Origin of the sequence: Aestuariibaculum sp. M13, from assembly GCF_024723255.1 — a bacterium.
Taxonomy (GTDB): domain Bacteria; phylum Bacteroidota; class Bacteroidia; order Flavobacteriales; family Flavobacteriaceae; genus Aestuariibaculum; species Aestuariibaculum lutulentum.
In genome coordinates this window covers 1,350,644-1,408,314 of the sequence record NZ_JANIAC010000001.1, presented here as the reverse complement: position 1 = coordinate 1,408,314, position 57,671 = coordinate 1,350,644, and the positions used below count along the sequence as shown (strand labels likewise).

Sequence of the window (57,671 nt, the reverse complement as noted above, 5' to 3'; positions counted from 1 at the left end):
ATGTTGAATCTAAACCTTACCTATTGAAGCTTATTGAGGTGCCTTCCTTATTAGATTTTCAGATGGTTTTAGATTATCCGGTGTATACTAATAAAGAGGATGAAATTTTAAGAAGTACAGGAAATGCCGTTGTGCCTGAAGGGACCAAAGTAAGCTGGAAATTGAAAGCGAAATCAACCTCACAGGTTCATTTGTATTCTAAAGATACCATTTTGTTTTCCGAAAATGCTGATGGTGAATTTGAAACTTCTAAGCAGGTTTTTAATGATTTTGGTTATAGTTTAAGTACTAGTAATACTCATTTATCAAACTATGAAAATTTAGGTTTTAATATTGATGTTATCAAGGATGCCTATCCTGAGTTGAATGTGAAAATGCAAACAGATAGTTTGGATTTACAAACCTTATATTTTTATGGTCAGGTTAGCGATGATTACGGATTTAGCAAATTGCAAATGGTTTATTATCCGGCTGATGATGCTTCAAATTTGAAAACTTTAGAAATGAATGTTTCTAATTCAAATTATGATGAATTTATTACATCGTTTCCGTATAATGTTGATATTCAGGATGGTGTAGCTTATGAGTTGTTTTTTCAAGTGTTTGATAATGATGTAGTTAACCATTATAAAGCTGTTAAATCCAATACGTTTAGTTATAGAAAGCGTACTGTTGAGGAGGAAAAACAAAAAAATCTTCAGGAACAGAAGGAAACCATTAAAGATTTAAATAAATCTTTAAAGAATTTTGATGAACAGGAAAAGCAACTGGAGCAATTATCGAATACTCAAAAAGAAAAGGAGACTTTAAATTTTAATGATAAAAAGAAATTGGAGTCTTTTCTGGAACGTCAAAAACAACAGGATGAATTGATGAAAAATTTCAATAAAAAATTGAAAGATAATATTGAAAATTTTCCTCAGGATAAAAAGGATGACCCGTTTAAAGAAGATTTAAAAAAACGTCTTGATGAAAATGAAGAGAAGTTAAAACAGGATGAAGAATTGCTTGAAGAATTAGAGAAATTTAAAGACAAAATTACCAAAGAGCAATTGGCAAATCGTCTTGAAGATTTAGCGAAACAAAACAAAAATAAGAAACGAAGTTTAGAGCAGTTGCTTGAATTGACTAAACGTTTTTATGTGCAACAAAAGCTTGATAAGTTGAAAGATGATTTAATGCAAATGGCCATTAAGCAAGATGATCTTTCTAAACAAGAACGTGAAGAAAATACAAAGGAAAATCAGGATGCTCTTAATAAGGAATTTCAAAAATTCACGGAAGAATTAGAAAATTTACAAAAGGAAAGTAAAGGTTTAAAAAAGCCTATTGATGTGCCGCAGGATAAACTTGAGGAAAATGAAATTAAGAAGGAACAGCAAAATGCTTCCAAGTCTTTAGATCAAAATCAGGATCAGCAAAATTCTGATCAGCAGTCGAACGATTCAGAACAAAATGAAAACATTCAGAACGCTCAAAAGAGTCAAAAAAAGGCTGCTGAGAAAATGAAAAAAATGAGTGAGCAAATGCAGTCTTCAATGCAAGCCGGTGGGGGTGAACAAATGCAGGAAGACGTTGATATGTTACGTCAGATTTTGGATAATTTGGTGTTGTTTTCATTTGATGAAGAAGCGTTAATGAATCAGTTCAAAGGTATAGAGGAAGGACATAGTAAGTATGCTGGGTATTTAAAGAATCAAAACAATTTAAGAGAGCATTTTGAGCATATCGATGATAGCTTATTCGCTTTGTCGTTACGTCAACCTAAGTTATCTGAGCAGGTAAATAAGGAGATTACGGAAGTATATTATAACGTTGATAAAGCTCTAGATTATTTTGCTGAGGGGCAGGTTTATCAGGGTATTTCTAATCAGCAGTTCACAGTTACCGCCGCGAATAATTTAGCCAATTTTTTAAGTTCTGTTCTTGACAATATGGAAGAGCAGTTGAATATGTCGCAAAGTTCAAGTGGTCAAGGAGATATGCAGTTGCCTAATATTATTATGAGTCAGGAGCAGTTAAATGAAATGATGCAAGAGGGGATGAAACAAAGTGAAGAAGGTCAACCAAAAGATCAAGAAGGACAAGGAGAGGAGAAGAAAAGTCAAGGAGACAATGAAGGTCAGGAAGGTAAAGAAGGTAAGTCAGGTGAAGAAGGGGAAATGAATGAAAATGGAGAGGGGAATTCTGAGGAGCTTAACGGATTATTGTATGAAATTTATCAGCGCCAACAAGAGCTTAGAAATGCGCTTGAGGAGCGTATAGCCAAAGAGGGGAGCAATACCAATTCTGATCGTTTGATACGTTCTATGGAGCAAATAGAAATGGATTTATTAAACAAGGGATTCACAAATCAAACGCTTCAAAAGATGATGAATTTGAAACATCAATTATTAAAGTTGGAGAATGCTACCTTTCAGCAAGGAGAGGATAACAAGCGTGAATCTGTAACAAATAATAACACATTTAAAAATACCTCTAACAATCAATTACCAAATGCAAAGCAATATTTTAATACTACTGAAATATTGAATAAACAAACACTACCTTTGCAGCCGGATTATAAAAAGAAAGTTCAAGTTTATTTTAAGCAAAGCAATGATTAATTTCAATTACGAAACCGATTTCAATTTAGATAATGAAGAAGAATTAGCTACCTGGATTACTGGTGTTATTTCAAGTGAAGGCTATAAGCTGGAAGAAATTAATTATGTCTTTTGTGATGATGACTATCTTCATAAATTGAATGTTGAATTTCTTAATCATGATACGTTAACTGATATCATTAGTTTTGATTATACTGTTGGTAAGTTGATACAGGGAGATATTTTTATTTCTGTGGAGCGCGTAGCAGATAATGCTAAGGATTTTAATGTTGAATTTAATAAGGAATTACAACGGGTAATTGTCCATGGCGTATTGCATTATTGTGGGTATAAAGATAAGTCTGAAACAGAAGAGGTTCTAATGAGGGAGAAGGAAGATTTCTATATTAATCAACTTGATTAATATTCACGAAATCAACGTATATTTGCAAACTCAAAATTAAAAATTGTCTAGTGTTCCACGTGGAACAGTCTTAAAAAGTAAAGTTATGTTTAGTGATGTATATGATGTTATAGTTGTTGGTGCTGGTCATGCTGGTAGCGAAGCTGCGGCGGCGGCGGCCAACATGGGAAGTAAAACATTACTTGTTACAATGAACCTGCAAAACATCGCACAGATGTCTTGTAATCCTGCAATGGGAGGTATTGCTAAGGGGCAAATTGTACGTGAGATTGATGCACTTGGTGGGTATAGTGGAATTGTTTCTGACACCTCTGCTATTCAATTTAAAATGCTTAATAAATCTAAAGGGCCTGCTATGTGGAGTCCGAGGGTGCAGAGTGATCGTATGCGTTTCGCTGAAGACTGGCGCATGCTTTTAGAAGGGACTCCTAATTTAGATTTTTATCAGGAAATGGTTTCCGGTTTATTGATAGATGGTGATCAGGTTGTTGGTATTAAAACCTCACTTGGTGTTGAGATAAAAGGTAAGTCGGTTGTTTTAACTAACGGAACGTTCTTGAATGGTTTAATTCATATTGGTGATAAAAATTTTGGTGGAGGTAGAGCAGGTGAAAAGGCTGCGACCGGAATTACAGAACAGTTAGTTGCTTTAGGTTTTGAGTCTGGAAGGATGAAAACAGGAACACCACCTCGTGTAGATGGTCGTTCTTTAGATTATTCTAAAATGACTGAGCAACCAGGAGATGAGAACCCCGAGAAGTTTTCTTATTTAGACGTCACAAAACCGTTAAAAAAACAGCGTTCTTGTCATATGACTTACACCAGTGAGTTGGTTCATGATTTACTTCGAGAAGGCTTTGATAGATCGCCAATGTTTAATGGTAGAATCAAAAGTTTAGGCCCGCGTTATTGTCCTTCTATTGAAGATAAAATTAATCGTTTTGCTGATAAAGATCGTCATCAATTATTCATCGAACCGGAAGGATGGAATACATGTGAGGTGTATGTAAATGGATTTTCAACTTCGCTTCCAGAAGATGTTCAATTTAAAGCATTGCGTTCGGTTGCTGGTTTTGAAAATGTAAAATTCTTTAGACCTGGTTATGCTATCGAATACGATTATTTTCCGCCAACACAGTTAAAACATACTTTAGAAACCAAACTAATTAATGGACTTTATTTTGCAGGTCAGATTAATGGAACAACTGGTTATGAAGAAGCTGCTTCCCAAGGTTTGATGGCTGGTATAAATGCGAGCTTGAAAGTTCAGGAGCGCGACCCGTTTATGTTGAATAGAGACGAAGCGTATATTGGCGTTTTAATTGATGATTTAATTACAAAAGGAACCGAAGAGCCATATCGTATGTTTACATCGCGTGCAGAGTATCGTACGTTGCTTAGACAGGATAATGCTGATTTAAGATTAACACCTAAAGGATTTGAGTTAGGTTTGGCTTCTGAAAAACGTTTAAAACGTATGGAAGAAAAGCATGAGGCGGCTGAAAAATTTGTTTCTTTTTTTGAGGAAACCAGTGTGAAACCTGAAGTAATAAATCCTATTCTTGAAAGTAAAGATTCAGCACCGGTAAACCAGTCTGGAAAGATTTTTAAAATATTCGCTAGACCAAATGTGGAGATGAGTGATATGCGAAAAATTGATAGTGTTGAAAATTATATTCAGGAAAATAATTTAGATGCTGAAATTATTGAGCAGGCCGAAATTCAGGTTAAATATTCAGGATATATAGCTAAGGAAAAAAATAATGCTGATAAATTAAGTCGATTAGAATATGTAAAGATTCCAGAGAATTTTGATTACTCACAAATTAAATCGATGAGTTTTGAAGCTCGTGAAAAATTGAAAAAGATTCAACCAAGAACGGTGTCGCAGGCATCACGAATTAGTGGTGTTTCTCCAAACGATATTTCCGTTTTATTGGTTTATATGGGAAGATAATTGTTAAACGTTCCACGTGGAACGTTTATTTTTTATTAAAATATGAATCAATTTTAAATTAATTCAAGAACAAAATTCAGTTTAATTTCTAAAAGTAGTTGTGCATTCGTGGTAAAAGAAAACGAAACAAAAGTGTATTTAAATGTAAAAGATCATTCCGTTTCAGGAGAAGAATTTCGATTAATTAAAAATTCAGATTTTGGATTTTTAGAAACCACACCACAACCCAGTTTAGAAAAATTACCCGACTATTATAAAAGCGAAGATTACATTTCGCATACCGATGCGAAGCGAAATACTTTTGAAAAAGTATATCATATTGTTCGGTCGTATGCTTTAAATAAAAAACTGCAATTAATAAATTCCTTTTCATCGGAATCTAAAACCATTTTAGATATTGGATGCGGAACCGGAGATTTTTTGCAAACCGCACAAAAAAATGGTTGGACCGTTTTTGGTATTGAACCAAATAAAGAGGCTAGGGGAGTAGCAAATCAAAAAACGCATGATTCGGTTTTTGATGTCGATCAACTTTCAAAATTTGAAAATTATAGTTTTGATGTTATTACGCTTTGGCATGTTCTTGAACATTTATCAGATTTAGAAGATCAGATATCTAATTTTAAAAAACTTTTAAAACCAAACGGCACTTTGGTAATTGCGGTTCCAAATTTTAAAAGTTACGATGCCAAATATTATAAATCGTTTTGGGCTGCTTTCGATGTGCCGAGACACTTATGGCATTTTGATGCTGATTCTATTTCAAAATTATTTGCATCAGTGGTTATGGAGGTCGTAAAAATAAAACCGATGCTCTTTGATGCGTTTTATGTAAGTCTGCTTTCTGAAAAGTACAAAACCGGAAAGATGAATTTTCTAAACGGATTTTTGGTGGGTTTACGATCAAATGTAAAAGCGATGTTTTCAAAAGAGGCTTCTTCCTTAATTTATGTTCTCAGAAACGTTAAAAATGAGATTTAAGCCTGTATTTGCTTTTTAGTCTTGTTTGAATGATGAAATACCAGTCTGATTTTTAAAAGTGTCTTAAATCGCTTTAAAATGACTGGTTTTTAATAAGAGTTTCTTATTGATGAATATTTTTTAGATAAAAATTATTTATCATTTAAATAAAACTTAATTTATATCGAATTATACTTTACTTTACTACATTTGGCTTTATTAAATTAACGAACAAAACATGAAGAAAATATTTTATCTTGCAGCAATAGCTGTGGCTTTAACATCTTGCCAGAAACAGGCAAAAATTGGATTTGTAGATAATGGAGTGGTGATTAATGATTACCAGGAGAAAAAAGATGTTGAAACAAAATATGAAGAGAAAGAAGCCGCTTTTAGAAAAAAAGCAGATAGCATAGGTCAGGCGTTTCAAATGGAAGTTCAGTCAAAGCAGGCTGAAGCCCAAAAATCTTCACAGGCAAAGGCACAAGAATTAATGGCTGGTTTACAACAAAAGCAACAACAGTTACAGCAACAAATGCAAATGGAACAGCAAATGATGCAACAAGCATTTCAAGCCGATATCGATTCTGTTATAAACCATGTTAAAGCTTTTGTGAAAGATTATGGAAAAGATAATGGTTATACATATATTTTAGGAACTAGTGAAGCTGCTGCTACTGTAATGTATGGAGTTGAAGAAGACGATTTAACAAAAACAATTACCGATGCTTTAAACGAAGCATATAAAAAGTAAAACAAGTTTCAGTTTTTTATAATTTTAGGCTCAGATTTTTAATTTCTGAGCTTTTTTTATGAGTTTTATTTTAATTATAAGAAATTTCTTATATAATTTATAAAAACAATTTGAAGACTTGTTCGTTGTCTTAATAGACTATTTTACCCAAATTGATTTTGAATTTATTTTCAAAATCGAATATTATAAAAAGTTTAACCTTAAAGTAAATTAATTTTGATGAAACACGTTGTGTTTAGCTTATGTATGTTATTTAGCTGTGTTATTCTAGCACAGGATAAATATACCATTCGGGGAGTTTTAAAAGATAAAGCCAATGGGGAAACCATTATTGGGGCAACAGTCTTTTTGCAAGGCACATCGAACGGTGCCATTACCAATGAATATGGTTTTTATTCGTTAACAGTTCCTAAAGGGGATTATACAATTTTAGTTTCCTATTTGGGATATAATACCATTACAAAATCTATTAGTTTATCAGGTGATATAACCTTGGATTTTGAACTTGAAGAATCGGCGACCTCATTAAATGAAGTCGTTATTGTAGCCGAAGAATCCGAGCAGATTGCTATTAAAAAACCTCAAATGAGTGTTTCTAAATTAAATGCCGGTACTATTAAACAGATTCCTGTAGTTATGGGTGAGGTCGATGTTTTGAAATCTATTCAAACTCTTCCTGGAGTTACCAATAATGGAGAAGGTTCTTCCGGTTTTAATGTGCGTGGAGGTGCAGCCGATCAGAATTTGGTGCTACTTGATGAAGCTATTATTTATAACACATCTCACTTTTTTGGTTTCTTTTCGGTGTTTAATGCCGATGCTATTAAAGATATAAAGCTTTATAAAGGTGATATCCCGGCTAATTTTGGAGGACGTGTGTCATCTGTATTAGATGTGCGTCAAAAGGATGGAAACAGCAAGAATTTCAGTTTAAATGGAGGTGTTGGGCTTATATCAAGTAGGTTGGCTGCAGAAGGTCCTGTATTTGGTGATAAAGGATCGTTTTTAATCGCCGGAAGAACATCGTATGCGCATTTATTAATGAAAGCTATAGAGGATTTAAAAGATGATAAAATTTCGTTTTACGATTTAAACTTAAAAACCAATTATCAGATAAACGATAATAACCGAATTTATCTATCCGGATATTTTGGTCGTGATGTGTTTAATCTATCTACGGTTATTGAAAATAACTATGGGAATGCGACAGGAAACCTTAGATGGAATCATATTTTTAATGATAAATTGTTTTCTAATTTATCATTTATTTATAGCAAGTACGATTATCAAATTATCCTTGATTTTATTGAGTTAGATTGGATTGCCGACATTAAAAATTACAACCTTAAATACGATTTAAAGTACTATTTAAATGATAAAATAAATCTGGATTTCGGAGTTAGCGGTATATCGTATAATTTAAATCCGGGAGAGGTGATGCCAAGCTCAGAAAATTCTTCAATTAACTATTTAAAGTTAGATGATAAAAGGGCTTTTGAAGGCGGCTTGTATGTTAGTGCTGAGCATGAAATAACTAAAAACCTGTCAGCACAGTACGGATTACGTTTCAGTACGTTTTCCAGATTAGGAGGTCAGAGTATGACCAATTATGTTAACGACCAACCCGTTGTTTATAATCCGGAATTGGATATTTACGAGCGTGGTGAAGCATCCGGAGAAACCTATTATAAAAAAGGTGAAAGTATTAAAGATTTCAGCAATTTTGAGCCGCGTTTAGGCTTATCTTATCAGTTGAATAATAATACAGCTTTAAAAGCGAGTTATACCAAATCAACGCAGTATTTACATTTATTGTCTAATACATCTTCTGTTACGCCTTTAGATGTATGGACACCTAGTGGGCAGTATATAAAACCTCAAATTTCGAATCAGTATGCGATGGGGTATTTCAGAAAGTTTAAAAACAATACTTACGCTCTAGAATTAGAAACCTATTACAAGACAATTGACAACCGAATTGATTATATAGATGGGTCTGATTTAATTGGAAATAATAATATAGAAACCGAAATTTTAAATGGTGAAGCACGTGCTTATGGTTTAGAGTTACTGTTGAGAAAGAATAAGGGAAATTTCACAGGTTGGTTTGCTTATACCTTATCGAAATCTGAACAACGAACTTTAGGTGGAAAGGCCGGAGGTCCGGGAATAAACAATGGCGACTGGTATAATACGCCTTACGATAGGACCCATGATATTTCGGTAACAGGAAGTTATAAGTTAAATAACAAATGGAGTTTTAGTTCGAATTTAATTTTTCAAACTGGAAGACCGGTAACCTATCCAAATGGTCAATACAACTACGAAGGGCTCTCGGTAGCGACCTATGCTAATAGAAATGAAGATCGTTTACCAAGCTACCACAGGTTAGATTTATCGGCAACTTATAAGCCTAATAGAAAGCCAGAGAACCGTTGGAAAGGCGAGTGGGTATTTGGTATTTATAATGTTTATAACAGAAAGAATGCAGCTTCTATTTCGTTTAATCAAAATGATCAAACTGGGTTAAATGAAGCTTCACGAATTTCAATTTTCGGAATGATTCCTTCAGTAGCTTACAATTTTAAATTTTAAACAGAATGAAACGATATATAAAAAACATAGCCGCATTAATCATTGCAAGTTTAGGGTTATTTGCTTGTGAAGATGTGATTGATGTTGAATTACAAACAGGACAAATCCGTTTGGTTATAGAAGCATCTTTAGATTGGGAAAAAGGGACTTTAGGGAATAATCAAACTATTAAATTAAGCACTTCAACCCCATATTTTGAAACTGCCAATAATACAGCGGTAACTAACGCTACCGTAATGGTAACAAATTTAGACACGAACGAGGTTTTTAATTTTGTAAATCAAAACGATGGAATATATACAACAGATGTTTTTGTTCCTATTGAAAATAACCAGTATCAGCTGGAAGTGGTTTATAATAATGAAACATATATTGCCACAGAAACCTTAATACCTGTGCCAGATATTAATGATGTAAATCAATCGGTTGATGGCGGTATAGATCCAGATTTATTAGAGGTGAATATCTATTTTGATGATCCTGCCGATGAAGATAATTTCTACTTAATACGTTACTACGAAGAAGGCGATTTATTCCCGTATTTCGAAGATTATTCAGATGAGTTTTCAAACGGAAATGAGGTTCATGATTTCTTTGAAAAGCAAGAAGATGAAGATAACGATCAGGCTGAATTTCAACCAGGGGATTCTGTCGATATAAGTTTGTATGGTATTTCAGAACGTTATTATAATTATATGCGTATTTTAATAGAACAGTACTATTCCGGAGGAAATCCGTTTTCTTCAAATGGTGTTCAGTTAAAAGGAAACTGTGTTAATGCAACCAATCAAGCCAATTATCCTTACGGTTATTTTAGAGCAACGCAAGTGGTGAAAACCAGTTATACATTTCAGTAAAAAGAATAGAAATAAAAAGTGAAAAGTTGGCGAATTTGAAACAAGGTCTAATAGCAGAAAACGTTGTGACAAATTCGCTTTTTACTCTTCTTCACTTAAAATACTCCCAGCATAAGTTTTAGCTATTAAACCAGTCTTGGAGGTTAAGATTTTGGGAACAAAAAAAGGATCAACTCACTAGATTGTTCTAGATCATTTAAAATCTCTCGTTTATATTAAAACAGCTGAAAATAGATTTACCCTACTTTTTATTTTAATTTTTTTAAATTTGATTGTCAGGCCCTAAGCATTTTAGCAAGTTATGGACAATGAAAACCAATCTGTTTGTGAACAGAAAACCTACGAATTTCTCTTTAATATGCATTCGGAGACGTTGTATAGCTTTATTTATTATAAATGTGGCGATCAGCAACAAGCCGAAGATATTGTCCAGGAAGCTTATATAAAACTTTGGAATAATTGTTCTAAAGTTCTTTTTACAAAAGCAAAATCTTATCTCTATACAGTTGCCAGAAATTTATTTTTAAATGAAGTTGCACACCAGAAAATTGTTTTAGAACATCAATCGAATCAGATAAAACAAAACAATTTAGAAACTCCTGAATTTTTATTGGAGGAACAGCAATTCATGGAAAAATTGAAACGGGCTATAGCTAATTTACCTGAAAAGCAACGCGAAGTTTTTTTGTTAAGCAGAATAGATAAGAAAAAATATACTGAGATCTCAGAGATTGTTGGCATCTCTGTTAAGGCTGTAGAAAAACGTATGAGTCAAGCCTTAGAATTGTTGCGAAAGCAAATAGTTGAAATTTAAAGTAGGGTAAAACCGTAATTAACTGTTTTAGAAGTATAATAACGTATGTTATATGGAGCCATTTAAACAAGATGAATCATTTTTAGCACGCTGGATTGCTGGTGAATTAACTGGTGAAGAGCTTGAAAACTTCAGAAAATCTGAAGATTATGCGCTTTATAACAAAATTAATGAAGCATCGCAAAGTTTACGTGTTCCAGAGTTTAACAAAGCACAGGTTTTTGATAAAATACAAGAGAACACCTTAAAAGTGAATCATAAACCTAAAGTAAAACGATTAGTACCTGCCTGGGTTTATGCAGCTGCAGCCATATTAGTCTTAGCGTTTGGTGTGTTTTATTTTACATTGAGAGAATCTCAATATACTACAGGTTACTCAGAGCAGTTGGCAGTGGTTCTTCCTGATGCGTCAAAAGTTCAGTTAAATGCCAATTCAGAATTACATTTTAAATCTTTTAATTGGGAAAATAACAGAGTTTTAGAGTTATCTGGCGAAGCGTTTTTTGATGTTGAAAAAGGCGAGAAGTTTAAGGTAGAGACTGCTTTAGGCTTTGTTGAAGTTTTAGGTACAGAATTCAATGTGGTTGCTCGGGATGGTTATTTTGAAGTACAATGTAGAGAGGGTAAAGTGCAGGTTACCACTATGTCTGATAAAGAAAAAACTATACTTCTTCCTGGTAAAGCGGTTAGAATTGTAAATAATAAGTTGGAAACATGGACTTTTAAAACCAGTGAGCCAAGTTGGATTACAGGAGAAAGTAGCTTTTACGATACTCCTATGAAACAGGTAATATTAGCTTTAGAAAATCAATATCAGATAACAGTTGATGTCTCACATGTTGATACAAATAAACGTTATACGGGTGGATTTACACATAAGGATATAAATCTGGCTTTAAGAACTGTTTTGATTCCTATGGATTTTACCTATACTTTTAATGCCGATAAACGCGTTATAGTTCTGAAATCAAGTAACTAAGAATTAGATTAATAAAAATTATTTTAAATTTAAGGTGTTATTTGAATGAACTTAACCGAATAAATGAAATATAAATTAACAATAGCCTTCCTGTTAGTTTCATTTACTATGCTTTCTCAGGAAAAAGCATCGGTTAACTATTTAAACACTCCAGTAGTTCAAGTGCTTTTGGATTTTGAATCTAAATTCAATGTTAAGTTCTCGTATAATGCAAAATTAATAGGCGAGCAATTAATCTCTTTAGAAGCGAAACAAGCTACATTAGATGAACTTTTATTTGATATTGAAGCGTTGATTGATATTAAATTTACAAAAGAGACAGAGCGTTATTATACCATTCAAAAAATTAAAAACCGAAGTATAACAGATACTCAGCATTTAGAAAAAGTTGTAGTAAAGGAATACATTACTTCTGGAATTAGTGAAAATAACGATGATACTTCAATTATTCTATCTCCTGAAAAATTAGGGATCTTACCAGGCTTAACCGAGCCAGATGTACTGCAAAGTATTCAGTTACTACCAGGAGTTCAAAGTCCGACAGAAACCGCTTCTGGATTATTCATTCGAGGAGGAACACCAGATCAGAATCTGGTGCTTTGGGATGGTATTAAAATGTATAATTCCGGGCATTTTTTTGGTACTATTTCAGCCTTGAATCCATACATCACTCAGGATATAAAACTTTATAAAAACGGAACCAAAGCGCGTTACGGCAATCGAATTTCCGGAGTTATTGATATCACATCTGATGAAGATATCCCGGATAAATTAACCGGAAGTACCGGATTTAATATGACGCATACCGATGGCAATCTGAAAGTGCCCTTGAGTAATAAGGCTGCTATAATGATTTCAGGAAGGCGTTCAATTGCGGATATTGTAGATACCGAGACGTTTAGGAATTTATCAAAAAGAGTGTTTCAGGAAACAAAAATATCAGAAGGCAATAAGGTGTTTGAAGATGATGAAGTTACCACAACTAAAGACTTATTCTTTTTTAATGATTTTACTGTAAAAGCCATTGTAAAACCTAATGAGAACAATACTTTTTTAGTGAGTAATTTATTCACGAAGAATAAACTGGATTATGGGTTTTTAATAGAAGATTACGATGAAGCTTCTCAGGATAAATTAGATATTAAAAATCAAGGGTCAAGTATAAAATGGAACCATGCCTATGGTGATGATTTTAATCATGAATTTAGTGCCTATTATTCAAACTACGATTTTAATTACACGGGTACAAATTCAATAACGAATGAGTTTAACGACCGGCTTAACAAACAAAATCGAGTAGAGGATTTAGGTTTTGCCTTCGATACAAATTACAACTTAGATGAGGCGTCAACCTTAGGTTTTGGGTATCAGTTTTCATCGAATAAAGTAAAGTATTTATTGAATTTTGAAGATAGTGAAAGTCCGGAAGATAACTATAATGAATCAAATGTAAATACTAATAATAATCATGGAATATATGGTGATTATAAGTATTATGTTTTAGATAAATGGTTGCTCAATTTTGGAGTTAGAGCTAATTATTTTTCAGTAGTCGATAAACTCTTTTTTGAGCCAAGATTTCAGTTAGAAACAAAGCTTTTTTCGAATTTAAAATTTAAAAGCTCTATGGAAAATTTACATCAATCGGTTAGTGAGGTTATTGAATTTAATACGCAGGATTTTGGTTTGGAAAATCAAATTTGGGTATTGTCCGATGGCGATGAGATTCCTGTTTTAAGGAGTTTTCAAGTCACATCTGGTTTTGTTTTCGATAAAGCGGGATGGCATTTGGATTTTGAAGGATACTATAAAGATATTGATGGTTTAACTTCGTTTACGTTAGGGTTTGATAATATTGACGATTTCTTTTCTAAAGGAAAAAGTAAGGTTTTCGGACTTGATGTTTTAATTAAAAAGAAAATACAAAATTATCGAACCTGGTTAAGTTATTCTGTAATGGATAACGATTTTACATTCAATACCATCAATAATGGGGAAGCGTTTCCGGGTAATTCTGATATCACTCATCACCTAACATGGTCTCATACCTACGAATGGAAACATTTCGATGTGTCTTTGGGTTGGACTATGAGAACCGGTATTCCGTATACTAAAGCAAATGGTTTAATTGAAACTTCAGGAGATCCTGTAATAGATTTTGAAGCAACCAATGCAGCCAGGCTACCAAACTATCATAAATTGGATATATCTGCGACTTATGCCTTTAATTTTTATAGAAGTGAGCGATGGAAAGGAAAATTGGGTGTGTCCTTTTTAAATGTTTACAATCAAAAAAATGTGTTGAGTCGTAAATATGAAATAGCACAAAGTACAGAAGATGATGGTTTTGTTCTACGTGAAATCAATAAGAATTCGTTAGGGTTTACGCCAAATTTAGTGTTTAGAATTGACTTCTAAATAACTACTCTTTTTTATGAAGTAAGCGGGTAAGTTTAATTGATAAATCGGTTAAAATAATTTTTGCATTCCCGTTACGTTCAATATGGTAAATAGCGTCCTGGAGTTCATCACTAATTTCCATTATGTTATTACCATGAATAAATGGCGCGAAGTTTTCCAGTTTAAACTTTTCGGTTTTCGGTTCTAGATATACTAAATCGGTAGCGCTGTAATTCATTAATAGAGCTTGTCTGAAGAAATCTATACAAAACTGAAGGAATTGCTTTTGAGTCTCTCGACCTGTTTTTGCTATATCTTCACTCCAAGATATTAAATCGTGAATAGCTGCCTTGTTGCCTTTGGCTTTAAAGGCGCTGCGTATCCAGAAAATAAACCAGGTTTCAAACTGAAGATCTTCTGAATCCTGATAAACCAAATCACAGGCTTTATTATAGTTACCGTTAGATTGATGTGCAATTTTTGTTGCAGCGGCATCGTTTAAGTCGTATTTACTTTTGAGTGATTCTATAATAACATCTTCTGCTAAAGGAGGAAAATGCAATACTTGGCAGCGCGAACGTATGGTATTGATAATTTGTTCTTCATCTTCAGCAATAAGCAAAAAAATAGTTTTGGTTGGTGGCTCTTCAATAAGTTTTAAAAGTTTATTGGCGGCTGCAATATTCATCTTTTCAGCCATCCAGATAATCATAACCTTATAACCTCCTTCGTACGATTTTAAGGAAAGTGCTTTTACAATATCCTGAGCTTCATCAACCCCAATTTGTCCTTGTTTGTTGTCGACCCCTAAAAGCTTGTACCAATCAAAAAGGTTTCCATAAGGTTGTTCTTTTAAAAGCTGGCGCCATTCTTCAAGATAATGACTCGATACTGGATGACTTTTTGCTTTTTCACTGGTTGTTACAGGAAAAGCAAAGTGTAAATCGGGATGCGAAAGGTTGTTGAATTTTAGATTACAAGATTCGTTTCCAGATGTATTTTCTCCATTGTTATTATTACAAAGAATATACTGTGCATAAGCAATGGCCATAGGTAAGGTGCCAGAACCCTCAGGTCCAACAAACAATTGTGCATGCGGAATTCTGCCATTATCAACACTTTGTGTTAAATGGGATTTAATGTAGTCTTGACCTAAAATTTCTGAAAATAGCATGCAACAAATATAACCGAATTCATAACAGATTTTACAGTAACTCTTGCAATAAGACTAAATAACAGGCAGATTATCGAAATTGTGATGAGGTAATGCGTATTTCTTTTAGATTTGATAAAGCCTATTAATCTATTCATTTTTAGTTGTTTAAATTTAAGAGTCATGAACAAAACTACAATCACTTTTCTTTTTTTAGTGGCCTGTTCATTTTTTCTTGGAGCTCAGGCTTTTAAGCAGGGTTTTGATGCCAGCGATAAAGACAACTGGGCATATTCAACGAATGTTCCGTTTTATTCCAAACAAAATGGAACCGATTTATGGGGAAGATTTTCACAGGCTAACGGAAGAATACCAAGAGCTTTTTCAGGAACAACGTATATAGCGGGTCGAGATTTGGATAACGATTATTCACAATCTGTTACAGGATTAGAGTCTCCTGAACATATGCTGCTATTTAATCCAGTGGAATTGAATGGTATTCCTGCCGATATTTCTTTTAGAGTACAGTATGTGAATTTAAAATCTTCCGATTATATCTATTTTGAAGTCGCTTTTGATGATGAAACCGAGTGGGCGAGATATGATTTTCATGAAGATATTTTTAAAACGGCTTTAAGTGGCAACTTTAACTCTCAGGGGTGGAGGCAGATAACTTATAATGTTCCATCCGGTTATCAATATGTTCGTATGCGCGTAGTGATTTATCAGAATGGAAATGCTTATTTGGGTTTTGATGATTTTGAATTAACTATGAAAACGTTGTCTTCAAACAATTTGAGTATTGAAGGTTTTTCATTTGGACCAAATCCAACCAAGGATTATTTGAAAATTAAAGCAAATGCAATTCTAGATCGTATCTCGCTTTACAATGTTCTTGGAAAGGAAGTATTAAACAAAACGATTAAAAATACGGAAACTAATTTAGATGTGTCAAACTTACCAAATGGCGTTTATATTGCTAAAGTGATATCGGGGAGCAATTCTCAAAGTGTCAAGATTATAAAGAAATAAGCCTAAATTCAATAATAGATTATAAATCCGGGTAGCTATTTTTAGTTATTCGGATTTTTAATTTAAGTAGGCATATCATATCTTCTATTTTTGAACTTATTTTTCTACTGAAATCTACTTTTTTAATAATTCTTAAGTAGTTACATCGTTTTCGTAAAAAAAGGCGTTTTAAACCTGTTTTTAATTAGTTACATTTGTGAATCAAATTAATTAAGAATAATAATGAAAACGCTAAACGATTTTAACTTCAAAGATAAAAAAGCACTTATCCGTGTGGATTTTAACGTGCCTTTAGATGAAAATTTTAATGTTACTGATGCAACCAGAATAGTATCTGCAAAGCCGACAATTATAAAGGTTTTAGAAGATGGCGGAAGTTGTATTTTAATGTCTCACCTAGGGCGTCCGAAAGGTGTTCAGGATGAGTTTTCATTAAATCACATTGTTGCTAAAGTTTCTGAAATTTTAGGAGTTGAAGTAAAATTCGTTTCAGAATGTGTTGGTGAAAAGGCTGAAGCCGCAGCAGCAAGTTTACAGCCAGGCGAGGTGTTATTACTTGAAAATTTACGTTTTCATAAAGAAGAGGAAGCTGGAGACAAAGCGTTTGCTGGTCAGTTAGCGAAACTTGGAGATATTTATGTAAACGATGCCTTTGGTACAGCACACAGAGCACATGCATCGACTACAATTGTTGCAGAATTCTTTCCTGATCACAAATGTTTCGGAAGCTTATTAGCTCAGGAGATTGAAAGTATAGACAAGGTGATGAAAACAGGAGAGAAGCCTGTTTTAGCAATTCTTGGAGGCGCAAAAGTATCTTCTAAAATTACTATCATCGAGAATATTTTAGATAAAGTAGACCACTTAATTATTGGTGGTGGTATGGCTTTTACATTCGTTAAAGCACAAGGTGGAAAAATAGGAAATTCTATCTGCGAAGATGATAAAATGGACTTAGCCTTAGATATCTTAAAACAAGCTAAAGAAAAGAACGTTCAGGTACATATTCCTGTTGATACTATTGCTGCCGATGCGTTTAGTAATGATGCTAATACTCAGGAAGTAGATATCGATAAAATTCCTGATGGTTGGGAAGGTGTTGATGCCGGACCAAAATCAAGAAAACAATTCCACGATGTAGTTATGCAGTGTAAAACAATCCTTTGGAATGGTCCATTAGGTGTTTTCGAAATGGAAAGTTTTGCTAATGGAACCATTGAGTTAGGGAATTCTATTGCTGAAGCAACTAAAAACGGAGCATTTTCTCTTGTTGGAGGAGGTGATTCTGTAGCGGCTGTTAAGCAATTTGGATTCGAGGATAAAGTAAGTTATGTTAGTACTGGAGGTGGTGCTATGCTTGAAAGTTTAGAAGGAGTTGTATTGCCAGGTATCGCTGCAATTCTCGATTAATTGGAATTAAGTTTTTAATTTAGACTAAAAAATACGATTTTAGCCATATTGTCGTTCAATAATGTAATGAATTGATTTTATGGCTTTTCGCATTTTTATATTTATGTTTTTTGTATCGTTTACGAGTGCTTTCTCGCAAACGAGGGGTGCTGTGGTGGAAGAAAAGGATGATGTTGTTAAAAACAATGTCCTTTTAAAGGATTCTTTAGTAGATGGAAAAAAGCCTGCTGTTACCAAAGTTTTATTTCAAAATGACTCCCTTTTAATTCAAAAGTTTGAAGATAATTTTTTAGCGGCAGGTGTCGATGAAAAATGGTTAGAAGAACTTTATAGCAACTCCCTTTACGACACGGTTTATAATTCAGTAACTGAAATAAATTTTGAGGAAGTAGAGTATCCAGGGTTACCAACCGATACCCTAAAGGCGAGATTAGCCTTGTTAAATGCTAAAACACCATTTAACGTAGAATATAATCCGAGTCTTGAGAGTGTTATTAAATCGTATTTAAAAAACCGCAGAGAATTATTACAGCGCTTAATTAATTTAAGTGCATTTTACTTTCCAATGTTCGAGCGTGAGCTTGATAATTACAATTTGCCATTAGAAATTAAATATCTGGCGGTAGTAGAGTCGGCGTTGAAACCTCGTGCAAAATCTAGAGTAGGAGCGACCGGTTTATGGCAGTTTATGTTTAGTACCGGTAAAATGTACGGATTAGATGTTAGCAGTTATGTCGATGAACGTAGCGATCCTATAAAATCTACCGAAGCGGCGGCAAAATACCTGTCTAAACTTTATGAAATTTTTGGCGATTGGGATTTGGCTTTAGCAGCTTATAATTCTGGCCCTGGTAATGTTACCAAAGCGATTAGACGATCTGGAGGTTATCAGAACTACTGGAATATCAGACATAATTTACCACGTGAAACAGCGGGATATCTACCGGCATTTTTAGCCAACATGTATATTTTTGAGTACGCTGAAGAACACGGATTTACTAAGCCAAGACCGGAAGTCGCTTATTTTGAAACCGATACCATTCGTGTAAAACAAATGATTACTTTAGATCAGGTTGCAGAGGTTACTGGTGTTGCTATTGAAGAGCTTCAGTTTTTAAACCCGTCGTACAAACTCGATATTATTCCGTTTATAAAAGACGAAAATTACACACTGCGTTTACCAAGAACTGTAATAGGTGATTTTGTGACTAACGAGGAACAAATTTATGCCTTCGCAAAAACAGAATTTGATAAACGTGAAAAACCACTTCCGCAGTTTTTTGAAGCCGACTCTAAAACGGTTTACAAAGTGCGTTCAGGCGATTTTTTAGGTAAAATTGCAAGAAAATATGGGGTTCGTGTTAGTCAAATTAAGCAATGGAATGGTTTACGAAGTAACGATTTAAAAATAGGACAGCGTTTAACTATATACCCAAGAAATCCACATGTAGCGGTGGCAAACAGTGCGCCAACAAAGGCTGTTACAAGCAACGCAACAACTTATGTTGTTAAGAGCGGAGATACGCTTTGGGGTATTTCGCAAAAATTTCCTGGAGTTTCTGTTCAAAATATTAAAGATTGGAACGGTATTCGCGGTAATACTTTAAAACCGGGGATGAAACTTAAAATATCTAAGGGATAATTCCGTAAATTTATCGAACGATAAAACACCTTTTTATTAAAAATTGGATATCAATTAAAGTAAATTTGGGTGTTTGTCAGACTATTAAATCTATTAAAATTTAACAGATGAAAAATCTTTTTGTTTCAATTTTAACCTTATTACTTGTTGTGTCTTGTGGCGATAAAAAATCGTCTGAAAAGAAAATCGTTTTAGATTCATCTGGAAATATCAATAATGTTTCAGTGATTTTAGAAAACGATTTGTGGGATGGTAGTATTGGTGATGCCATTAGAAATGTTTTAGCTGCACCTCTTTATGGACTTCCTCAAGATGAGCCAACGTTTACTTTGAGTCAGATTCCACCTTCTGTATTCTCTGGTTTTGTAACTAAAAACAGGACCATTTTAAAAATTGAAATGAACAAAGAAGCGGCTGTTCAGTATTTAGATAATGTTTATGCACAGCCTCAAAAAGTTATTGTAGTTTCAGGAAAAGACAGAAGTGAGATTATTAACTTAATAAATGAAAATGGCTCTAAAATTGTTGAAACTTTTAAGGCTATGGAATTGAAAGCAAGACAGCGCCAAATGGCTAAATCGCCTCATAAATTTGATGTTATAAAACAAAAATTGGAGTTAACTCTTCAGTTTGATGCTGCATATTTTATAGCAAGAGAGGCTGATGATTTTTTCTGGATTAGAAAGGATATAACAACAGGAACAACGAATTTAATGATTTATGAATTACCATATTCAGCAATTAAAGATAACGATAGCGTTGTTAATGAGATTATTAAAATAAGGGATTCTGTTGCGAAGAAATATATTAAAGGCAGACAAGATGGAGAGTTAAAAGCTAATGGTGAAAAAATAGAGTCTTATATGACTACAGAAATGGCTTATGCGCCTTTTGTTACAGAAACAACCGTAAATGATTTAATGGCAATTGAAACCCGTGGTATTTGGGATTTAAAAAATGATTTTATGGGTGGCCCGTTTTTAAATTACGCTATAGAAGATAAAAAGAATAACAGATGGGTGGTTATTGAGGGTTTTGCCTTTGCGCCATCGGTTGAAAAACGAGATTATATGCTGGAGTTGGAATCCATTGTAAAATCGGTTAAAATTAATTAGAAATATACCATAACAAAAAAGCCAGCAAATTTTGCTGGCTTTTTTGTTTATAGATAAAAGATGATAATTATTGCTTATCTTCTTTCTTTTCGTCGTCTTTACTAGCGTCTTTAAATTCTTTAATTCCGCTTCCAAGTCCTCTCATTAATTCAGGGATTTTTTTACCTCCAAATAATAATAAAACTACTATAACTATTAGAGCTATTTGTAATGGGCCAATAGCACCTAAAAATATACTTGATGAGATCATAATTAAATATTTAGTTACGCAAAGTTAATAATTAAAGTTTAATAAAATCGTTATTAACAATAACTTTAGAATAAAGCAAAGCTATCATGCTATAATTTTAATTATTTTTGTTTTTATCATGGAAGATAAGAAGAAAAGACCGAAAAGAATAAAACGCAAATTACTTGACAAGTATCGCCTGGTAATCCTTAACGAGAACACTTTCGAGGAGCGTTTATCGCTTAAGTTAACGCGTCTAAATGTATTTGTTATAGCATCGCTATCAGCTATATTTTTAATGGTTGTAACCTGTTTAATTATAGCTTATACACCTTTAAGAGAGTATATTCCAGGGTATTCCTCTGCGGCTTTAAAAAAGAAGGCGACAGAGCTTAATTATAAGACTGATTCGTTACAACGCGTACTGGCATTAAACGATCGTTATTTCGAATCGATTAAACAGGTTTTAAAAGGCGATGTTAGTGTATCAGATGTAAATAAGGATTCTATTATTCAAGCTGTAAAATTAGAAGCCAGTCAGGTGGATTTTACGCCGAGTGCGGAAGATTCGTTATTAAGAGAACGAGTGGATAAGGAGGATAAATACAATCTTTTTGAATCGGCTACATCGGCATCCAATTTTTTATTGTTTTCTCCGGTTAACGGGACCATTAGTGAGCCTTACAACTTAAAGGAAAAGCATTATGCAGTAGATATTGTAGTAGCTAAAAATACACCAATAAAATCGGTTGCCGATGGGATTGTTATTTTTGCTGAGTGGACAGCAAGTACAGGTTATGTGGTTATTATTGAGCATAGTTATGGATTAATTTCGGTATATAAACATAATGCGGCACTTACTAAAGGTCAAGGCGATTTGGTTAAAGCGGGTGAAGTTATTGCAACTTCAGGTGATGAAGGCGAATTGTCGACGGGGCCACATTTACATTTTGAGCTTTGGAATGACGGTTATCCCGTTAATCCAACAAATTTTATAGATTTTAACTAGTATATGATTTCATTAAAATCGGCATTGGCGAAACCATTTGCCAAACGTATATATAAAAGTGTTTTAAAGTGGGCGAATAACCCTGTTGAAACACAGGAAAAGGTATTTCAGAATTTAATAGCCGATGCAGCAGGAACAGCCTTTGGCAAGGATCATGATTTTATAAGTATAAAAAATCATTCCGATTTTGTTAAGCGAGTTCCTATTCGAGATTACGAGGCTTTAAAGCCATATGTAGAGCGCGTGGTGGCAGGAGAAGAAGATGTACTTTGGAAATGGAAACCCATTTATTTTGCAAAAACATCAGGGACTACTTCTGGAGCGAAATACATTCCAATTACTAAGGAAAGTATGCCGTTTCATGTTGAAGCCGCACGTAATGCTATTTTGTTATACATCAATGAAACAGGTAACAGTAAGTTTGTTGATGGTAAAATGATTTTCCTCCAAGGGAGTCCTATTTTAAAAGAGCAAAACGGCATTCAGTTAGGAAGGCTTTCCGGAATTGTTGCACATTATGTGCCTAAATATCTTCAAAAAAACCGATTACCTTCATGGGAAACTAACTGTATTGATGATTGGGAAACCAAGGTTGATGCTATTGTTGAAGAAACCCTTCCTGAGAATATGACCGTGATTTCAGGAATTCCATCTTGGGTGCAGATGTATTTCGAGCGACTTCAGCAGAAAACCGGTAAGAAAGTCGGTGATATTTTTAAGAATTTCAATCTGTTTATTTTCGGAGGTGTCAATTATGAGCCATATCGAGCGAAATTTGAAAATCTTATAGGAAGAAAAGTCGATAGTATTGAGCTTTATCCGGCGAGTGAAGGTTTCTTTGCATATCAGGATAAACAAAATGAAAAAGGGATGCTTCTTTTACTAAATTCAGGTATTTTTTATGAGTTTATAAAAGCCGATGAATTTTTTACTGAAAACCCGAAACGAATCACGATAAAAGATGTTGAGATTGGGGTTAATTATGTGATGATTATTTCCACAAATGCCGGGCTTTGGGGGTATAATATAGGGGATACAATTCAGTTTACTTCTACGAAGCCTTATCGAGTTATTGTTTCCGGAAGAATCAAGCATTTTATCTCTGCCTTTGGAGAACATGTTATAGGAAAAGAAGTAGAGCAGGCCATGCAGGAAGCCATTTCAGAAACCAATATTAGGGTCTCGGAATTTACCGTGGCACCACAAATTAATCCTGAAGAAGGTTTGCCGTATCATGAATGGTTTGTTGAGTTTGAGAATGAACCGGATGACTTATCCGATTTGGAAAAACGTATCGATGAATCGCTTCAAAAGCAAAACATTTACTATTTCGATTTAATAGAAGGTAAAGTTTTAAGACCCCTTGTTATTCGGAAAGTAAAAAAGGACGGATTTAAAGAATATATGAAATCTATTGGTAAGTTAGGCGGACAGAATAAGTTACCAAGATTATCGAACGACAGAAGTATTGTTGAGGGTTTTCCTCATATCGATTAAATGAAATAATAGTATATTTGGCCGAATATTAGGACGTATGAGTAATAGAAAACATCACGAAAGAACACGAGCTCAAGAGAGTTCGAACGCCATTGAGCGGATGTATATTACTATGCGTCATTTGTTTAACCGTGGGTTTTATAAACCTATGGGGGTTTCTGGTGAAACGTTAAGACAAGCTTTGCTGCTTTTGCGTCCAGAGATTTACGGATCAATTGGTGATGAAAAAGCTGAGTTGGAAGGCTTACTTTATGTCATTGATCGTCTTCCAATGGGTATTGAAGAGTGTATGTTCATCAATTTAACAAGCGATGAAGGGTATTTAAATTCTCATTTTAAACCTATTATTCCTTCAAAACGTCGTCGTAATTGTTACCGCATAGATGCCGAGCAAATGAATATTGAAATTACGCGCGGCCGATCTGAGATTTACGATATCTTAACGCATTTAACGTTCTTGTTTGTTGAATCGCATAAAATAAGTAAACGTGTCGTAATTAACGAATCTGGGGCGACGACGCGCGATTGGATCAAGCTTGAAAAGGCTGTTCTTTTGAATAAAGAATTATCTCAGGAAGAGCGTGAAGTAGCCATAACACATACTGCAAATATTTTAGGAAGAACGTTTAATGAGTTGATGACGGTTTACAATCAGTTTGCTGTTGAAAATCAACCGGAGCGATTTTTACATATTATTTATTGGCTGGGTAAATTAGCCATTGAGGAGCAAACAACAAATAATAAACGTACAGTTACGTTCAGCCCAATGCTTAGAGAACGTATAGGGCACCATATTCACGGTGAAATCTGGTCAGATAATATCAAGGACATTCTTTTTAAGGAAGGACTTTTAGAGCGTCCAATTCATATTATTAGCGCTAATATGCATAGTGTAATGAATACTTTATTTGCTCCCAATGCGTTGAAATCATTAGTAGCTAAAGAAGATATTTTTAGGGTTTACGAAGCCATTAGTAAAAAAGAAAATGAACAGCTTCGAAGTAAAGTGAATAAAGAAGCGTTACAACGAGGTATGATTTATGTTAAAGATACTTCAGGAACAAATATAGATGTTCAAATTTTTGATACCAGCAAAATAGATGTTTCCAAAATTGATATTCCGGTAACATCAAGCTATATTGTGGAAAATAAGCCTGTAATTTTGGTAATGGATTATGCCTTTGGGGAACAAGCCTATGAAACCATAGATGAGCTTTTAAAACCGTTCAAAGTGAAAGGGAAGAACGTCCACTTAAATGTGGAATCGATTTCTATTATGGGTAAAGCAGGTATTTTACAAGGAGGTAAAGGCGACATTATGATTCCGTCTGCCCATATATTTGAAGGTACCGCCGATAATTATCCATTTGAAAATGAGCTTAAAAAAGAAGATTTAGAAAATCAAGGGGTCAATGTTTATGATGGAGCGATGATTACCGTTTTAGGGACTTCATTACAGAATAAGGATATTTTGAAATTCTTCCATAATTCTACCTGGAAAGTTATAGGTTTGGAAATGGAAGGTGCGCATTATCAAAAAGCCATTCAGGCGGCATCAAAAGTAAGAGGAAGTATTAGTAGTAATGTTAAAGTAAGATATGCGTATTATGCCAGTGATAACCCACTCGAAACGGGTGCGACCTTAGCTTCTGGAGGATTAGGAACCTCAGGTGTTAAGCCAACATATTTGATAACAAGAAAAATATTAGAACAAATTTTCAATTAATAATTTAATTTATGAGTAAAGAATTGCAAACGCCACCGCAATCATCTGAAGAAGTCGATTTAGGACAATTATTTAAGTTAATAGGTAATGCTTTCGACCGTTTTTTTAAGTTTATAGCTTCTATTTTTAAAGGTTTATTTAGTCTTGTTTTGATGTTGTTGATACATTTTTACAAACGTTTTGTGTGGTATGCTGGAGCTGTTATTTTGGGCGTTATTATTGGGTATATTTTAGATAAAAATACAGATACACTTTATGGTGCTAATATGTTTATAGAAACGAATTTCAATTCAACACGTCAGGTGTATGAAAACATAAAAGAGTTTCATCAATTAGCTCATGAAGACCATGATACTCTAGAATTAGCCAAGCGTTTAAAAATAACACCATCGGAAGCAGCTAGCCTAAAAGGGTTTTATATAGAGCCTGATATCGATGAAAATAGGCTCTCTGAAATGTACTCTGCATATTTTAATAGGTTGGACTCTGTCACTCAGATAGAAATGAATTATGATAAGTTTAAAAGCTCGATGAATGCATACAATTTTAAAATACATAAAATTGGCGTAGCTTCAGCTGATAAAGCTCTTTACAAAAAGATTGAAAAAGCTCTTGTTAAAGAGATTTCGTATAACGATTATTTACTGGAATTATTAAAGGTGAGTAATGATAACCTAAAAAAGAAAGATGAAATCTTAATAGATCAGGTTGCTAAAACAGATTCTTTATTAAAAGAATATTTAAAAATTAGAATTAATGAGTCTAAAAAAGAATCCAAATTAGGTTCTGGAACTAATCTGTACATGGGAGATGCTGAATCGACGAGCTTAATTGTGGATGAATCTAGAATTTTAGATAAACGCTTGGACCTAGAGGCAGAAAGGCGAGAAATTAATAGAGATCGAGTTGAGCAGCAAAATGTAGTTAATGTTTTAGCAGGATTTCCTGTTACGGGATATGATTACTCTACATTGACTGATAAGATGAAGTTTAAATTACCAATAGTATTATTAGGGTTAACATTAATGACATTTGTTTTATTAGGAATCTCTGAATATATAAAAGAACAAGTGAAATAAGATTTATAATGAAGGTTTTAATAACAGGTGGAGCGGGATTTATAGGATCTCATGTGGTAAAACTGTTTATTGAAAAATATCCAAATTATAAGATTTATAATTTGGACTTATTGACCTATGCAGGCAACCTGGAAAACCTTAAGGATATTGAAGATCGTTTTAATTATCAGTTTATAAAAGGAGATATTAATGATTCTGTTTTTATAAATCAGCTATTTCAAGAGTATCGTTTTGATGCGGTGATTCATTTAGCTGCCGAATCGCATGTGGATCGTTCAATTAGTGATCCTTTGACTTTTGTAAAAACAAATATTATTGGAACGGTTAATCTATTAAATGCGGCAAAAGAATTGTGGGCTAACAGTTTTGATAATAAACTGTTTTATCATGTAAGCACCGATGAAGTTTACGGAACCTTAGGAGAATCTGGGTTGTTTACCGAAACGACATCTTACAATCCCAATTCACCGTATTCAGCATCCAAAGCAGGTTCCGATCATTTTGTGAGAGCATATGGAGAAACATATGGTCTGCCATACATCATAACAAATTGTTCAAATAATTATGGGCAAAACCAGTTTCCAGAAAAGTTAATTCCATTGTTTATAAATAATATTATAAATAATAAACAGTTGCCAATTTATGGTGACGGCAATTATACTCGCGATTGGTTGTATGTTAAAGATCATGTATTAGCTATCGATTTGGTATTTCATAAAGGAAAAAATAAGGACACCTACAACATAGGAGGCTTTAATGAGTGGAAAAATATCGATTTGGTTAAGATATTATGTGCTCAAATGGATAAAAAATTGGGAAGAGTTTCTGGAACTTCAGAAAAATTAATAACCTATGTTAAAGATCGTCCTGGGCATGATTTAAGATATGCCATTGATGCATCTAAAATAAATACCGAATTAGGTTGGAAGCCTTCGGTAACTTTTGAAGAAGGTTTAGAAATAACGATAGATTGGTATTTGAATAACGTGGAATGGTTAAAAAATGTCACGACTGGCGAATACAAGAATTATTATAAAAAGCATTGTAGTTAAATGAAGGGTATCATTCTTGCAGGGGGATCAGGATCAAGATTACATCCGTTAACCTTATCGGTAAGTAAGCAGTTGATGCCTATTTACGATAAGCCTATGATATACTATCCGCTATCAACACTTATGTATGCTGGAATTCATGAAGTCTTGATTATTTCAACGCCTAAAGATTTACCATTATTTAAAGATTTATTGGGTGATGGTAAAAAGTATGGCTGTCAATTTGATTATGCTGTGCAGGAAGAACCTAACGGCTTAGCTGAAGCATTCTTAATTGGTGAAGATTTTATAGGAGATGATAAAGTAGCCTTAATTCTTGGTGATAACATCTTTTATGGAACAGGTTTAGCGAAACTATTGCAGGCGAATAATAATCCTGATGGTGGCATTATTTACGCCTATAGAGTTCATGATCCGGAACGGTATGGTGTCGTTGAGTTTGATGAGGCAGGTCAGGCGATTTCCATTGTGGAAAAACCAGAACATCCAAAATCAAACTATGCTGTTCCTGGTATTTATTTTTATGACAATTCAGTGGTTGAGATCGCTAAAAATATTAAACCTAGTCATCGAGGTGAACTTGAGATAACCGATGTCAATAAAGCCTATCTTAAACAAAAGAAGCTTCATGTGAGTATTTTAGATAGAGGGACTGCCTGGTTAGATACAGGCACGTTTCAATCGTTGATGCAGGCCTCTCAATTTGTAGAAGTCATAGAGGAACGTCAGGGTTTAAAAATTGGTGCTATTGAGGGTGCAGCCTATGAAATGGGATATATTAATGAAGAGCAGTTTAAAGCTTTAGCAGAGCCTTTATTGAAGAGTGGTTACGGAAAGAATTTATTGGGCTTATTGAATAAAAAATAATGATTGTAAAAGAAACAAAATTGAAAGGCTGTTTTGTTATTGAGCCTAAAATTTTTAATGATAGTAGAGGATATTTTTTTGAGAGTTTTAATCAAAAAACATTCAATGAACTTACAAATCAGAATGTGAATTTTGTTCAGGATAATGAGTCGTTTTCTTCCAAAGGGGTGCTTAGAGGGCTTCATTACCAAACAGGAGAGCATGCGCAGGCTAAGTTAGTGAGAGTTATTAAAGGTTGTATTTTGGATATTGCCGTTGATATAAGAACGGATTCTGAAACTTTTGGAGAATATATTGCTTTAGAATTGGCAGAGGACAGTAAAAAGCAGTTATTTATCCCTAGAGGTTTTGCGCACGGATTTGTGGTGTTAAGTGATACCGCTATTTTTTCATATAAATGCGATAATTTCTACAATGAAGAGTCCGAGGGAGGCATCATTTTTAATGATAAAGACTTAAATATTGATTGGGTGCTACCTGAAGGTGAGTTAATTATTTCAGAAAAGGACTTAGTGTTACCAAAATTAAAAGAAGCTAAGTTATGATTAATGTTTTAGTTACTGGGGGAAATGGACAGTTAACATCATGTATTAAGGATGTTGAAAAGAAATTTGATGGTTTAAATGTAATGTATACAGATTCGCAGGAATTGGATATTTGTGATTTAAACCAAGTACAATCGTTTTTTAAATCGCATGATATTGATTATTGTGTTAATTGTGCAGCCTATACGGCAGTAGATAAAGCTGAAGACGAACAAGAATTGGCGTTTAAAGTAAATGCCAAAGGAGTCAAAAATTTAGCTTTAGCTTGTAAGGAGTATCATGTTGTTTTAATTCATATCTCAACGGATTTCGTTTTTGATGGTATTAAAAGAGAACCTTATACAGAAGGGGATCAACCAAACCCTATTAGTGTTTATGGTGCTTCTAAATTACAAGGCGAAATTGAAATACAAAATATTCTGGAAAAGTATTTTATAATCAGAACCTCCTGGTTGTATTCTGAACATGGCAATAATTTTATGAAAACGATGCTATGTTTAGCCGAAACACGTGACGCAATTTCTGTAGTTGCCGATCAAATAGGTACGCCTACTTACGCTGGAGATTTAGCTAAAGTTATTTTAGATATAGTTAAAAATAAGACTAACGAATTTGGAGTCTATCACTATAGCAATGAGGGTGAAATTAGTTGGTTTGATTTTGCAAAAGAGATATTTAAAATTGCCAATTTAAATATAGAGCTAATTCCAATAGATAGTAGTAAATATATTACTAAAGCAAAAAGACCAACATATAGCGTTTTAAGTAAAGAAAAAATAAAGAATAAATTAGGAGTAGAGGTTCCACATTGGAGTTTTAGCCTAAAAAAAGTATTGATTAAAGAGTAGAAGCTGATTTAATATCATAATTAGATTTAATATTTTATGGGTTAAATCTTAAAAAAAGGAGATATTCTATCTGGTTTTGTTATTTTGTTCAACATTTGTTAATACTACTTGTTTATTGATATAAAGAATATGAATAATCTTGCAAAAATAACTTAATGTCCTATTTTTGTTGAGAAACTTTGGATGTAAAATTAATGATAAATGAAAAAAAAAGTTGCTTTAATTACGGGGGTAACAGGTCAAGATGGGGCCTATTTAAGTGAGTTCTTATTAAAAAAAGGTTATGAGGTTCATGGTGTTAAAAGAAGATCTTCTTTATTCAATACAGATAGAATAGATCATTTATATCAAGATCCTCATGTTGAAAATCGTAACTTTTTTCTTCATTACGGAGATTTAACCGATAGTACAAATTTAACTCGATTAATTCAGGAGGTACAGCCAGATGAAATTTATAATTTGGCTGCAATGAGCCATGTACATGTATCTTTTGAAATGCCTGAATATACAGGAAATGCAGATGGTTTAGGTACATTACGATTGTTAGAGGCTATTAGGTTATTAGGGATGGAGAATAAGACCAGAATTTATCAAGCGTCTACTTCAGAATTATACGGAAAGGTACAGGAAGTTCCCCAAACTGAGAAAACACCATTTTATCCAAGAAGTCCTTATGCTGTGGCGAAAATGTATGCCTATTGGATTACTGTAAATTATAGAGAAGCCTATGGTATATATGCGTGTAATGGTATTCTGTTTAATCATGAATCTCCAATTAGAGGGGAAACGTTTGTAACTCGTAAAATAACCAGAGCAACGTCGAGAATAGCGTTAGGATTACAAGATAAATTTTACTTAGGAAATTTAGATGCCCAACGCGATTGGGGGCACGCTAAAGATTACGTTCGTATGATGTGGATGATTCTTCAGGCCGAAGAAGCTGAAGATTGGGTAATTGCAACTAATAAAACCACTACTGTTCGAGATTTTGTAAAAATGAGTTTTGTAGAAGTAGGTATAGAATTAGAATTTAAAGGAGAAGGTGTTGATGAAAAAGCATTTGTAAAGGCTTGTAATAATCCAGAATATCAATTACCAATAGGAAAAGAAGTATTAGCTGTAGATCCTAAATATTTTAGACCAACAGAGGTTGATTTGTTAATTGGAGATGCTACAAAGGCCAAAGAAAAGCTTGGTTGGGTGCCAGAATACGATTTGCCGGCTTTAGTAAAAGATATGATGCAAAGTGACGTTAAGCTTATGAAAAAAGAGCAATATCTAAAAGATGGCGGGTATCAAATTATGAACTATTTTGAATAAATCTAATGGACAAACAAGCTAAAATTTATGTGGCTGGACATCGAGGTTTAGTAGGTAGTGCTATTTTAAAAAATCTTCAAGATAAAGGCTATAATAATATTATTACTCGAACGCATAAGGAACTTGATTTAACCAATCAGGTTGATGTGGCTTCTTTTTTTAAAGAAGAAGAGCCTGAGTATGTGTTTTTAGCAGCAGCCAAAGTAGGAGGTATCGTAGCAAATAATGTTTATAGAGCCGACTTTATTTATGAAAACATGATGATTCAGAATAATGTAATTCATCAAAGTTATGTTCATAATGTAAAGAAATTGTTGTTTTTAGGAAGTACTTGTATTTACCCTAAAAATGCCCCTCAACCTATGAATGAGGAGTATTTGTTAACCGATACTTTAGAATATACTAACGAACCTTATGCCATAGCTAAAATAGCTGGTATTAAGATGTGTGAAAGCTATAATTTGCAGTACGGCACGAATTTTATTTCGGTAATGCCTACAAACCTGTATGGCCCGAATGATAATTTCGATTTAGAAAAATCGCACGTTTTGCCGGCTTTAATCCGTAAAATATATCTCGCTAAATTATTGTCTGAATCAAAGTTTGATGAGGTAATACAGGATTTAAATGTTTCAAATATAGAAGAAGCCAAAGCGTATTTAACAAGGTTCGGAGTTTCCAAAAATAGTGTTGAAATCTGGGGTTCAGGAAAACCAAAGCGCGAATTTTTGTGGAGTGAAGACATGGCCGATGCCTGTGTGTTTCTAATGGAAAACAGAGATTTTAATGACTGCCATTCTGAACTTGTTTCAGAATCTAAGCACCAACCAGAAATCAGAAACACGCATATCAACATAGGCACAGGAACCGACGTGTCTATAAAAGAACTCGCCGAGACGATAAAAGACATTATTGGATTTAAAGGAAATTTAGTATTTAATACTGAAAAACCTGAAGGAACTATGCGTAAATTAACCGATGTGTCTAAACTTAATGGTTTAGGGTGGAAGCATAAAATTGAATTAAGAGAAGGGATTGAAAGGATATATAATTGGTATAAAGAAAAATAAAAGAAAGAATATGAACTATAAAGAACCAAAAGTAATAGCAGAGATAGGATGTAATCACAAAGGTGATTTTGATATTGCTATAGAATTATTGAACTTAGCTAAAGAATGCGGCGCAGATGTTGCTAAATTTCAAAAAAGAAATAACAAAGAACTATTAACTGAAGAACAGTATAACGCACCACACCCTAATCCAGCAAATTCTTATGGAAATACTTATGGTGAACATAGAGAATACCTTGAGTTTTCAGTAGATCAGCACAAAAAATTAAAGGAGCATTGCGATAGCATTGGTTTAGAGTACTCGACATCAGTTTGGGATGTAACTTCAGCTGAAGAAATGATAACTTTTAATCCAGGATTGCTAAAAGTACCTTCTGCTTGTAATAATAATTTTGACATGTTAAAGGTGTTAAGAGATGATTTTGAAGGCGATGTGCACCTTTCTTTTGGGATGACAAATCAAGAAGAGGAGAAGCAAATAATTGAGTTTTTTGAAGAAACAGATCAAGCTAAAAGTAGGTTAGTTATATATTCATGTACATCTGGTTATCCAGTTCCTTTTAAAGACGTTTGTTTATTAGAAATAACCAGACTTATTGAAGAATATGGAGATAGAGTAAAACATGTTGGTTTTTCTGGACATCATTTAGGTATTGCAATAGATAATGCAGCTTTTGCATTAGGAGCTAATTGGATTGAAAGACACTTTACTAAAGACAGAACCTGGAAAGGAACCGATCATGCCGCATCATTAGAACCTGCTGGAATGAGAAAATTATGTCGTGATTTAAAAGCAACATACGATGCTTTAAGTTATAAAGATTCTGAAATTCTTGAAATAGAACAAGTTCAAAGAGAAAAATTGAAATACAGAAAATAATGAGTGTTATAGCTTTTATTCCTGCGAGAGGAGGAAGCAAATCCATACCATTAAAAAATATTAAGAACTTTTGTGGCAAGCCACTAATATACTGGTCGCTCAAGGCTGCGAACGATTCTAAAGATATTACTAAAGTAGTTGTAGCAACAGATGATGCCAAAATAGAAAAGACAGTTCTTGATTTCGGTCTTAATAAGGTTGCTGTATATAGAAGAAATGATGAGAATGCTCAAGATACTTCTTCTTCAGAAAGTGTTATGCTCGAATATATTGAAAAGGAAAAATTAAGAAATAATGATACTTTTTTATTAATTCAAGCGACATCACCTTTATTAACAGCTTTAGATTTAGATAAAGGATTAGAAAAGTTTAAGCAACACGATTCCGTTCTTTCATGTGTAAGAACAAAACGTTTTTTTTGGACGGATAAAGGAGAGCCTCTAAATTATAATTATAAAAGCAGACCAAGACGACAGGATTTTGATGGTTTATTAATGGAAAATGGTGCATTTTATATTAATTCTGTAGCAAATATTTTAGACAGTAAAAACAGATTATCTGGGGATATAGGTATCACCGAAATGCCCGAATACACAGCTGTTGAAATTGATGAAGAAGAAGATTGGATTATTGCCGAATCTTTAATGAAGCGTTTTATTTTAAAGGAAAATAAACTTTCAAATGTTGATATCAAGCTTTTTGTAACAGATGTAGATGGCGTTTTAACAGATGCCGGAATGTATTACAGCGAGTCTGGAGACGAGTTAAAGAAGTTTAATACCCATGACGGTATGGCGTTTCAATTGTTGCGTGAACGAGGTATAAAAACCGCTATTGTAACTTCAGAAAATACTAAAATAGTCGAGAATAGAGCTAAGAAACTAAAGGTTGATTATTTGTATCAAGGCAAAAAGCATGGTGGCAAATTAGAGGCAGTATTAGATATGTGTAAAAAGGAAAATATCGATATAAAACAAGTAGCCTACATAGGTGATGATATTAATTGCTTTGAACTATTATCTCATGTAGATTTAGCAGCTTGCCCCAATAATGCATTAAGTAAAATAAAAAATATACCAAACATTATACATTTACAGAAAAATGGAGGCGAAGGTGTTGTTAGAGAATTTGTGGAAATAATTTTGAGTTAAATTAAATTTTGAAATGAATAAAATAATTTTAATTGGCACAGGAAATATTGGAAAAAGACATTTACAAGCAGTTATTAATTCGAACTTAGTTTCTGAAATTTATTGTTACGATTTATATCAAGATGCTTTAAAATCTATTCCAGAATTTTGCCAATCTAATGAAATTCCGAAGGATAAAATTTTTTTAGAGGGGTCTTTTGAAGAAATTCTTAAGAAAATAGATGAGAATTCTATTGTAATTGTTGCAACCACAGCAAATGGTAGAATGGAATTACTTGTCCCTATAATTCAAAGAAAACCAAAAGCAATTGTATTAGAAAAGCCTGTTGTTCAGTATAAAGAACAATATGAAGAATTGGAAAAATTGGCAGAGCAACTTGCTGTTAATATCTATGTTAATTTTATTGCTCATGCTCAGAATTTTTACAAACGAATTTATAAGGAGTTAGAGGAAACTGAAGAGTTATCTTTTTATACTAGTATGCCGAGGTGGGGTTTGTCAACAGTGGGTATTCATCAAATTGAATTATTTTTATGGCTTTCAAAGAGTAAATCATATGAAATAGCTTATTCCAATTCAAATTTAGTTTACGAACAAAAAAGAAAAGGATTTGAAGATGTTGCAGGAACCATTTTAATAAAAAATGAAAAAGGACATATTGCATCTATAAGAAGTTTAATTTCAGATAAAAATCCATCCTCAATTCAAATCTGTTCTAATAAGAATAATTACACTATATATGAGAGCTTAAATAAATTAATTATCGCAGATAAAACAGGTGTACATATGGAGGATTTAAATGTAAAATTTGTTAGCCAATATATGAATGAAGTTGTTGACGATATATTTACAAATAAAAAGGTCTATTTACCAACAATAGCGAGTAGTCGTTTAGCACATAATGTGTTATTTGATTTTTTAAGAATACACAAATTAGAAGGATTAAATATTACTTAAAATGAAAAATATTGGATTTATAGGATGTGGAAAAATTGCCCCATTTCATGCAGAAGTTTTAATTCACCTTGGAAAAAGAATTAAAGCAGTTTCTAATCGTTCAATTTCGGAAAGAGTAAAAGAGTTTCAATTAGAATATAATGTTGAAAGCATCTATACAGATTGGAAAGAAATGATAGAAAATGAAGAGTTAGATGCTATCTGGTTAATGACAAGCTGGGATTCAATCGAAAATATTGTAATAGAGCTCATAAAGTATAAAATTCCATTATTTGTTGAAAAGCCTATTGCGTTAAGTTCAGAAGGAGTTAATAAAATAATAGAAGAGAAACAAAAGTATGGTACAAAATTGCAGATTGGACATAATAGAAGATTTTATAATTTTATCCCTAAATTAAAATCTAAATTAAAAGACTCAGATGTTCTTAGGTCTGTTCAGGTTGAAATTCCAGAAACCACTAAAAATAAAGACAAAAAAAATAAAGATTTTTTATGGGTTCATAATTCATCTCATGTAGTTGATTTGTTAACTTATTTATTGGGAGAATTAAAAGTCATAGATATTTGCAAGTCTAAATATGATGATGAAAGTTTTAATACTTTTAATGGTTTATTAAAAACCAAGGAAGAAGTTCCTGTACATTTAATTTCTAATTGGAATGCACCTGCAAATTTCGGTATTAAATTTTATACAAATAATAAAATAATAGAATTAAAGCCTATTGAATTTTATTCTATATATGAAGGGTTTGATATTCAAGAACCTACTTTAGAAACGCCCGTAAGACAATATAATCCGCGTTTAGTGCACAAGGAATATTGTAATAAAAGCGAAGATGAATTTAAACCAGGGTTTTTGGAGCAAGCAAAATATTTTTTTAAAGAAGATGCTGAAGGTTCTAATAAATTTGAGCCTACTTCTTTGGAAGAAGCACTTTGTACTTCTAAACTGATTGAAGAGATTTTGGCGTGAAAAGATATAACTATTCCTCAACAGAATTAGCCATGAACTCCCTAGGTTAAGTTTTAAAAATTTGGAAAAAAAAATTCTAATCATAGCAGATTCCTTGGCAATGCCAAGAGGAGAGGTTCCTTTTGAAATGACTTGGCCATATATGTTACAGTCAACTTATAGGAAGTACTACTTTATTGATAAAACAAGAAGGGCTTCCACTAGTGAAAGATTAGTTGAAGAAGGAGGAGGTTACAAAAATATTGAGCGTGGAGCAGATTTATTAGAGCATTATAAGCCAAATGTGGTAATAACTCAAATAGGGATAACAGATTGTTCTCCTAGATATTTGAAGAAAGCATCTGTTGTTTATAAATTAATAAATTATTCGCCTAATTTTTTATCAAATGTAGTGTATTATTTTTTGAAAAAATATGCTCGACGAAAATTAGAGTATGCAGATGTTTCATTAGATAAATTTAGGAAGAACTGGCTTAATTATATCGAAAGAGCGAAAATGTTGGAAACTAAAATCATATGTTTAGCAATTGCTCCTCCTACGAATTCTTTCATAAATAAAAGTCCTGAAATTAGCGAAGCAATTATTAAATATAATTCTTGTTTAGAGGAGTTATCATTCAAAAACAAGAATTTTAATTTTATTCAGCCATTTTCTCAGGAATTGATGGAAGAATTTGCTATTGATGAATTACATGTTGGATCCAAAGGGCATAAACATATTTACAATACATTAAAGACCTTTTTTTGAGTAAGTTAATTAAAAACACTGTTATATATTCTTTAGGAAGAATACTGCCGCAAGTAGTGGGTTTTATTTTACTTCCTATATATACTCAATATATGACTCCAAACGAATATGGAATAGCTCAATCCATGCAAATTTTAACTACTGTTTTGGCTATTCTTTTTTCTTTGGCAACTGAGCGATCTATTTTTAGATTATTTTATGATTTTCGAGACCTAGATAAAAGAAAATTGCTTATTGGTAATATTACTATTGTTGTTTCTTTTGTTTCTGTTTTTTGTTTATTTCTACTATTTCAGCTTAAAGAATATGTTAATTTTATATTTTCTACCATTCCATTTTATCCATATTATTCTTTAGCAATTTTTAATACTTTTTTTTTAGCATTTTCATTTATACCTAACAATTTATTTCAAGTTAAAGGAGAGGCGTTTAATTTTACCATAGTTTCTATGGTTGCATTTTGTCTTAATGTTTGTTTTATTTTGTTTTTTGTAGTTTTTAAAAAACAAGGTGCAGCGGGAATGCTTAAGGGACAGATGATTGCAAATGGAATAATGTTTTTACTTTATTTATATATAATATTTAAAAATTCAATCTTGACAATTAATTATGGGATTATGAAGCAAATTTTGCAATTTTCATTACCTATGATTCCAGCACTTTTTGCATCATGGTTATTAAATATGTCTAATAGAGTATTTATTGAAAAATTTTTGCCACCTCAAGATGCTTTGTTTCAAATTGGTCTATTTTCACTAGCCTTTAAAATATCAAGTGTTGGTACTATTTTATTAGGTGCAATTAATACAGCGTATAATCCTGTTTTTTATAAATTAGCATCACAGGAGGATCAGGTTAAAGGTAAAGAAACACTTAAAGATCTTAACTATATTTTTACGCTAATATCGTTGTTTCTATGTTTTTGTATAGCATGTTTATCCTCGGAGTTGGTCTCTTTTTTTGATTCTAAATACATGACTTCAAGTAAGTTTATTCCTGTTTTTGTTATTTCTATTTTTATCACCCAAATAGTAAGCCTGTTTAATTTGATGATTTATCAAAATAAAAAGACTCTGTCTATAATGTTTATAATATTTGGAAGTTCTTTAGTTACAGTTATTTTTAACATTATTTTAATTCCTGTATTTGGAAGTATTGGTGCTGCCTGGGCAACTGTTTTGGGTGTTTTTTTTAATATGGTATTAGTTATTTCTTATGCCAAGAAAAATTATTATGTGCCATTTTTATTTTATAGAATTATATCCTATGTTATTGTTTCTGTTTTGTCATTCTTTTTAATAAGTGTTATGAATATTGATAATAAAATTTTAAGTTTAGTTGTAAAGAGTATTATTTTATTGTTAATAGGGTGTTTTTTGTTTCAGATAAATAAACAAAAATTTTTAATGGTAAGAAAAGTATAATGAAGTTGATTATCAAACTAATTTTGATCCTAAGGGTCGATAAAATAAAGAATATTTTTGATCAAGTATTTTTTTTAGCCAAGCTTCATAAATATGAAAAAGATAGTAATCAAAAAATTAACTTTATAAGTCAGGGTTCTAATAGGTTGTTTTTACTAGGAGATTTAAAGAAATTTAAAATTCATCCAACCAGTCATTTAAAATCTGACACAACAATTGAATGTTCTGGCGGTGTAGAAATAGGAAAATATTTTCATACAGGTAAAGGGTTGGTTATTTTCTCAACAAATCACAACTACAATTCTAAAGTGAAAATTCCGTATGATGAGATAAGTATTAACCAAAAGGTCATAATAAAGGATTTTGTCTGGTTAGGAGCAAATGTAACCATCGTGCCAGGGGTTACTATCGGGGAAGGCGTTGTTGTTGGAGCTGGGGCTGTAGTAACTAAAGATGTTCCTGATTATGCCATTATAGGAGGAAACCCAGCCAAGATTATTAAATATAGAGATATAGATGTTTTTAATAAATTAAAACAAGAAGGAGAATTCTTTTAATGAAAAACAAGATTATTATTTTTTGTCAGGCAAGTGCAGATTTATTGTATACTTTAGATTTACTTAAAAAATATGATCAAGCAATTGTTTATGTTATTAACGTAACAAGTAATTATGATTTTTTAGTTTCTTTAAATTTAAGACATGTTGAGGTGATATACTTACCATATATTAAATTTTCTTTTTTTGATCCGTATAGTATTTTAAATGCTAGAAATCAAATAAAGCAAAAATGGGCTGATTTGTTTAAAAATTATAGTGGTGAAGAAATTATTTTTTTCTCAACTTCTTATGACTGGTTTACGGCCTCAATGGTTAGTAGATTATCAAAAAGTAATAATATAAGATATTATAATCATTATGATCATTTAACAAGTCTTCAAGGAGAAGATAGTTTCTCTTTGAAAAGAATTATTAAGCGGGAAATTTTTAAGTTTATTACAAATACTCGGTTTAAGGCTTTATCTAAAGTTAATTTTCCAAAATTTGATTATGAATTCTATAATATTAATAAGGAAGATATTGTTGTTAAGCCAGACATTCCTCAAGAATTATTGTATGGACCAAAAGAAGAAGGAAATAAAGTATTGTTTTTTATCTCGCCAGCTGAAATAGATTATTTAACAAAGGAGTCTTTTTTAGAATTGATGCAGATATTAATTAGAATAAAGGAGAAGGGATATAGATTAGTGGTAAAAGGTCATCCTAGGTTAGGTGAGCCTAAACAATTTATAGAAATGGCCGATATTATAATTCCTAAGTCTATACCAAGTGAGTTTTTAAATTATAATTGTTATGATTTTGTATTAGGTGTAACAAGCGCTGCTTTATGTTATCCGGCAGAAAAGGAATTAAACATTGTTTTTTCACTTACCGATAAGTTGGTATTTAAAGACAAAGCAAAGCAAAAGGGGTTTAAAGATTATATAAATAATTATTCTAGAAATAGAGTTTTATTCAATATGGATATGGACAAATTGTTTAAATAAAAAATAATTTAATCAATTTTGAATATTGAAAAGCTTTTAATAATCTGTGAAAATAATTGATAATATTTTTGATGTATCTCTGGTGTAATTATAGAGAAGTTAAACATGAATATACTTAAATATAAAAAAATACAACTAGAGAGCCTGTTTTCTATACCTCTATTAATATGTTTTATTATCAACCCATTGTTTGGTGTCTTATTATTTGGGATTTATATAATTGGTAGTGACAGGTCTCTTAATTTAATAGTTAAGTTAAGTCCTTATTTAATAGCTTTATTTATCGGTTGTGTTAACGCAACTAAAGTGCCAGAAAATGATTTAGTGTGGTATCTGAGTGAGTATCTGCGTGCAGGAAACATGTCTTTTTCAGAGTATATAGCCAGTTTTGGGACATTTAATAACACGGTAGGAATATTAGCTTCTGGAAAAGAAGCAGCATTCGCTGTGTTTAATTATATATCCTATCAGTTTTTTGGAGACAATACTAAACTATATGTACTTTTTTACAGCTTTGTTGCTTACAGCTTTTTGAATGTATCAATTTATAAATTTGGAAAGGCATTAAAAATTCCAAATAAATATATTATTACAAGTATATTTATAATGGCTTTTACCCCTTATATCTTTACAATGTCTGCCATATTATTGCGACAATTTTTAGCGGCTGCTATTTTAATGTATGTTTTAGTAAACAGGCTTTTGTATGAAAAAAAATCTTATGTGTTATTAATAGTTATGTTTATGGTTCATTCTTCTGCATTTCTATTTGTGCCTTTTATATTTGTACCCTTTTTTAATAAAAGTTTACTACATAAAAATACATTTCTATATTACTTAATAATTTTAATAGTTCTTTTTAATATTCAAAATATAGCTAAAGTATTGTTGCCAATATTCGAGAATATATCAACCATTAAATATATACTAACAAGGGCTAGTGAAGATACAACTTTTGATTTAGGTCAATTGTCTTTAGCAAAAAGAATTACATCTATATTAACGGCGGTTTTGCCGTTAATTTTAATTTATATATTAAAACCAAGATTAAAAAAAGAAACTGGAATTATTCATTTTTTTAATGTTCTTTTGATGTTAGTTATTTTTATATTTGCGAATTTGCATCAATCAGAATTATCAAATAGATTTAATTTCTATGTTTGGCAATTTTTCCCTTTTGTATTTCTCTTATATATTTGGTATTTTAAGCTGAATAGATTGATATTATTATTATTAATGATATTTATCGTTTTGTTTTTTATTTATTATTTAAGTGCGGGTATGTGGACCTATACAGTTGGTTTTGGTGTCTATTATTATTCTCTAATTCATTATTTTATTATATAAATGAAGATTATATCTGTATTAATTACGTCATTTAATCGTAAATCTAAAACTATTAAGTGTTTGGAAAAGCTATTTTCTCAAAACGAAGGAGATTTTAATCTTAAAGTTTTTTTAGTTGATGATGGTTCTAGTGATGGTACATCAGAGGCGATCAGAGAAAAGTATCCTCAAGTGATTATTTTACAAGGAGATGGGAATTTGTATTGGAATAGAGGTATGTATAAAGCATGGGCAGAAGCCTCTAAAGAAGGCGCTGATTGTTATTTATGGCTTAATGACGACACTTTTTTATACGAAGATGCTATCAACAACATGTTAAAAGCTTTAGATATAGTTGAAAAAGAATCTATAATTATTGGAACAACCTGTTCAATTTCTAATAAGGAATTAACAACATATGGTTGCCGTGATGATAAGAAAGTAATTCAGAATGACGGTGTCATGAGAGAATGTAAAACATTTAATGGAAACTGTGTTTTAGTGCCGAGTAGTGTGTATTCTAAATTAGGTAATTTAGATTATAAATTCAGACATTCTTTTGGAGATATTGAATATGGGATGAGAGCTGATAAATATGGAATAAAGGCCTTTAATGTTTCAAATCATATTGGTACATGTGAGTTACACGATTCTTTAAAAAGTTGTTTTTCACCAAAGGTTTCAATTAATAATAGATTTAAACATTTCTATTCACCATTAGGGATGAATCCATTTGAATTCTTTTATTTAAATAATAAATATAAAGGATTTTTTGCTGCTTTAAAAGTTTTTATAACTACACATGTAAGAGTTTTATTTCCTCATTTATGGCTATCTAATTAACTTATTATGCGAGAAACTAAATACTCTATTATTATTCCTCATAAAAATTCTTTTGAATCTTTAAAGAGACTTTTGAGTACTATACCAAAATCAGATGATTTTCAAGTTATTGTTGTGGATGATAATAGTGAACCTGATGAAAAAGACAAGCTAGTAGGGTGTAAATTCAATGGTAATGTAAACGTAATATTTAATAAAGACTCTGTAGGTGCTGGTAAAGCGAGAAATATAGCTTTAGAGACAGCTTTAGGAAAATGGATTCTTTTTGCTGATGCGGATGATTTTTTTACTTCTAATTTAGAGGTATTATTAGAAGAGTTTTATACTACAGAACAAGATATTGTCTATTTTGGAACAACTAGTATATTTAATGATACGGGGTTAGAAGGAAATAGACATCAACGATATATGGCCTTGGTTACAGATTATCTTAAAGATATAAACAATGAGGACAAACTAAGATATTATTACACCCCTCCTTGGAGTAAGATGATTAGAAGAGAAATAGTTGTCAACAATAAAATTTATTTCGAGGAGATTATAGCATCTAATGACATATTATTCTCTTTAAAATTGGCTTATTATGCTAGGTCAATTACGGCTTCAGATAACATTTTATATATTATTACTATGTCAGCAGGTAGCTTGACAAACTCTTTTAGTAAGAGACATTTTGATTCTAAGTTCAATGCTGCACTGAGAGCAAATAAGTTTCTTTGTTCGATAAAGAAAAAGAGATACCAACAATCTATATTATATTTCTTGGCTAAATCTTATAAGTTTGGTTTAAAATATATGATTTATGTGATATGTCTTTTGGTGAAGAATAGATCTAATATTTTAATAGGATTTGAAAAAATTTTTGAATACAAAAAGGTATTGAATCAAAGAGAAAACTCAAAATATTTAGTAAAAAAGGATTAGTTATTATTTTTATGAATTCAGTGGATGTGTTAAATATTAAGATTGACTCAATTAATTGTGATGATCTATTGGTTAATATGAAAGATGGAATTGTATTTACTCCAAATTTAGACCATTTAGTTAAACTTCAAAAAGATAAAGAGTTTTATGAAGCATATAAAAAAGCAGACTGGGTTTTATGTGATAGTAGAATAATCTTTTTTTATTCTAAAATTTTAGATAAAAAAATAAAGCAGACTATATCAGGATCAAGTTTCTTTCCAAAATTTTATAATTACCATAAAGACAATAAAAATATGAAAATATTTTTATTGGGTGCTGCGGAAGGAGTAGCTGAGATAGCTAAAAATAAAATTAATGACAAATTAAAAAGATCAATAATTATAGAAACATATTCTCCTCCTTATGGATTTGAAAGTGATGAGCAAGAATGTAATAAAATAATAAAAATAATTAATGCTTCAAAAGCAAATGTACTAGTAGTTGGTTTAGGAGCACCGAAACAGGAAAAGTGGATTGTAAAGTATAAAGGTAAATTGCCTGGAGTAGAGTTGTTTATGGCCTTGGGGGCAACCATTGATTTTGAAGCAGGAAATGTTAAAAGAGCTCCGGTTTTTTTTCAAACTTTTGGACTAGAGTGGCTTTATAGGTTGGTTAAAGAACCTAGAAGGTTATGGAAACGTTATTTAATAGACGATTTACCTTTTTTTTATTTGATTTTAAAACAAAAATTCGGCTTTTATAAAAACCCCTTTGAAAAGTTGTAAATGAATAGTGATTTAAATGATAAATAAAAAACACATCAATATCTTTGATAAGATTAGTAATTTTCTAATTATATCTTTTGCTTTTTTTCTACCTGTTAGCCAAAGAATATCAACAATTAATATTGTTGTATTAGTTATTATATCGTTTTTCTCTTTTAAGAAGGAAAATATTAATATTAAAATAGGATTTATTTATCCTGTGATACTTTATTTGCTTTATTGTTTATCGATTCTTTATTCAAGTGAATTGCAATGGGGAGTAATTGAACAAAAAGCATCATTATTAGCATTTCCTATAATTTTTATGCTAAATAAAAGTACCGTGCTAACTTATAGGAAGGTTCTAAAATGGTTTGTTTTGGGTTGCGTCGTTGCTCTTTGCTATTGTGAATTAACTGCCTTATTTCATTCAATTGATATAGAAAATTTTTATTTCGATTCAAGACTAAATGAAAATATTAGTTTGAGTAAATCTCTAAGTAATGATCAAAACTATTTTTTTAGCTATCCATTTTCAATAATTCACCAAACAGTTTATTTCGCCATGTATTTGTCTTTGGCGATAGTAATTTTAATTTACGAAGAAACTGTTCTTAAAAGTAAAGTAATTAGAATTTTCTGTTTTGCATTTTTATTACTCGGTATTTTTCAAACTTTAAACAAGGCTGCTATTATCGTTTTATTATCAATATTATTGGTTTATTTATTTAAAGTTATTAAAAATAGAAAGATTGCTTTACTTGGAGGGTTTTTTCTAATAGTCGGAGGAATTACTTTGTTTATAATGAACCCAAGGTTTGAGAGTTTTAGAAAATCAATTTTTGAAACCAAAGATGAGATTAAAGTTAAAGACTTCAGGCAAATAAAGAATAATGATCCTAATAGAAAGAATTTTAGAGTTATGCTATGGAGTTCAGCAATTGATTTAATTCAAAAAAATCCAATTATAGGAATTGGTGCTGGGGGATCTCATAATCGACTTTATGAAGTTTTTGCAGTAAAAAGGCAATGGTATGATAAGAAGGAGAAATATCATGCCCATAATCAATATCTTCAAATTTTACTTGATATTGGCATTTTAGGGTTTATTCCTTTTTTTTTAATTTTTAAAGAATTGGGCAATCATATAAAGAATGATAGTATTATTATTAGTTTTATTCTAATTATTGGAATTAATTTTTTATTTGAGTCCATGTTTGAAAGGTATTCAGGAATATCTTTTTTTAGTTTTTTCTATTGTCTATTTGTATCACAATCAATAAATAAAAAATATGCAAGTTAAATCAATATGCTGCATCGGAGCAGGCTACGTAGGAGGGCCAACCATGGCTGTTATTGCGCAAAAATGTCCACATATAAAAGTAACGGTTGTTGATGTTAATGCATCCAGAATAGCCGCCTGGAATGATGAAAATTTAGATAATCTACCGGTATTTGAACCAGGTTTAGATAATATTGTAGGTGAAGCTCGTGGTAGAAATTTGTTTTTCTCTACAGATGTAGATCAGGCAATCGATGAAGCCGATATGATTTTTATATCGGTTAACACGCCAACAAAAACCTACGGAAAGGGTAAAGGGATGGCGGCCGATTTAAAATATATTGAGTTATGTGCTCGTCAAATAGCTTCAGTTTCTAAAACAAATAAAATAGTTGTTGAAAAGTCGACTTTGCCAGTACGTACGGCTTCAGCAATTAAAAATATATTAGATCATACAGGTAATGGGGTGGAATTTCAAATATTATCGAATCCTGAGTTTTTAGCAGAAGGAACAGCTGTTGAAGATTTATTTGCTCCAGATCGTGTATTAATCGGAGGCGATACTTCAGATAAAGGACAGGAAGCCATTCAGGCTTTAGTTGACGTTTACGCTAACTGGGTGCCCAAAGAACGCATTTTAACTACTAATGTTTGGTCTTCTGAGTTATCTAAGCTTACTGCAAACGCCTTTTTAGCGCAACGTGTATCATCTATCAACTCATTGTCGGCACTTTGTGAAAAAACAGGAGCGGATGTTAATGAAGTAGCCAAAGCCATTGGACTGGACTCTAGGATTGGTTCTAAGTTCTTAAAATCTTCAGTTGGGTTCGGAGGGTCTTGTTTTCAAAAAGACATCTTAAATCTCGTTTATATCGCCAAAACCTATGGGTTAAATGAGGTTGCCGATTATTGGGAGCAGGTCATCATTATGAACGATTATCAAAAGAATCGTTTTTCTAATAATATTGTCAGTACCCTATATAATACGGTTTCAGGAAAGAAAATCACATTCTTAGGCTGGGCGTTCAAAAAAGACACAAACGATACTCGGGAGTCTGCAGCAATACAAGTGGCCGATAATCTATTGAATGAACAAGCGCAAATTGAAGTTTACGATCCTAAGGTTATTGAAGAGCGTATGTATGCCGATTTAGATTATTTAAATACCCGTACTGAAGACGAAAACAGAAGTTTATTGAAGGTTAAAAACGATCCGTACGAAGCTTGTAAAGATTCCCATGCTATTGCGGTCTTAACTGAGTGGGATGAGTTTAAAACTTATGACTGGCAACGTATTTACGATAATATGCTCAAACCAGCTTTCGTGTTTGACGGACGAGGTATTTTAGACACAAAAGCTTTAGAAAAGATTGGTTTTGTATGCTATTCTATTGGTAAAGGATAAATATAAGCATTCTCTTGAGGGGATCATAGGGACGTTTTTTTTAAATCTGTTTGTTATAAATTTCTAACATAAAGTTTTATGCCTAAAACCTAAAACAGGAATTTGATAAATAAAACAGTTTATTAAACATATTCTTTTAAATTTGTTAGCTGTAAAATAAGACAAAAGTAACTAACATTTGAAACGTGTATTAATAACTGGTGCTGCGGGATTTTTAGGATCACATTTATGTGATCGCTTTATTAATGAAGGTTTTTATGTTATTGGTATGGATAACTTCATTACAGGAGACAAAAAGAATCTTGAGCATTTAGAATCAGACCCTAAATTTGAATTTATAGAACACGATGTTACCGAGTTTATTAAAATTGAAGGGAATTTAGATTATATCCTTCATTTTGCATCTCCTGCGAGTCCCATAGATTATCTTAAAATTCCTATTCAAACCTTAAAGGTGGGATCCTTAGGAACTCACAATTTGTTGGGCTTAGCTAAAGCTAAAAAAGCAAGAATATTAATTGCCTCAACGTCTGAGGTCTACGGTGATCCGTTAGTGCATCCACAATCTGAGGATTATTATGGAAATGTAAATACTATAGGGCCAAGAGGTGTTTATGATGAGGCGAAACGTTTCCAAGAGTCTATAACCATGGCTTATCATCGTTTTCATGGATTAGAAACTCGCATTGTTCGGATTTTTAATACTTATGGACCAAGAATGCGACTGAATGATGGTCGCGTTATTCCTGCTTTTATGGGTCAGGCTCTGAGAGGGGAAGACTTAACGGTTTTTGGGGATGGTTCGCAAACCCGATCGTTTTGTTATGTAGACGATCAGGTTGAAGGTATTTATCGATTATTATTTAGTGACTATGCCTATCCGGTTAATATTGGAAATCCTCATGAAATTTCAATTAAAGATTTTGCTGAAGAAATCATTAAATTAACAAATACATCTCAGAAGGTTATTTATAAAGAGCTACCAATTGATGATCCATTACAACGACAACCAGATATAAGTTTAGCTAAAAAACTATTACATTGGGAGCCGAAAGTAACTCGAGAACAGGGTATGAAATGGACGTTTGATTATTTTAAAACTTTATCTGAAGAGGAGTTATTTAAAAGCGAGCACAAAGATTTTAAACAACATATAAAAAAGTAAATTGAGTACAAACCAAAAAGGACGATTTTCTAAATTTATTAATCCCATATCACGTTGTATTGATATTGGGCTTATGGTAGGAACCATTTTTTTGTTTGAAATAAACTTTAACCATGTTTATTTTTTTCTATTGTATCTGGTGCTTTTTTGGGAAGCCATCGCCTTTTATAATCATTTTTATGAGGTGCAAAGGCATACAAGACTGTTTCAAATCGTAGCGTTGTTGTTAAGACAGTTTGTGTTACTTGCTTTTGCGTTGTATGCTTATATTGGGTTTTTTAAGCAGCCTAATATTAGTCGTCTGGCTTTGGGTGAGTATTTAATTACTATTTTTCTTTTAGTGTCCTTTTTTAAGATTTTAACGTTTTTCTTACTAAACAGATATCGGGCTGTTTTAGGTGGAAATTTAAGAAATGTTATTGTTTTAGGTAATACAGAAAAGTCTAGGCAATTAATTAAAATTTTTAACACCAAACTTCATTTTGGTTATAAGTTTAAGAAACAGTTTATTGTTAAAGATGATGATTTTTCACTTAAAAAATGTTTCGATTATATTATTGAAAATGATATTAATGAGATTTACTTTTCAGTAGCAGCATTGACAAATAAACAAATCAATAAGCTAATTGATTTTGCCGATAATAATTTAAGAGAGTTAAAATTTATACCCGATAATAAGGATATTTATTCAAGAAAACTTAAATACGAATATTACGATTATATCCCGATTCTTTCCATGAGGGATATCGCTATTCAGGAGCCTGTTAATAAATTTGCAAAGCGAGCTTTCGATATTATTTTTTCGTCCTGTGTTATTGTTTTCTTATTGTCTTGGTTAACACCGATTTTAGCTATTATTATTCGTTTAGAATCTAAAGGACCAATATTCTTTAAACAATCTAGAAACGGATTTAATTACAAGGAATTTGATTGTTATAAGTTTAGGTCTATGACACCTAACGACAATGCGCATGAGCAACAAGCCACAAAAGGGGATATGAGAATAACCAAAGTGGGCGCATTTATTCGTAAAACGAGTATAGATGAATTGCCACAGTTTTTTAATGTGCTTTTCGGTGATATGTCTGTGGTTGGTCCAAGACCACATATGGTGAAGCATACCAATATGTATGCCGAGAGAATCGATAAATTTATGGTGCGCCACTTTGTGAAACCTGGTATTACGGGATTGGCTCAAACAAGTGGTTTTAGAGGAGAGATTGAAACAGATAAAGATATTGTTAACCGCGTTAAGTACGATATTTTTTATATAGAAAACTGGTCGTTGTTGCTTGATTTAAAAATTGTGATTCAGACGTTTCTAAACGCTGTTAAAGGTGAGGAAAAGGCATATTAATGGTTGGGTTGGTTTCTATAGTAACACCTTCGTATAATTCGGCAAAGTATATTACTGAAACCATTCAATCTGTTCAAAAGCAAACCTACCAAAATTGGGAATGGATGATTATTGATGACGGCTCCACCGATAACACTGTTGCTCTTGTAGAAGTATTTGCTAAAAAAGATACCAGAATAAAATTAATACCCTTAAAATTTAATGCAGGTCCTTCTAAGGCAAGGAATATTGGTATTAATAAAATTAAAGGGGAATACATGACTTTTCTGGATGCCGATGATATCTGGTTTCCAGATTTTATTGAAAACAGTATCAAGACCATTCAAAGTACTAAAATTCCGTTTGTGTTTTCATCTTATAAAAGATCAGACGAAGATTTAAACTTTATCTATTCTGATTTCATTGTTCCGCAGCGGGTCAATTATTACGATATACTTAAGTCTAATTCTATAAGTTGCTTAACAGCGTTTTTAGACATTAGTGTACTGGGGAAAAAGCAAATGCCAGAAATAAAAAAAAGGCAGGATATGGGATTGTGGCTTCAGTATTTAAAGGAGATTCCTTTTGCCTATGGAATACAGGAACCCAAGGCTATTTATAGAATTCGAAAACATTCGCTTTCCAGAAATAAAAAGAGATTAATTAAATATCAATGGCAGTTTTATAGAGATGTTGAAAATTTAAGTGTTTTAAGTTCTGTATACTACATGTTTCAGTGGATGTACAGAGGCATTTTAAAATACAAAAACTAGACAAAGGACTTAAACTGCTTCAATTTCCCGCTTTTTTCGCGATTTAATCGCTCTTTTTGTTCAAATTTAAGAACTAGTCCAGATTCTAAATATATTTCAATGGCGGCCTTAATTTTCATTTTGTCCTTTTCAGAAAGTGGCGTGTTACTAACATAACTAATTTTAAACGTATTAATCTGGGTTTGTTCAATAATGAATTCCTTTACATTTCCTGAATCTTCAATTACTGTTTTTGTGACGTAATAAAAGGTTAATCCTGCTGCTGTTTTTCCGCTTGGAAGTTTAACAAGATCATTTGTACGTCCGGTTAAGTTTTTAAGAATGGGTATTTTTAAAGTGCTTTGGTTAGATAAGGTTCCAATATCACCTAAATCGTAACGAATGAAGGGATGCGCTTTATTGTAAAGCGAGGTAATAACTACACGACCTGTTTGTCCGTAAGGGAGCACCTGATTGTTTTCATCTAAAATTTCAATAAATAGATCTTCACTATTTACTATCCATTGATTATCTAAATTTTGAAAAGCAATGACACCTAATTCGGCAGCGCCATATTCGTTGATAACAGGTATGCCAAATTGCGTTTCTAAAAGCGTTCTGTCTTCTTGAAAAAGCATTTCCGAAGTCACTATGCAAACTTTCAGGGTAGGGCAAATATCTTTTAAAAGGAGATTTTTCTTTTCAAGAAACTTAGCAAACTGAACAATTGAACTTGTGTATCCGTTGAGATATTCAAATGTTGTGGATTTAAATTTAGTGATGCACTTTTCAAATTCAGAATCACTTAAATCGAAAACTGAAAATCGATGTCTGTTTCCTAGAACATCTTTTATGCGTTCTTTGTAATAGCCTTTTTTATTTAAAGGAATACCATAAAATCGGGCTTGTTTTGATGTGTTCAGGTTGATGTCATACCAACTATAGCGGTCAAAAATTTCCGACCAGGTTAAAGCATGACAAAATTTATCTTTGACAAAAATAAAGGGATCTCCCGAAGAACCTGAGGTCTTATTTACAAACGAATTTTTTTTAGAAAATCCCTCAGAAAGCCTGTTTGATAAGGGTTGCTGTAAATCCCGTTTGGTTATCACTGGAATGCTGTTCCAATCATTCGGATTGGCATTTTTAGCAAAAGTCTTGTAAAACGGATTATGTTTTAAATGGTAGGCAATAATCGCCTGTTTCTGTTTATTTAGATAATCAGCGTATTTATCCTCACTTATGCTTTGAATCTGATGTAAAAGATGGTTAGTTTCCTGGATTGGAAAGCCTTTTAGTTTTAGTGATAGGTTAAATAAATTCAACAAGAAGCATAATTTTTGTAAAGTAAATAAAAAAAAGTCGTGAATTAGAGGCATTAATTTTATTTTTGCTGACGGAAAAAACAGTTTTAGTGCTCGGCATTAAAAAACAATAAACTGAAATCCCCAAAAAGGGAAATCTAAAAATATCTAAACAATGAATATATTAGTTCTTGGTTCAGGAGGAAGAGAACATGCTTTCGCTTGGAAAATCGCTCAAAGCCCGTTATGTGATGAATTGTATGTAGCACCTGGAAACTCAGGTACTGCAAATGTAGCGACAAATGTAAATATTGGTGTAACCGATTTTGAAGCAATTAAAGAATTAGTATTAGAGAAAGGGATAGATTTGGTTGTAGTAGGGCCGGAAGATCCTTTAGTACAAGGGGTTCACGATTTCTTTTTAAATGATGATGCTATTAAGCATGTTTCAGTTATCGGACCACAAAAAGAGGCTGCTGAATTAGAAGGTAGTAAAGAATTCGCTAAAGAATTTTTATACCGTCATAACATTCCAACAGCTGCTTACGAAAGTTTTACTGCCGAAACTGTTGAGAAAGGATATGTGTTTTTAGAAACTTTGAATGCGCCGTATGTGCTTAAAGCCGATGGTTTAGCTGCTGGAAAAGGCGTTGTTATTTTAAATGACTTAGACGAAGCTAAAGCGGAATTAAAAAGCATGTTAGTCGATGCTAAATTCGGACAGGCGAGTACTAAAGTGGTGATTGAAGAGTTTTTAGATGGGATTGAGTTGAGCTGTTTCGTGTTAACCGATGGTGAAAACTATAAAATTTTACCAACCGCTAAAGATTACAAACGTATTGGAGAAGGTGATACCGGATTAAATACGGGTGGTATGGGAGCTGTTTCTCCAGTACCTTTCGCTACAGATGAGTTTTTAAATAAAATTGAAGAGCGTATTGTTAAGCCAACTATCGAAGGGTTTAAGAAAGATAAATTACCTTATGTAGGTTTCGTATTTATCGGGTTAATTAAAGTAGGTGACGACCCTAAAGTAATAGAATATAACGTACGTATGGGAGATCCGGAAACTGAGGTGGTTTTACCAAGACTTAAAAATGACTTTGTTGAGGTTCTGCAGGCTATGGCTAACGGAACACTTAACGAAATTAACATCGAAATCGATGAGCGTGCAGCTACAACCATTATGATGGTGTCTGGAGGTTATCCTGAAGCTTACGAAAAAGGTAAAGAAATTACAGGTTTAGATGCTGTGGAAGATTCTATTCCTTTTCATGCAGGGGCACAGTTAAAAGATGGAAAAGTAGTGACCACTGGAGGACGTGTTATTGCGATTACTTCTTACGGAGAAACGTACCAGGAAGCCATAAAAAAATCTTACCAAAGTATAGATAAACTAAACTTTGATAAGATGTATTATCGTAAAGATATAGGATTCGATTTATAAAAACGAGTGCGAAGAAACAGTTTTGTCTTCTTCGTTGTTGTCGTTAAACTTTTTAAGTTGTAACATCCAGTACACGATAGCTACTAGACAGATAACAACAAAAATCCAAGAAATGGCGCTTGCTGCGAACCAGTTTTCAAGTTCTAAAGCACGTAAAGCATCTAAAGGTTTAAAAAGAACATTAACGAATAAATCCTGTATCGCATAAAAAAAGTCTTTCATGAGTGTGTTATATTAATTTTTAAAGGCTCATGTCACATTCAATATTTATAATTTCAAAAGAGAAATAAATAAATATATCAGTTTCATAGTTAGTATATTTACGTAGCAAAAATACAAAAACGGTTAATGATAGCAAGTCTTTTTAGTAAATCTAAGCCAATAAATTTCGTCGTAGTACTTTTTATTACGCTTTTGTCTTTTACAGTGGCTAGAATTCCGTTGTTTAATCAACCAATGACTGTGGCTTTAATTTTCAAGCAGTCATTGGTTTTTTTATTGTGTTGTATTACAATTTTGGTGGTGAATTTTATTATTTCAAAGAATAATTTAACCAAAAAAAACAACTACGATGTATTATTGTATAGTGTGTTTTTACTCACTTTTGTACAAACTACAGACGATGTCAATATACTGTTTGCTAATTTCTTTTTCCTATTAGGATTAAGGCGAATAATGAGCTTACGAACAGAAAAGAGCATTAAAAAGAAACTATTTGATGCTGCTTTTTGGATAGCCATTGCATCACTATTTTATTTTTGGGCAATTCTGTTTTTTGTGTTGATAATTGTGAGTTTGTTATTGTATTCCGATAACGATTTGCGTCATTGGATAATACCTTATACAGGGGTAGCTACCGTGTTTATATTATCGGTTTGCACATCCATAGTTGTTACCGGAGATTATTTCGATTTACTTCATATTAATCCACAAATAGGAGCCGATTTTACCGCATATAATTCGGTGAAATATTTAGTAGGAATTACGATGTTGTTGTCTTTTGGAATCTGGGCCTCCATGTTCTATTTGAAGAATTTAAAAAGTAAAAAGAAGTCGTTTCGCGCGTCTTTTCAAATTATAATTATAGCCTTTTTGGTAGCCGCGTTAGTGATTGCCATGGCACCAAATAAAACAGGTAGTGAATTCTTATTTGCCTTTGCGCCTTTGGCTATTATCATTACCAATTACCTGGAAACCATCGATGAAAATTGGTTTAAGGAAGTATTTTTATCTATTCTCGTGGTGGTACCCTTTATAATGTTATTGCTGTAATTTTTGTCCGAACGCTAAATCGCCCGCATCACCTAATCCGGGAACGATATAGCTATTTTCGTCGAGTTTTTCATCAATAGTAGCAATCCATAAATGGCAATTGGTATCAAAATGCGTATTCACTAAATCTACACCTTCTGGCGCGCCAATTAAACTGACTAAATGTACTTCTTTTGGTGTGCCAAAGGGCTTTAACGCTTCATAAGTAGCTATCATCGATTGGCCGGTGGCTAACATGGGGTCTGCAAGAATCAGTATTTTGTCTTTCAAGCTTGGACAGGCTAAATATTCAACAATAATTTCAAAACTTTCAGGGTTGTGTTTATGGTGACGATAGGCTGAAATAAACGCATTTTCAGCCTTGTCAAAATAATTTAATAAGCCATTATGCAAAGGCACCCCGGCGCGTAAGATGGAGCATAAAACGATGTTGTTTTTAATTAAATTCATTTTACTTATGCCTAAAGGAGTGGTAATTTCCTGAGTTGAATAGTTTAGGGTTTTACTCATTTCATATCCTAAAATTTCACCAATACGTTCAATATTTCGTCTGAAACGCATGCTGTCTTTTTGAATGTTTACATCTCGCATCTCGGCAATAAAGCTATTCAGGATAGAATTTTCAGTTGAGATATTGTGGATTTTCATGCGTTCAATTTTAGAATTCAACAATAAAGTTAATTAATTAGACTTATATTTGTGCTCCTAAATATTAATACATCATGTTTACAGATAAAGCCAATAAAATATTTCAAGAGGTTATTGCAAAATACCACGTTGTAGATTCAGTAGATCAACCATTCGAAAACGCTTATCCAGAGAGCGATTTAATCGAGCATTTATTATACAGAAAATGTTGGATTGATACCGTACAATGGCATTACGAAGATATTATTCGCGATCCGCAAATCGATCCAGTGGCAGCTTTAAAATTAAAACGTCAGATTGATGCTTCAAACCAGGACAGAACAGATATGGTGGAATACATTGATAGCTACTTTTTAGATACATATAAAGATGTTGCAGCTAAAGCTGATGCTACAATTAATACAGAAAGTCCTGCTTGGGGTGTTGATAGATTATCAATTCTAGCTTTAAAAATTTACCACATGAATGAAGAAGCAACACGTACTGATGCATCAGATGAACACAGAGCGGCATGCCAAAAGAAATTAGATGTGTTATTAGAGCAACGTGTAGATTTAAGTACAGCTATTGATACTTTGCTAAACGATATCGAAAATGGCGATAAGTACATGAAAGTGTACAAACAAATGAAAATGTACAACGACGACGAGCTTAACCCGGTTTTAAGAGGTCAGAAATAGTCATTTGTTTAAATAAATTACATGCCAAAATCACCTGAACATATTCTTGTTATTCGCCTTTCGGCAATGGGTGATGTGGCTATGACGGTGCCTGTGCTTCGGGCATTTACAAAACAATATCCTCTGGTTAAAGTCACGGTTTTAACCAGATGTTTTTTTATGCCTTTTTTTAAAGGAATTCCTAATGTTAATGTGTTTCCTGCCGATTTAAAAGGAAAACATAAAGGTGTTTTAGGCTTGCATAAATTATCTAAGGAATTAAAAGCTTTAGGTGTTACTCAGGTTGCCGATTTACACAATGTGCTTCGAACAAATATTCTAAAAATCTTCTTTTTAGGAACCAAAGTTGTTCAGATTGATAAAGGTCGAGCAGAGAAAAAAGAATTGGTTTCGGGAGACATTTTTCAGCAACTAAAAACCACGCATCAGCGTTATGCCGACGTGTTTAATGCTTTAGGTTATCCGGTAGATTTAAGTAATCCAATATTTCCAAAACCAAGTGAGTTAACTATAAATGGCTTTGAAAATAAATCTGAAACATGGATTGGCATAGCACCTTTTGCGGCGCATGAAGGAAAGATGTATCCTTTAGTGCTGATGAAGGAAGTTATTGCTGAATTATCAAATGATTATCGCATTATTTTATTTGGTGGAGGAACGGAAGAAGCACAAATTCTTGATGGTATCGCTCAAAGTTTTGATAATGTAATTAATACAGCAGGACAGTTAAAATTTGACGAAGAATTAGCTGTAATTTCTAATTTAGATGTCATGTTGGCTATGGATTCTGGTAATGCACACATGGCTGCTATGCAAGGTGTAAAAGTGATTACCATTTGGGGAGTAACGCATCCTTATGCTGGTTTTGCACCGTTTAATCAACCTGAAGATTACGCTTTGGTGGCCGATGGAAATCAATTTCCTTTAGTGCCAACTTCTATTTACGGAAATAAATATCCAGAAGGTTATGAGAAGGCTTCAGCGAGTATTTCACCTCAAAGAATTATAGAAAAAATAAAGGCTATTATCTAATCAGATAACAGCCTTTTTTATATTCAAACTTTACAATTTGTTTCTTTTAAACATCATCGTAATCTACAGTAATGGTTGCGGTAGTTGGATGTGCCTGACAAGTTAAAATTAAACCTTCAGCAACTTCCTGCTCGGTTAGAATGCTGTTTTGACGCATGGTGGCAGACCCTTCTTTTACGCGTGCCAAACAACTACTACAAATACCACCCTGACAAGAATATGGCGCATCTAAATCTTCATCGATAGCCGCTTCAAGAATGGTTTGTTTTTGAGACATTTCAATAACGGTTTCTTCATCGTCAACAATAATTGTAGCCTTGGTTATTCCGTTGGCAGTAGACGCAGCGGGAGTTACAATATCCTCAGTTTTTGCAGCTTTAAATAGTTCGTAATGAATACGGTCTGCATCAGCACCATTAGCCGTTAAAACATCTTTAACCGTGTGAATCATAGCTTCAGGTCCACATAAGTAGTACGCATCAACATCAATATGCTTGTGCTTGTTTTTCATCACGTAGTTTACCGTGCTTTTCTCGATACGACCAAAAATAGCGTTGTCTTCGTCGGACTGGCTAAATACAAACTGAATAGAGAAACGGTCTTTATATTCATGCTGAAGTTCTAAAAGTTCATTTAAGAAGATGGTGTCTTTAGTGGTTTTGTTTCCGTATACTAAAATCACATGGCTGTGTACTTCTTCTTCCAATGCACATTTAATAATACTTAAAACTGGCGTGATACCACTACCTGCTGCAAAAAGTGCTATGTTTTTAGTGATAGAATCGTTTGGTTCAAATGTAAAACGTCCTTTTGGAGGTGCAACTTCTAAAACATCACCTGCTCTTAATTCTGCATTCGCATATGCCGAAAACGTTCCGTCTTTAACTTCCTTAATAGCCACTTTTAATTCACCACTTTTTGGTGATGAACAAAGGGAGTAATCACGACGAACTTCATTTCCGTTAACGGTTGCTCTTAACGTAATGTATTGCCCGGCTTTAAATGAAAATGTATCGGTTAAAGCTTCAGGAACATCGAAAGTTATACTAATGGCTTTAGATGTCTCTCGCTCTATATTTTTAATGGTAAGATTGTGAAATGATGACATGTGTAAATTTTTGACAAAAATAGTGAACTTGACGTGGAAAAATTAAATTTGTTAGAAACAATTGGGCTAAAAAAAATATTAATTCGTAGAATTGTGTAAGAATAACCCTGAAATTAATTATCTAAAATTCAGTAAAAATGAAAAACCTTTTATTTGCTTGCTTATTTGTTGTGGGAACCGTGGGGCAGGTTTTTGCTCAAGACAATTCCGAATTTAAAAATGAAACCATCAATTTTATTAAACTTACAGGATCTACAACGGCATTCGAAACGGCTATTTCTCAAATAGGAAGTATGGTTTCTGAAGATAAAAAGGAGGTTTATATGGAAGAAGCTAAAGGGACTTTAGATGGTTTGTACGAGAAAATGGCCGGGTTGTATATGGCTGAATTTACACGTGAGGAAATTCAGGAGTTAACCGAATTTTATAAAACCGATTTGGGTAAAAAGCTTGCTAATAAACAATATGGTTTAGCTCAAAAAGCGATGATGTTTGGTCAGAGCTGGGGTATGGAAGTGCAGGCTATCGCTCAAAAATATATGTAAAATACATCTATTGGCTTTCTTAAAACGAGTTTTACAAGGCATTTCATCGCATAATCAAAAAAGATGTTTATTTTTACCTGCTTACATAATATAAGTAAGAGTTTATAGTTATTTAATTAGACTAAAAATACCAACATTGAAAGCATCATTTAAGGTTCCATCTGTCATTGCATGTTCCATTCTTTTGGTTGTAGGTTGTTCCAGAAAAAAGGACAAGTTTATCAGCCGAAATTTTCATGCTGTTACGGCAGAATTCA

52 protein-coding genes and 1 pseudogene (2 of these 53 running past the window's edge) are annotated in these 57,671 nt (G+C 32.6%); 47 read left to right on the top strand and 6 right to left on the bottom strand.

Annotated features, from left to right (window positions below):
• From NO995_RS06055 to NO995_RS06010, 10 genes are all read left to right on the top strand, one after another.
• On the top strand, nt 1–2,606 hold the 3' portion of the coding sequence (locus tag NO995_RS06055; protein ID WP_258226702.1) for a DUF4175 family protein. 793 nt of this gene lie to the left of the window's left edge; the window shows 2,606 of its 3,399 coding nt (coding positions 794–3,399); its start codon lies off the left edge, out of view; its stop codon occupies nt 2,604–2,606.
• The gene (gene ybeY / locus NO995_RS06050) at nt 2,599–3,009 is read left to right on the top strand and encodes an rRNA maturation RNase YbeY (protein ID WP_240572455.1); all 411 of its coding nucleotides are present in this window, start codon (nt 2,599–2,601) and stop codon (nt 3,007–3,009) included. Before NO995_RS06055 ends, ybeY begins: the two co-directional genes overlap by 8 nt.
• A gap of 85 nt (nt 3,010–3,094) precedes the next feature.
• Nucleotides 3,095–4,966, top strand: coding sequence for a tRNA uridine-5-carboxymethylaminomethyl(34) synthesis enzyme MnmG (gene mnmG / locus NO995_RS06045; protein ID WP_258226701.1), 1,872 nt, complete (start codon nt 3,095–3,097; stop codon nt 4,964–4,966).
• Nucleotides 4,967–5,074: 108 nt separating this feature from the next.
• The gene (locus NO995_RS06040; RefSeq protein ID WP_258226700.1) at nt 5,075–5,947 is read left to right on the top strand and encodes a class I SAM-dependent methyltransferase; all 873 of its coding nucleotides are present in this window, start codon (nt 5,075–5,077) and stop codon (nt 5,945–5,947) included.
• A 217-nt stretch (nt 5,948–6,164) separates the two neighbouring features.
• The gene (locus tag NO995_RS06035) at nt 6,165–6,680 is read left to right on the top strand and encodes an OmpH family outer membrane protein (RefSeq protein ID WP_258226699.1); all 516 of its coding nucleotides are present in this window, start codon (nt 6,165–6,167) and stop codon (nt 6,678–6,680) included.
• A 219-nt stretch (nt 6,681–6,899) separates the two neighbouring features.
• Nucleotides 6,900–9,275 (top strand): TonB-dependent receptor, encoded by a 2,376-nt coding sequence (locus NO995_RS06030; RefSeq protein WP_258226698.1) that lies wholly within the window; start codon nt 6,900–6,902, stop codon nt 9,273–9,275.
• Between the two features lie 5 nt (nt 9,276–9,280).
• Nucleotides 9,281–10,132: a DUF4249 domain-containing protein gene (locus NO995_RS06025; protein WP_258226697.1), complete on the top strand. Its 852-nt coding sequence runs from the start codon at nt 9,281–9,283 to the stop codon at nt 10,130–10,132.
• Between the two features lie 301 nt (nt 10,133–10,433).
• A complete protein-coding gene (locus NO995_RS06020) occupies nt 10,434–10,946 on the top strand; it encodes an RNA polymerase sigma factor (RefSeq protein WP_258226696.1) in 513 nt (170 codons plus the stop codon).
• 52 nt (nt 10,947–10,998) lie between these two features.
• Nucleotides 10,999–11,925 carry a FecR family protein gene (locus NO995_RS06015; RefSeq protein ID WP_258226695.1) on the top strand — a complete coding sequence of 309 codons (927 nt, stop codon included), beginning with the start codon at nt 10,999–11,001 and terminating at the stop codon, nt 11,923–11,925.
• Between the two features lie 63 nt (nt 11,926–11,988).
• Nucleotides 11,989–14,343, top strand: coding sequence for a TonB-dependent siderophore receptor (locus NO995_RS06010; protein WP_258226694.1), 2,355 nt, complete (start codon nt 11,989–11,991; stop codon nt 14,341–14,343).
• Nucleotides 14,344–14,347: 4 nt separating this feature from the next.
• Here the strand turns inward: NO995_RS06010 and NO995_RS06005 are convergent, their stop codons facing one another.
• On the bottom strand, nt 14,348–15,499 hold the full coding sequence (locus tag NO995_RS06005) for a DNA polymerase III subunit delta' (protein ID WP_258226693.1): 1,152 nt from the start codon (nt 15,497–15,499) through the stop codon (nt 14,348–14,350).
• A 162-nt stretch (nt 15,500–15,661) separates the two neighbouring features.
• Here NO995_RS06005 and NO995_RS06000 point away from each other — a divergent pair, with 162 nt between their 5' ends.
• From NO995_RS06000 to NO995_RS05985, 4 genes are all read left to right on the top strand, one after another.
• A complete protein-coding gene (locus NO995_RS06000) occupies nt 15,662–16,510 on the top strand; it encodes a T9SS type A sorting domain-containing protein (protein ID WP_258226692.1) in 849 nt (282 codons plus the stop codon).
• 222 nt (nt 16,511–16,732) lie between these two features.
• Nucleotides 16,733–17,920: a phosphoglycerate kinase gene (locus NO995_RS05995; protein WP_258226691.1), complete on the top strand. Its 1,188-nt coding sequence runs from the start codon at nt 16,733–16,735 to the stop codon at nt 17,918–17,920.
• 79 nt (nt 17,921–17,999) lie between these two features.
• Nucleotides 18,000–19,562 carry a LysM peptidoglycan-binding domain-containing protein gene (locus NO995_RS05990; protein ID WP_258226690.1) on the top strand — a complete coding sequence of 521 codons (1,563 nt, stop codon included), beginning with the start codon at nt 18,000–18,002 and terminating at the stop codon, nt 19,560–19,562.
• A gap of 107 nt (nt 19,563–19,669) precedes the next feature.
• Complete coding sequence (locus tag NO995_RS05985) at nt 19,670–20,677, top strand: DUF4837 family protein (protein ID WP_258226689.1); 1,008 nt, start codon at nt 19,670–19,672, stop codon at nt 20,675–20,677.
• Nucleotides 20,678–20,744: 67 nt separating this feature from the next.
• Here the strand turns inward: NO995_RS05985 and tatA are convergent, their stop codons facing one another.
• Entirely contained in the window at nt 20,745–20,927 is a 183-nt protein-coding gene (gene tatA / locus NO995_RS05980; protein ID WP_240572442.1) for a twin-arginine translocase TatA/TatE family subunit, read from the bottom strand.
• Nucleotides 20,928–21,045: 118 nt separating this feature from the next.
• Between tatA and NO995_RS05975 the strand changes: the two genes are divergently transcribed.
• From NO995_RS05975 to NO995_RS05845, 27 genes and pseudogenes are all read left to right on the top strand, one after another.
• Entirely contained in the window at nt 21,046–21,915 is an 870-nt protein-coding gene (locus NO995_RS05975; RefSeq protein ID WP_240572441.1) for a M23 family metallopeptidase, read from the top strand.
• Between the two features lie 3 nt (nt 21,916–21,918).
• Nucleotides 21,919–23,412 (top strand): GH3 auxin-responsive promoter family protein, encoded by a 1,494-nt coding sequence (locus NO995_RS05970; protein ID WP_258226688.1) that lies wholly within the window; start codon nt 21,919–21,921, stop codon nt 23,410–23,412.
• A 37-nt stretch (nt 23,413–23,449) separates the two neighbouring features.
• Nucleotides 23,450–25,138, top strand: coding sequence for a DUF6909 family protein (locus tag NO995_RS05965; RefSeq protein ID WP_258226687.1), 1,689 nt, complete (start codon nt 23,450–23,452; stop codon nt 25,136–25,138).
• An 11-nt stretch (nt 25,139–25,149) separates the two neighbouring features.
• On the top strand, nt 25,150–26,217 hold the full coding sequence (locus NO995_RS05960) for a hypothetical protein (RefSeq protein ID WP_258226686.1): 1,068 nt from the start codon (nt 25,150–25,152) through the stop codon (nt 26,215–26,217).
• Nucleotides 26,218–26,225: 8 nt separating this feature from the next.
• Nucleotides 26,226–27,269 carry a dTDP-glucose 4,6-dehydratase gene (rfbB, locus tag NO995_RS05955; RefSeq protein ID WP_258226685.1) on the top strand — a complete coding sequence of 348 codons (1,044 nt, stop codon included), beginning with the start codon at nt 26,226–26,228 and terminating at the stop codon, nt 27,267–27,269.
• Complete coding sequence (gene rfbA / locus NO995_RS05950; protein WP_258226684.1) at nt 27,270–28,136, top strand: glucose-1-phosphate thymidylyltransferase RfbA; 867 nt, start codon at nt 27,270–27,272, stop codon at nt 28,134–28,136.
• Nucleotides 28,136–28,681 carry a dTDP-4-dehydrorhamnose 3,5-epimerase gene (gene rfbC / locus NO995_RS05945; RefSeq protein ID WP_258226683.1) on the top strand — a complete coding sequence of 182 codons (546 nt, stop codon included), beginning with the start codon at nt 28,136–28,138 and terminating at the stop codon, nt 28,679–28,681. Before rfbA ends, rfbC begins: the two co-directional genes overlap by 1 nt.
• Complete coding sequence (rfbD, locus tag NO995_RS05940; protein WP_258226682.1) at nt 28,678–29,529, top strand: dTDP-4-dehydrorhamnose reductase; 852 nt, start codon at nt 28,678–28,680, stop codon at nt 29,527–29,529. Before rfbC ends, rfbD begins: the two co-directional genes overlap by 4 nt.
• A gap of 201 nt (nt 29,530–29,730) precedes the next feature.
• Nucleotides 29,731–30,849, top strand: a complete 1,119-nt coding sequence (gene gmd / locus NO995_RS05935) for a GDP-mannose 4,6-dehydratase (protein ID WP_258226681.1) — start codon at nt 29,731–29,733, stop codon at nt 30,847–30,849.
• Nucleotides 30,850–30,854: 5 nt separating this feature from the next.
• Nucleotides 30,855–31,919 (top strand): GDP-L-fucose synthase, encoded by a 1,065-nt coding sequence (locus NO995_RS05930; protein ID WP_258226680.1) that lies wholly within the window; start codon nt 30,855–30,857, stop codon nt 31,917–31,919.
• 10 nt (nt 31,920–31,929) lie between these two features.
• Complete coding sequence (locus tag NO995_RS05925; RefSeq protein ID WP_258226679.1) at nt 31,930–32,799, top strand: N-acetylneuraminate synthase family protein; 870 nt, start codon at nt 31,930–31,932, stop codon at nt 32,797–32,799.
• On the top strand, nt 32,799–33,950 hold the full coding sequence (locus NO995_RS05920; protein ID WP_258226678.1) for an acylneuraminate cytidylyltransferase: 1,152 nt from the start codon (nt 32,799–32,801) through the stop codon (nt 33,948–33,950). Before NO995_RS05925 ends, NO995_RS05920 begins: the two co-directional genes overlap by 1 nt.
• 13 nt (nt 33,951–33,963) lie before the next feature.
• A complete protein-coding gene (locus tag NO995_RS05915; RefSeq protein ID WP_258226677.1) occupies nt 33,964–34,908 on the top strand; it encodes a Gfo/Idh/MocA family oxidoreductase in 945 nt (314 codons plus the stop codon).
• A gap of 1 nt (nt 34,909) precedes the next feature.
• Entirely contained in the window at nt 34,910–35,881 is a 972-nt protein-coding gene (locus NO995_RS05910; RefSeq protein ID WP_258226676.1) for a Gfo/Idh/MocA family protein, read from the top strand.
• A gap of 61 nt (nt 35,882–35,942) precedes the next feature.
• The gene (locus tag NO995_RS05905) at nt 35,943–36,629 is read left to right on the top strand and encodes a hypothetical protein (RefSeq protein WP_258226675.1); all 687 of its coding nucleotides are present in this window, start codon (nt 35,943–35,945) and stop codon (nt 36,627–36,629) included.
• Nucleotides 36,626–38,053: a lipopolysaccharide biosynthesis protein gene (locus NO995_RS05900; RefSeq protein WP_258226674.1), complete on the top strand. Its 1,428-nt coding sequence runs from the start codon at nt 36,626–36,628 to the stop codon at nt 38,051–38,053. Before NO995_RS05905 ends, NO995_RS05900 begins: the two co-directional genes overlap by 4 nt.
• A gap of 359 nt (nt 38,054–38,412) precedes the next feature.
• Nucleotides 38,413–38,610, top strand: a pseudogene (locus tag NO995_RS17815) (DapH/DapD/GlmU-related protein); the annotation flags it as partial.
• Nucleotides 38,610–39,599, top strand: a complete 990-nt coding sequence (locus NO995_RS05890) for a hypothetical protein (protein ID WP_258226673.1) — start codon at nt 38,610–38,612, stop codon at nt 39,597–39,599. The pseudogene NO995_RS17815 and the gene NO995_RS05890, both read left to right, overlap by 1 nt.
• A gap of 105 nt (nt 39,600–39,704) precedes the next feature.
• Nucleotides 39,705–40,946, top strand: coding sequence for an EpsG family protein (locus NO995_RS05885; RefSeq protein WP_258226672.1), 1,242 nt, complete (start codon nt 39,705–39,707; stop codon nt 40,944–40,946).
• Nucleotides 40,947–41,768, top strand: a complete 822-nt coding sequence (locus NO995_RS05880) for a glycosyltransferase family 2 protein (protein WP_258226671.1) — start codon at nt 40,947–40,949, stop codon at nt 41,766–41,768. It begins immediately after the preceding gene.
• A gap of 6 nt (nt 41,769–41,774) precedes the next feature.
• Nucleotides 41,775–42,692, top strand: a complete 918-nt coding sequence (locus tag NO995_RS05875) for a glycosyltransferase family 2 protein (protein WP_258226670.1) — start codon at nt 41,775–41,777, stop codon at nt 42,690–42,692.
• A gap of 11 nt (nt 42,693–42,703) precedes the next feature.
• Nucleotides 42,704–43,459: a WecB/TagA/CpsF family glycosyltransferase gene (locus tag NO995_RS05870; RefSeq protein ID WP_258226669.1), complete on the top strand. Its 756-nt coding sequence runs from the start codon at nt 42,704–42,706 to the stop codon at nt 43,457–43,459.
• A gap of 16 nt (nt 43,460–43,475) precedes the next feature.
• Nucleotides 43,476–44,741: an O-antigen ligase gene (locus tag NO995_RS05865; protein ID WP_258226668.1), complete on the top strand. Its 1,266-nt coding sequence runs from the start codon at nt 43,476–43,478 to the stop codon at nt 44,739–44,741.
• Nucleotides 44,731–46,125, top strand: a complete 1,395-nt coding sequence (locus NO995_RS05860) for a UDP-glucose 6-dehydrogenase (RefSeq protein WP_258226667.1) — start codon at nt 44,731–44,733, stop codon at nt 46,123–46,125. The genes NO995_RS05865 and NO995_RS05860 overlap by 11 nt, the downstream gene beginning before the upstream one ends.
• A 178-nt stretch (nt 46,126–46,303) precedes the next feature.
• The gene (locus NO995_RS05855) at nt 46,304–47,290 is read left to right on the top strand and encodes a UDP-glucuronic acid decarboxylase family protein (protein ID WP_258226666.1); all 987 of its coding nucleotides are present in this window, start codon (nt 46,304–46,306) and stop codon (nt 47,288–47,290) included.
• Nucleotides 47,291–47,363: 73 nt separating this feature from the next.
• Nucleotides 47,364–48,647, top strand: a complete 1,284-nt coding sequence (locus NO995_RS05850) for an exopolysaccharide biosynthesis polyprenyl glycosylphosphotransferase (RefSeq protein ID WP_375141544.1) — start codon at nt 47,364–47,366, stop codon at nt 48,645–48,647.
• A complete protein-coding gene (locus NO995_RS05845) occupies nt 48,647–49,399 on the top strand; it encodes a glycosyltransferase family 2 protein (protein WP_258226664.1) in 753 nt (250 codons plus the stop codon). Before NO995_RS05850 ends, NO995_RS05845 begins: the two co-directional genes overlap by 1 nt.
• On the opposite strand, the gene NO995_RS05840 is transcribed toward NO995_RS05845, so the two are convergent.
• Nucleotides 49,396–50,703 carry a phenylacetate--CoA ligase family protein gene (locus NO995_RS05840; RefSeq protein WP_258226894.1) on the bottom strand — a complete coding sequence of 436 codons (1,308 nt, stop codon included), beginning with the start codon at nt 50,701–50,703 and terminating at the stop codon, nt 49,396–49,398. The two genes, NO995_RS05845 and NO995_RS05840, sit on opposite strands and share 4 nt — an antisense overlap.
• A gap of 154 nt (nt 50,704–50,857) precedes the next feature.
• On the opposite strand from NO995_RS05840, the gene purD reads away from it, so the two are divergent.
• Complete coding sequence (purD, locus tag NO995_RS05835; protein ID WP_258226663.1) at nt 50,858–52,129, top strand: phosphoribosylamine--glycine ligase; 1,272 nt, start codon at nt 50,858–50,860, stop codon at nt 52,127–52,129.
• On the opposite strand, the gene NO995_RS05830 is transcribed toward purD, so the two are convergent.
• Nucleotides 52,124–52,351, bottom strand: a complete 228-nt coding sequence (locus tag NO995_RS05830; protein ID WP_240572415.1) for a uracil phosphoribosyltransferase — start codon at nt 52,349–52,351, stop codon at nt 52,124–52,126. The genes purD and NO995_RS05830 overlap by 6 nt on opposite strands.
• 126 nt (nt 52,352–52,477) lie before the next feature.
• Here NO995_RS05830 and NO995_RS05825 point away from each other — a divergent pair, with 126 nt between their 5' ends.
• Complete coding sequence (locus tag NO995_RS05825; RefSeq protein WP_240572414.1) at nt 52,478–53,401, top strand: DUF6427 family protein; 924 nt, start codon at nt 52,478–52,480, stop codon at nt 53,399–53,401.
• Here the strand turns inward: NO995_RS05825 and upp are convergent.
• Complete coding sequence (upp, locus tag NO995_RS05820) at nt 53,390–54,049, bottom strand: uracil phosphoribosyltransferase (protein WP_258226662.1); 660 nt, start codon at nt 54,047–54,049, stop codon at nt 53,390–53,392. The two genes, NO995_RS05825 and upp, sit on opposite strands and share 12 nt — an antisense overlap.
• A 74-nt stretch (nt 54,050–54,123) precedes the next feature.
• Here upp and NO995_RS05815 point away from each other — a divergent pair, with 74 nt between their 5' ends.
• Both NO995_RS05815 and NO995_RS05810 read left to right on the top strand, forming a co-directional pair.
• Nucleotides 54,124–54,729 (top strand): DUF4254 domain-containing protein, encoded by a 606-nt coding sequence (locus NO995_RS05815; RefSeq protein ID WP_258226661.1) that lies wholly within the window; start codon nt 54,124–54,126, stop codon nt 54,727–54,729.
• Nucleotides 54,730–54,750: 21 nt separating this feature from the next.
• On the top strand, nt 54,751–55,761 hold the full coding sequence (locus NO995_RS05810; RefSeq protein ID WP_258226660.1) for a glycosyltransferase family 9 protein: 1,011 nt from the start codon (nt 54,751–54,753) through the stop codon (nt 55,759–55,761).
• 46 nt (nt 55,762–55,807) lie between these two features.
• On the opposite strand, the gene NO995_RS05805 is transcribed toward NO995_RS05810, so the two are convergent.
• Nucleotides 55,808–56,869, bottom strand: coding sequence for a ferredoxin--NADP reductase (locus NO995_RS05805; RefSeq protein WP_258226659.1), 1,062 nt, complete (start codon nt 56,867–56,869; stop codon nt 55,808–55,810).
• Nucleotides 56,870–57,006: 137 nt separating this feature from the next.
• Here NO995_RS05805 and NO995_RS05800 point away from each other — a divergent pair, with 137 nt between their 5' ends.
• Both NO995_RS05800 and NO995_RS05795 read left to right on the top strand, forming a co-directional pair.
• Entirely contained in the window at nt 57,007–57,414 is a 408-nt protein-coding gene (locus NO995_RS05800) for a DUF2059 domain-containing protein (protein WP_258226658.1), read from the top strand.
• Nucleotides 57,415–57,550: 136 nt separating this feature from the next.
• Nucleotides 57,551–57,671, top strand: the beginning of a protein-coding gene (locus NO995_RS05795; RefSeq protein WP_258226657.1) for a hypothetical protein. 2,444 nt of this gene lie beyond the right edge of the window; 121 of the gene's 2,565 nt are visible here — the first part of the coding sequence; its start codon is at nt 57,551–57,553; its stop codon lies beyond the right edge, outside the window.

What these genes read in the sequence shown, in the direction of transcription:
- ybeY (WP_240572455.1), top strand. Translation starts at nt 2,599, where the DNA reads ATGATTAATTTCAATTACGAAACCGATTTCAATTTAGATAATGAAGAA.
- mnmG (WP_258226701.1), top strand. Translation starts at nt 3,095, where the DNA reads ATGTTTAGTGATGTATATGATGTTATAGTTGTTGGTGCTGGTCATGCT.
- NO995_RS06035 (WP_258226699.1), top strand. Translation starts at nt 6,165, where the DNA reads ATGAAGAAAATATTTTATCTTGCAGCAATAGCTGTGGCTTTAACATCT.
- NO995_RS06030 (WP_258226698.1), top strand. Translation starts at nt 6,900, where the DNA reads ATGAAACACGTTGTGTTTAGCTTATGTATGTTATTTAGCTGTGTTATT.
- NO995_RS06025 (WP_258226697.1), top strand. Translation starts at nt 9,281, where the DNA reads ATGAAACGATATATAAAAAACATAGCCGCATTAATCATTGCAAGTTTA.
- NO995_RS06020 (WP_258226696.1), top strand. Translation starts at nt 10,434, where the DNA reads ATGGACAATGAAAACCAATCTGTTTGTGAACAGAAAACCTACGAATTT.
- NO995_RS06015 (WP_258226695.1), top strand. Translation starts at nt 10,999, where the DNA reads ATGGAGCCATTTAAACAAGATGAATCATTTTTAGCACGCTGGATTGCT.
- NO995_RS06010 (WP_258226694.1), top strand. Translation starts at nt 11,989, where the DNA reads ATGAAATATAAATTAACAATAGCCTTCCTGTTAGTTTCATTTACTATG.
- NO995_RS06005 (WP_258226693.1), bottom strand. Translation starts at nt 15,499, where the DNA reads ATGCTATTTTCAGAAATTTTAGGTCAAGACTACATTAAATCCCATTTA.
- NO995_RS06000 (WP_258226692.1), top strand. Translation starts at nt 15,662, where the DNA reads ATGAACAAAACTACAATCACTTTTCTTTTTTTAGTGGCCTGTTCATTT.
- NO995_RS05995 (WP_258226691.1), top strand. Translation starts at nt 16,733, where the DNA reads ATGAAAACGCTAAACGATTTTAACTTCAAAGATAAAAAAGCACTTATC.
- NO995_RS05990 (WP_258226690.1), top strand. Translation starts at nt 18,000, where the DNA reads ATGGCTTTTCGCATTTTTATATTTATGTTTTTTGTATCGTTTACGAGT.
- NO995_RS05985 (WP_258226689.1), top strand. Translation starts at nt 19,670, where the DNA reads ATGAAAAATCTTTTTGTTTCAATTTTAACCTTATTACTTGTTGTGTCT.
- tatA (WP_240572442.1), bottom strand. Translation starts at nt 20,927, where the DNA reads ATGATCTCATCAAGTATATTTTTAGGTGCTATTGGCCCATTACAAATA.
- NO995_RS05975 (WP_240572441.1), top strand. Translation starts at nt 21,046, where the DNA reads ATGGAAGATAAGAAGAAAAGACCGAAAAGAATAAAACGCAAATTACTT.
- NO995_RS05970 (WP_258226688.1), top strand. Translation starts at nt 21,919, where the DNA reads ATGATTTCATTAAAATCGGCATTGGCGAAACCATTTGCCAAACGTATA.
- NO995_RS05965 (WP_258226687.1), top strand. Translation starts at nt 23,450, where the DNA reads ATGAGTAATAGAAAACATCACGAAAGAACACGAGCTCAAGAGAGTTCG.
- NO995_RS05960 (WP_258226686.1), top strand. Translation starts at nt 25,150, where the DNA reads ATGAGTAAAGAATTGCAAACGCCACCGCAATCATCTGAAGAAGTCGAT.
- rfbB (WP_258226685.1), top strand. Translation starts at nt 26,226, where the DNA reads ATGAAGGTTTTAATAACAGGTGGAGCGGGATTTATAGGATCTCATGTG.
- rfbA (WP_258226684.1), top strand. Translation starts at nt 27,270, where the DNA reads ATGAAGGGTATCATTCTTGCAGGGGGATCAGGATCAAGATTACATCCG.
- rfbC (WP_258226683.1), top strand. Translation starts at nt 28,136, where the DNA reads ATGATTGTAAAAGAAACAAAATTGAAAGGCTGTTTTGTTATTGAGCCT.
- rfbD (WP_258226682.1), top strand. Translation starts at nt 28,678, where the DNA reads ATGATTAATGTTTTAGTTACTGGGGGAAATGGACAGTTAACATCATGT.
- gmd (WP_258226681.1), top strand. Translation starts at nt 29,731, where the DNA reads ATGAAAAAAAAAGTTGCTTTAATTACGGGGGTAACAGGTCAAGATGGG.
- NO995_RS05930 (WP_258226680.1), top strand. Translation starts at nt 30,855, where the DNA reads ATGGACAAACAAGCTAAAATTTATGTGGCTGGACATCGAGGTTTAGTA.
- NO995_RS05925 (WP_258226679.1), top strand. Translation starts at nt 31,930, where the DNA reads ATGAACTATAAAGAACCAAAAGTAATAGCAGAGATAGGATGTAATCAC.
- NO995_RS05920 (WP_258226678.1), top strand. Translation starts at nt 32,799, where the DNA reads ATGAGTGTTATAGCTTTTATTCCTGCGAGAGGAGGAAGCAAATCCATA.
- NO995_RS05915 (WP_258226677.1), top strand. Translation starts at nt 33,964, where the DNA reads ATGAATAAAATAATTTTAATTGGCACAGGAAATATTGGAAAAAGACAT.
- NO995_RS05910 (WP_258226676.1), top strand. Translation starts at nt 34,910, where the DNA reads ATGAAAAATATTGGATTTATAGGATGTGGAAAAATTGCCCCATTTCAT.
- NO995_RS05890 (WP_258226673.1), top strand. Translation starts at nt 38,610, where the DNA reads ATGAAAAACAAGATTATTATTTTTTGTCAGGCAAGTGCAGATTTATTG.
- NO995_RS05885 (WP_258226672.1), top strand. Translation starts at nt 39,705, where the DNA reads ATGAATATACTTAAATATAAAAAAATACAACTAGAGAGCCTGTTTTCT.
- NO995_RS05880 (WP_258226671.1), top strand. Translation starts at nt 40,947, where the DNA reads ATGAAGATTATATCTGTATTAATTACGTCATTTAATCGTAAATCTAAA.
- NO995_RS05875 (WP_258226670.1), top strand. Translation starts at nt 41,775, where the DNA reads ATGCGAGAAACTAAATACTCTATTATTATTCCTCATAAAAATTCTTTT.
- NO995_RS05870 (WP_258226669.1), top strand. Translation starts at nt 42,704, where the DNA reads ATGAATTCAGTGGATGTGTTAAATATTAAGATTGACTCAATTAATTGT.
- NO995_RS05865 (WP_258226668.1), top strand. Translation starts at nt 43,476, where the DNA reads ATGATAAATAAAAAACACATCAATATCTTTGATAAGATTAGTAATTTT.
- NO995_RS05860 (WP_258226667.1), top strand. Translation starts at nt 44,731, where the DNA reads ATGCAAGTTAAATCAATATGCTGCATCGGAGCAGGCTACGTAGGAGGG.
- NO995_RS05850 (WP_375141544.1), top strand. Translation starts at nt 47,364, where the DNA reads ATGGTAGGAACCATTTTTTTGTTTGAAATAAACTTTAACCATGTTTAT.
- NO995_RS05845 (WP_258226664.1), top strand. Translation starts at nt 48,647, where the DNA reads ATGGTTGGGTTGGTTTCTATAGTAACACCTTCGTATAATTCGGCAAAG.
- purD (WP_258226663.1), top strand. Translation starts at nt 50,858, where the DNA reads ATGAATATATTAGTTCTTGGTTCAGGAGGAAGAGAACATGCTTTCGCT.
- NO995_RS05830 (WP_240572415.1), bottom strand. Translation starts at nt 52,351, where the DNA reads ATGAAAGACTTTTTTTATGCGATACAGGATTTATTCGTTAATGTTCTT.
- NO995_RS05825 (WP_240572414.1), top strand. Translation starts at nt 52,478, where the DNA reads ATGATAGCAAGTCTTTTTAGTAAATCTAAGCCAATAAATTTCGTCGTA.
- upp (WP_258226662.1), bottom strand. Translation starts at nt 54,049, where the DNA reads ATGAAAATCCACAATATCTCAACTGAAAATTCTATCCTGAATAGCTTT.
- NO995_RS05815 (WP_258226661.1), top strand. Translation starts at nt 54,124, where the DNA reads ATGTTTACAGATAAAGCCAATAAAATATTTCAAGAGGTTATTGCAAAA.
- NO995_RS05810 (WP_258226660.1), top strand. Translation starts at nt 54,751, where the DNA reads ATGCCAAAATCACCTGAACATATTCTTGTTATTCGCCTTTCGGCAATG.
- NO995_RS05805 (WP_258226659.1), bottom strand. Translation starts at nt 56,869, where the DNA reads ATGTCATCATTTCACAATCTTACCATTAAAAATATAGAGCGAGAGACA.
- NO995_RS05800 (WP_258226658.1), top strand. Translation starts at nt 57,007, where the DNA reads ATGAAAAACCTTTTATTTGCTTGCTTATTTGTTGTGGGAACCGTGGGG.